This is a genomic window from Fictibacillus solisalsi, from assembly GCF_900103485.1.
Classification (GTDB): Bacteria; Bacillota; Bacilli; order Bacillales; family Fictibacillaceae; genus Fictibacillus_C; species Fictibacillus_C solisalsi.
On record NZ_FNHW01000001.1, the window covers coordinates 159,418 to 215,186 of the forward strand.

At 43.8% G+C, this 55,769-nt stretch carries 62 protein-coding genes, 1 pseudogene and 1 riboswitch (1 of these 64 running past the window's edge); of the genes and pseudogenes, 40 read left to right on the plus strand and 23 right to left on the minus strand.

Translation table 11 applies throughout. The features are described 5' to 3' along the window. A pseudogene (locus BLT53_RS24880) lies at positions 1-215 on the minus strand (hypothetical protein); the annotation flags it as partial. A 140-nt stretch (positions 216-355) separates the two neighbouring features. Between BLT53_RS24880 and BLT53_RS00845 the strand changes: the two are divergent. Next, positions 356-901, plus strand: coding sequence for a peptidoglycan-binding domain-containing protein (locus BLT53_RS00845; protein WP_090232055.1), 546 nt, complete (start codon positions 356-358; stop codon positions 899-901). Positions 902-1,195: 294 nt separating this feature from the next. Here BLT53_RS00845 and BLT53_RS00850 read toward each other — a convergent pair whose 3' ends face one another. Together BLT53_RS00850 and BLT53_RS00855 are read right to left on the minus strand one after the other, a co-directional pair. After that, a complete protein-coding gene (locus BLT53_RS00850; protein WP_244520322.1) occupies positions 1,196-1,849 on the minus strand; it encodes an ArsR/SmtB family transcription factor in 654 nt (217 codons plus the stop codon). Between the two features lie 61 nt (positions 1,850-1,910). Then, positions 1,911-3,170, minus strand: a complete 1,260-nt coding sequence (locus BLT53_RS00855) for an MFS transporter (protein ID WP_170834183.1) — start codon at positions 3,168-3,170, stop codon at positions 1,911-1,913. A gap of 166 nt (positions 3,171-3,336) precedes the next feature. On the opposite strand from BLT53_RS00855, the gene BLT53_RS00860 reads away from it, so the two are divergent. Continuing rightward, on the plus strand, positions 3,337-4,197 hold the full coding sequence (locus BLT53_RS00860) for an alpha/beta fold hydrolase (protein ID WP_090236604.1): 861 nt from the start codon (positions 3,337-3,339) through the stop codon (positions 4,195-4,197). Then, positions 4,194-4,907, plus strand: coding sequence for a GNAT family N-acetyltransferase (locus tag BLT53_RS00865; protein ID WP_090232058.1), 714 nt, complete (start codon positions 4,194-4,196; stop codon positions 4,905-4,907). Before BLT53_RS00860 ends, BLT53_RS00865 begins: the two co-directional genes overlap by 4 nt. A gap of 35 nt (positions 4,908-4,942) precedes the next feature. On the opposite strand, the gene BLT53_RS00870 is transcribed toward BLT53_RS00865, so the two are convergent. The 3 genes from BLT53_RS00870 to BLT53_RS00880 form a co-directional block, all read right to left on the minus strand. After that, complete coding sequence (locus BLT53_RS00870) at positions 4,943-5,491, minus strand: site-2 protease family protein (RefSeq protein WP_342027833.1); 549 nt, start codon at positions 5,489-5,491, stop codon at positions 4,943-4,945. Between the two features lie 64 nt (positions 5,492-5,555). Further along, on the minus strand, positions 5,556-5,834 hold the full coding sequence (locus BLT53_RS00875; RefSeq protein WP_090232061.1) for a hypothetical protein: 279 nt from the start codon (positions 5,832-5,834) through the stop codon (positions 5,556-5,558). 119 nt (positions 5,835-5,953) lie between these two features. Next, entirely contained in the window at positions 5,954-6,826 is an 873-nt protein-coding gene (locus BLT53_RS00880) for a VanW family protein (RefSeq protein WP_090232063.1), read from the minus strand. 207 nt (positions 6,827-7,033) lie between these two features. Then, positions 7,034-7,142, plus strand: a riboswitch (SAM riboswitch). A gap of 192 nt (positions 7,143-7,334) precedes the next feature. Between BLT53_RS00880 and BLT53_RS00885 the strand changes: the two genes are divergently transcribed. From BLT53_RS00885 to BLT53_RS00920, 8 genes are all read left to right on the plus strand, one after another. Beyond that, a complete protein-coding gene (locus BLT53_RS00885; protein WP_090232064.1) occupies positions 7,335-8,105 on the plus strand; it encodes an ABC transporter ATP-binding protein in 771 nt (256 codons plus the stop codon). A gap of 22 nt (positions 8,106-8,127) precedes the next feature. After that, positions 8,128-8,979: an ABC transporter permease gene (locus BLT53_RS00890; RefSeq protein WP_090232066.1), complete on the plus strand. Its 852-nt coding sequence runs from the start codon at positions 8,128-8,130 to the stop codon at positions 8,977-8,979. A 30-nt stretch (positions 8,980-9,009) separates the two neighbouring features. Further along, positions 9,010-10,344 (plus strand): LLM class flavin-dependent oxidoreductase, encoded by a 1,335-nt coding sequence (locus tag BLT53_RS00895; protein ID WP_090232068.1) that lies wholly within the window; start codon positions 9,010-9,012, stop codon positions 10,342-10,344. Between the two features lie 34 nt (positions 10,345-10,378). Continuing rightward, positions 10,379-11,383, plus strand: a complete 1,005-nt coding sequence (locus tag BLT53_RS00900; RefSeq protein ID WP_090232070.1) for an aliphatic sulfonate ABC transporter substrate-binding protein — start codon at positions 10,379-10,381, stop codon at positions 11,381-11,383. Between the two features lie 28 nt (positions 11,384-11,411). Next, entirely contained in the window at positions 11,412-11,756 is a 345-nt protein-coding gene (locus BLT53_RS00905; protein WP_244520323.1) for a hypothetical protein, read from the plus strand. 26 nt (positions 11,757-11,782) lie between these two features. Further along, entirely contained in the window at positions 11,783-12,370 is a 588-nt protein-coding gene (gene ssuE, locus BLT53_RS00910) for an NADPH-dependent FMN reductase (RefSeq protein WP_090232072.1), read from the plus strand. Continuing rightward, positions 12,367-13,506, plus strand: coding sequence for an FMNH2-dependent alkanesulfonate monooxygenase (ssuD, locus tag BLT53_RS00915; RefSeq protein ID WP_090232074.1), 1,140 nt, complete (start codon positions 12,367-12,369; stop codon positions 13,504-13,506). Before ssuE ends, ssuD begins: the two co-directional genes overlap by 4 nt. A 302-nt stretch (positions 13,507-13,808) precedes the next feature. Then, positions 13,809-14,132, plus strand: coding sequence for a DUF2325 domain-containing protein (locus BLT53_RS00920; RefSeq protein WP_090232075.1), 324 nt, complete (start codon positions 13,809-13,811; stop codon positions 14,130-14,132). A 25-nt stretch (positions 14,133-14,157) separates the two neighbouring features. Here BLT53_RS00920 and BLT53_RS24885 read toward each other — a convergent pair whose 3' ends face one another. After that, positions 14,158-14,328 (minus strand): hypothetical protein, encoded by a 171-nt coding sequence (locus BLT53_RS24885; protein ID WP_170834184.1) that lies wholly within the window; start codon positions 14,326-14,328, stop codon positions 14,158-14,160. A gap of 193 nt (positions 14,329-14,521) precedes the next feature. On the opposite strand from BLT53_RS24885, the gene BLT53_RS00925 reads away from it, so the two are divergent. Continuing rightward, entirely contained in the window at positions 14,522-15,448 is a 927-nt protein-coding gene (locus BLT53_RS00925) for a S66 peptidase family protein (protein WP_090232077.1), read from the plus strand. 74 nt (positions 15,449-15,522) lie between these two features. On the opposite strand, the gene BLT53_RS00930 is transcribed toward BLT53_RS00925, so the two are convergent. Continuing rightward, complete coding sequence (locus BLT53_RS00930) at positions 15,523-16,893, minus strand: DUF2254 domain-containing protein (RefSeq protein WP_090232078.1); 1,371 nt, start codon at positions 16,891-16,893, stop codon at positions 15,523-15,525. A gap of 400 nt (positions 16,894-17,293) precedes the next feature. On the opposite strand from BLT53_RS00930, the gene BLT53_RS00935 reads away from it, so the two are divergent. After that, positions 17,294-18,415: a hypothetical protein gene (locus BLT53_RS00935; protein ID WP_090232080.1), complete on the plus strand. Its 1,122-nt coding sequence runs from the start codon at positions 17,294-17,296 to the stop codon at positions 18,413-18,415. A 51-nt stretch (positions 18,416-18,466) separates the two neighbouring features. Here the strand turns inward: BLT53_RS00935 and BLT53_RS00940 are convergent, their stop codons facing one another. After that, positions 18,467-19,321, minus strand: a complete 855-nt coding sequence (locus tag BLT53_RS00940; RefSeq protein WP_090232081.1) for an STAS domain-containing protein — start codon at positions 19,319-19,321, stop codon at positions 18,467-18,469. Positions 19,322-19,745: 424 nt separating this feature from the next. Here BLT53_RS00940 and BLT53_RS00945 point away from each other — a divergent pair, with 424 nt between their 5' ends. From BLT53_RS00945 to BLT53_RS00955, 3 genes are all read left to right on the plus strand, one after another. Beyond that, entirely contained in the window at positions 19,746-20,321 is a 576-nt protein-coding gene (locus tag BLT53_RS00945; RefSeq protein ID WP_090232083.1) for a beta-class carbonic anhydrase, read from the plus strand. Between the two features lie 29 nt (positions 20,322-20,350). Beyond that, positions 20,351-21,988: a SulP family inorganic anion transporter gene (locus tag BLT53_RS00950; protein WP_090232084.1), complete on the plus strand. Its 1,638-nt coding sequence runs from the start codon at positions 20,351-20,353 to the stop codon at positions 21,986-21,988. Positions 21,989-22,156: 168 nt separating this feature from the next. Beyond that, positions 22,157-23,002 carry a YitT family protein gene (locus BLT53_RS00955; RefSeq protein ID WP_090232086.1) on the plus strand — a complete coding sequence of 282 codons (846 nt, stop codon included), beginning with the start codon at positions 22,157-22,159 and terminating at the stop codon, positions 23,000-23,002. A 56-nt stretch (positions 23,003-23,058) separates the two neighbouring features. Here BLT53_RS00955 and BLT53_RS00960 read toward each other — a convergent pair whose 3' ends face one another. Together BLT53_RS00960 and BLT53_RS00965 are read right to left on the minus strand one after the other, a co-directional pair. Continuing rightward, positions 23,059-23,385 carry an ArsR/SmtB family transcription factor gene (locus tag BLT53_RS00960; RefSeq protein ID WP_090232088.1) on the minus strand — a complete coding sequence of 109 codons (327 nt, stop codon included), beginning with the start codon at positions 23,383-23,385 and terminating at the stop codon, positions 23,059-23,061. Next, complete coding sequence (locus BLT53_RS00965) at positions 23,382-23,813, minus strand: SRPBCC family protein (RefSeq protein WP_090232089.1); 432 nt, start codon at positions 23,811-23,813, stop codon at positions 23,382-23,384. Before BLT53_RS00965 ends, BLT53_RS00960 begins: the two co-directional genes overlap by 4 nt. A 168-nt stretch (positions 23,814-23,981) precedes the next feature. On the opposite strand from BLT53_RS00965, the gene BLT53_RS00970 reads away from it, so the two are divergent. Next, complete coding sequence (locus BLT53_RS00970) at positions 23,982-24,194, plus strand: alpha/beta-type small acid-soluble spore protein (protein WP_061967841.1); 213 nt, start codon at positions 23,982-23,984, stop codon at positions 24,192-24,194. Between the two features lie 146 nt (positions 24,195-24,340). Further along, on the plus strand, positions 24,341-25,060 hold the full coding sequence (locus BLT53_RS00975) for a TraR/DksA C4-type zinc finger protein (protein WP_090232091.1): 720 nt from the start codon (positions 24,341-24,343) through the stop codon (positions 25,058-25,060). A 44-nt stretch (positions 25,061-25,104) separates the two neighbouring features. Here the strand turns inward: BLT53_RS00975 and BLT53_RS00980 are convergent, their stop codons facing one another. Continuing rightward, the gene (locus BLT53_RS00980; RefSeq protein WP_090232092.1) at positions 25,105-25,938 is read right to left on the minus strand and encodes a deoxyribonuclease IV; all 834 of its coding nucleotides are present in this window, start codon (positions 25,936-25,938) and stop codon (positions 25,105-25,107) included. 215 nt (positions 25,939-26,153) lie between these two features. Here BLT53_RS00980 and BLT53_RS00985 point away from each other — a divergent pair, with 215 nt between their 5' ends. From BLT53_RS00985 to BLT53_RS00990, 3 genes are all read left to right on the plus strand, one after another. After that, entirely contained in the window at positions 26,154-26,600 is a 447-nt protein-coding gene (locus BLT53_RS00985) for a YndM family protein (protein WP_090232094.1), read from the plus strand. Positions 26,601-26,740: 140 nt separating this feature from the next. Continuing rightward, positions 26,741-26,902: a hypothetical protein gene (locus BLT53_RS24890; protein ID WP_170834185.1), complete on the plus strand. Its 162-nt coding sequence runs from the start codon at positions 26,741-26,743 to the stop codon at positions 26,900-26,902. Beyond that, positions 26,874-27,698, plus strand: coding sequence for a prohibitin family protein (locus BLT53_RS00990; RefSeq protein WP_090232095.1), 825 nt, complete (start codon positions 26,874-26,876; stop codon positions 27,696-27,698). Before BLT53_RS24890 ends, BLT53_RS00990 begins: the two co-directional genes overlap by 29 nt. 55 nt (positions 27,699-27,753) lie before the next feature. Here BLT53_RS00990 and ppc read toward each other — a convergent pair whose 3' ends face one another. Beyond that, positions 27,754-30,513, minus strand: a complete 2,760-nt coding sequence (ppc, locus tag BLT53_RS00995) for a phosphoenolpyruvate carboxylase (RefSeq protein ID WP_090232097.1) — start codon at positions 30,511-30,513, stop codon at positions 27,754-27,756. Between the two features lie 578 nt (positions 30,514-31,091). On the opposite strand from ppc, the gene BLT53_RS01000 reads away from it, so the two are divergent. From BLT53_RS01000 to opuFB, 4 genes are all read left to right on the plus strand, one after another. Further along, positions 31,092-31,361, plus strand: coding sequence for a CD3324 family protein (locus tag BLT53_RS01000; RefSeq protein ID WP_090236607.1), 270 nt, complete (start codon positions 31,092-31,094; stop codon positions 31,359-31,361). Positions 31,362-31,499: 138 nt separating this feature from the next. Beyond that, positions 31,500-32,150, plus strand: a complete 651-nt coding sequence (locus BLT53_RS01005; protein WP_090232099.1) for a FusB/FusC family EF-G-binding protein — start codon at positions 31,500-31,502, stop codon at positions 32,148-32,150. A 202-nt stretch (positions 32,151-32,352) separates the two neighbouring features. Further along, positions 32,353-33,321, plus strand: coding sequence for an ABC transporter ATP-binding protein (locus tag BLT53_RS01010; protein WP_090232100.1), 969 nt, complete (start codon positions 32,353-32,355; stop codon positions 33,319-33,321). Further along, positions 33,314-34,828, plus strand: a complete 1,515-nt coding sequence (gene opuFB, locus BLT53_RS01015) for an osmoprotectant update ABC transporter permease/substrate-binding subunit OpuFB (RefSeq protein ID WP_090232102.1) — start codon at positions 33,314-33,316, stop codon at positions 34,826-34,828. The genes BLT53_RS01010 and opuFB overlap by 8 nt, the downstream gene beginning before the upstream one ends. 35 nt (positions 34,829-34,863) lie before the next feature. On the opposite strand, the gene BLT53_RS01020 is transcribed toward opuFB, so the two are convergent. Continuing rightward, positions 34,864-35,406, minus strand: a complete 543-nt coding sequence (locus BLT53_RS01020; protein WP_090232103.1) for a GNAT family N-acetyltransferase — start codon at positions 35,404-35,406, stop codon at positions 34,864-34,866. A 173-nt stretch (positions 35,407-35,579) separates the two neighbouring features. Here BLT53_RS01020 and BLT53_RS01025 point away from each other — a divergent pair, with 173 nt between their 5' ends. After that, on the plus strand, positions 35,580-36,395 hold the full coding sequence (locus tag BLT53_RS01025) for an STAS domain-containing protein (RefSeq protein WP_090232105.1): 816 nt from the start codon (positions 35,580-35,582) through the stop codon (positions 36,393-36,395). A gap of 50 nt (positions 36,396-36,445) precedes the next feature. Here BLT53_RS01025 and BLT53_RS01030 read toward each other — a convergent pair whose 3' ends face one another. The 3 genes from BLT53_RS01030 to BLT53_RS01040 form a co-directional block, all read right to left on the minus strand. Next, positions 36,446-36,796 carry a YolD-like family protein gene (locus BLT53_RS01030; RefSeq protein WP_090232107.1) on the minus strand — a complete coding sequence of 117 codons (351 nt, stop codon included), beginning with the start codon at positions 36,794-36,796 and terminating at the stop codon, positions 36,446-36,448. Positions 36,797-36,914: 118 nt separating this feature from the next. Next, positions 36,915-37,343: a cell wall hydrolase gene (locus BLT53_RS01035; RefSeq protein WP_090236609.1), complete on the minus strand. Its 429-nt coding sequence runs from the start codon at positions 37,341-37,343 to the stop codon at positions 36,915-36,917. Between the two features lie 122 nt (positions 37,344-37,465). Continuing rightward, entirely contained in the window at positions 37,466-38,545 is a 1,080-nt protein-coding gene (locus BLT53_RS01040; RefSeq protein ID WP_090232108.1) for an NADH:flavin oxidoreductase/NADH oxidase, read from the minus strand. Between the two features lie 242 nt (positions 38,546-38,787). Between BLT53_RS01040 and BLT53_RS01045 the strand changes: the two genes are divergently transcribed. Further along, positions 38,788-39,195: a hypothetical protein gene (locus BLT53_RS01045; RefSeq protein WP_090232110.1), complete on the plus strand. Its 408-nt coding sequence runs from the start codon at positions 38,788-38,790 to the stop codon at positions 39,193-39,195. 55 nt (positions 39,196-39,250) lie between these two features. Here the strand turns inward: BLT53_RS01045 and BLT53_RS01050 are convergent, their stop codons facing one another. Further along, positions 39,251-39,886: an FMN-dependent NADH-azoreductase gene (locus BLT53_RS01050; protein WP_090232112.1), complete on the minus strand. Its 636-nt coding sequence runs from the start codon at positions 39,884-39,886 to the stop codon at positions 39,251-39,253. A 142-nt stretch (positions 39,887-40,028) separates the two neighbouring features. Between BLT53_RS01050 and BLT53_RS01055 the strand changes: the two genes are divergently transcribed. After that, a complete protein-coding gene (locus tag BLT53_RS01055) occupies positions 40,029-40,391 on the plus strand; it encodes a winged helix-turn-helix transcriptional regulator (protein ID WP_090232114.1) in 363 nt (120 codons plus the stop codon). A gap of 156 nt (positions 40,392-40,547) precedes the next feature. Continuing rightward, a complete protein-coding gene (locus tag BLT53_RS01060; protein WP_170834187.1) occupies positions 40,548-42,662 on the plus strand; it encodes a PAS domain S-box protein in 2,115 nt (704 codons plus the stop codon). Between the two features lie 13 nt (positions 42,663-42,675). Here the strand turns inward: BLT53_RS01060 and BLT53_RS25565 are convergent, their stop codons facing one another. From BLT53_RS25565 to BLT53_RS01070, 3 genes are read right to left on the minus strand one after another with little or no spacing between them, the layout of a single operon-like run. After that, positions 42,676-43,017, minus strand: a complete 342-nt coding sequence (locus BLT53_RS25565) for a phosphotransferase (protein WP_342027866.1) — start codon at positions 43,015-43,017, stop codon at positions 42,676-42,678. 10 nt (positions 43,018-43,027) lie between these two features. After that, positions 43,028-43,477 (minus strand): phosphotransferase, encoded by a 450-nt coding sequence (locus BLT53_RS25570; protein WP_280138788.1) that lies wholly within the window; start codon positions 43,475-43,477, stop codon positions 43,028-43,030. A 24-nt stretch (positions 43,478-43,501) separates the two neighbouring features. After that, on the minus strand, positions 43,502-44,218 hold the full coding sequence (locus BLT53_RS01070) for a LysE family translocator (protein ID WP_170834188.1): 717 nt from the start codon (positions 44,216-44,218) through the stop codon (positions 43,502-43,504). A gap of 78 nt (positions 44,219-44,296) precedes the next feature. On the opposite strand from BLT53_RS01070, the gene aldA reads away from it, so the two are divergent. The 11 genes from aldA (at position 44,297) to wrbA (ending at position 54,955) form a co-directional block, all read left to right on the plus strand. Continuing rightward, complete coding sequence (gene aldA / locus BLT53_RS01075) at positions 44,297-45,748, plus strand: aldehyde dehydrogenase (RefSeq protein ID WP_090236610.1); 1,452 nt, start codon at positions 44,297-44,299, stop codon at positions 45,746-45,748. Between the two features lie 319 nt (positions 45,749-46,067). After that, entirely contained in the window at positions 46,068-47,294 is a 1,227-nt protein-coding gene (locus BLT53_RS01080; RefSeq protein WP_090232118.1) for an MFS transporter, read from the plus strand. A gap of 33 nt (positions 47,295-47,327) precedes the next feature. Next, the gene (gene ybaK, locus BLT53_RS01085) at positions 47,328-47,804 is read left to right on the plus strand and encodes a Cys-tRNA(Pro) deacylase (protein WP_090232120.1); all 477 of its coding nucleotides are present in this window, start codon (positions 47,328-47,330) and stop codon (positions 47,802-47,804) included. Between the two features lie 127 nt (positions 47,805-47,931). Beyond that, a complete protein-coding gene (locus BLT53_RS01090) occupies positions 47,932-48,495 on the plus strand; it encodes an undecaprenyl-diphosphatase (protein ID WP_090232121.1) in 564 nt (187 codons plus the stop codon). Positions 48,496-48,586: 91 nt separating this feature from the next. Next, the gene (locus tag BLT53_RS01095; protein WP_090232123.1) at positions 48,587-49,030 is read left to right on the plus strand and encodes a GNAT family N-acetyltransferase; all 444 of its coding nucleotides are present in this window, start codon (positions 48,587-48,589) and stop codon (positions 49,028-49,030) included. Between the two features lie 15 nt (positions 49,031-49,045). Beyond that, positions 49,046-50,062: a S66 family peptidase gene (locus BLT53_RS01100; protein WP_090232124.1), complete on the plus strand. Its 1,017-nt coding sequence runs from the start codon at positions 49,046-49,048 to the stop codon at positions 50,060-50,062. Positions 50,063-50,134: 72 nt separating this feature from the next. Next, positions 50,135-50,647, plus strand: coding sequence for a YbaK/EbsC family protein (locus BLT53_RS01105; RefSeq protein ID WP_090232126.1), 513 nt, complete (start codon positions 50,135-50,137; stop codon positions 50,645-50,647). Between the two features lie 580 nt (positions 50,648-51,227). Then, a complete protein-coding gene (mle, locus tag BLT53_RS01110; RefSeq protein ID WP_090232127.1) occupies positions 51,228-52,085 on the plus strand; it encodes an alpha/beta fold macrolide esterase in 858 nt (285 codons plus the stop codon). A gap of 112 nt (positions 52,086-52,197) precedes the next feature. Continuing rightward, positions 52,198-53,049, plus strand: coding sequence for a dimethylarginine dimethylaminohydrolase family protein (locus tag BLT53_RS01115; protein WP_090232129.1), 852 nt, complete (start codon positions 52,198-52,200; stop codon positions 53,047-53,049). Between the two features lie 380 nt (positions 53,050-53,429). Then, the gene (mreC, locus tag BLT53_RS01120) at positions 53,430-54,206 is read left to right on the plus strand and encodes a rod shape-determining protein MreC (RefSeq protein WP_090232131.1); all 777 of its coding nucleotides are present in this window, start codon (positions 53,430-53,432) and stop codon (positions 54,204-54,206) included. A 137-nt stretch (positions 54,207-54,343) separates the two neighbouring features. Then, on the plus strand, positions 54,344-54,955 hold the full coding sequence (gene wrbA, locus BLT53_RS01125) for an NAD(P)H:quinone oxidoreductase (RefSeq protein WP_090232132.1): 612 nt from the start codon (positions 54,344-54,346) through the stop codon (positions 54,953-54,955). A 56-nt stretch (positions 54,956-55,011) separates the two neighbouring features. On the opposite strand, the gene BLT53_RS25685 is transcribed toward wrbA, so the two are convergent. Together BLT53_RS25685 and modA are read right to left on the minus strand one after the other, a co-directional pair. After that, positions 55,012-55,335, minus strand: coding sequence for a hypothetical protein (locus BLT53_RS25685; RefSeq protein ID WP_342027835.1), 324 nt, complete (start codon positions 55,333-55,335; stop codon positions 55,012-55,014). A 115-nt stretch (positions 55,336-55,450) separates the two neighbouring features. Then, positions 55,451-55,769, minus strand: partial view of a molybdate ABC transporter substrate-binding protein gene (modA, locus tag BLT53_RS01135; protein WP_090232134.1) — the 3' end only. Its footprint extends 494 nt past the window's final position; only the last 319 of its 813 coding nucleotides appear in the window; its start codon lies off the right edge, out of view — the gene reads right to left on this strand; it ends in the stop codon at positions 55,451-55,453.

A 55,769-nucleotide genomic window follows, 5' to 3' on the forward strand; every position in this document is an offset into this window, starting at 1 on the left:
CCCTGTCCCTGCTGGGATTGTCCGCCTTGCTGCCCTTGCTGCTGTTGACTGCCAGGCATACCGGGAAAAAGCCCGGGAAATTGTGGCATCTGCTGCTGTCCGCCCTGTCCTTGCGGGAAAAAACCATGAAACCCGGGCGTCTGCTGGCCAGAGCCCTGGCCAGGGAGTTGAGGGAACATTCGTGAGTTCGAATGCTTCCCATAATATTCATTCATCTAAAAACCTCCTTATTTACATACAAAATATCCTATTCCTCCTTGCCACACTTGGACACTGATTCCAAAGGTACAGAAGAAAACAGGGCATTGGTCTCAAGAAAGAAAGGGTTCAGTTTGCGAAAAGGGGGAATTTTTAGATGGAGGGAAAATTTGTAAGGGGTTTTGTTTGTACCAATCAACAAAAGGGAGATGGCATTGTGAAGAAAATAGTAGCAAGTATGGTAATTGTTCTTTTGGCTTGGGGAATTTCCTTTTCTCCCGCATCTGCCTCGGCACCTGGATTTCATCATCCGGCAGACTGGGATAAAAACTCGATTTTACGCAAAGATGCCCGCGGGGTTGAAGTTAAGAACATGCAGTATCTCATTAATGTTCTTCGATTTTACACCGATTCTTCTGTCATTGATTCGGATGGAATTTTCGGTCCGAAAACCGAAGCTGCAGTAAAAAAATATCAAAAAACGCATAACTTAGTGGTTGACGGCGTTGTGGGTCCTAGAACATGGGACAGTTTTTCTCAATATATTGAAAAAAGAGGAACCAACACATACGGAGCAGGCGGATATATGGCGCTAAGGATTCATTGGAAGTACGACAGCAGCAATTTCTATGCCCCATCAAAGGCGTATATTTATGGTAACGGCGATACATTAACCGATTCGTATCGCTTATATGCCAATTAAGGCAAACGCACATCCCCGGCATATTTTCCTTCACTTTGAAGATCTATGACTCTTCTAGCTGTTATCTATGAAAAGAGCTCTTCTTTCCCATTCGAAGGAATGGCTCTTATTCTTTTTTTACTAGCGTGAGGGCTTCACAATTTTTCAAATGTTGATGTAAGGTTTGCACGTTACATACCTCCAGTAAAACAATCTGCACGGTAATTGAAAGCTATGATGTCTCTATATGCAGTAGCGCCCATTAGGTGCTTTTACAAAAAATAGCCACCTCCAGCATGCTAAAGGCGGCTCTGTTCATTTCTCTTCCTCGTTTTCCGTTACAATTCCAAGTTCTTCTGCATCCTCAATCCGGTAACTGAGCAAAACGTACTGATAGGTACCAACTTTGTTCGCTTCTTCTTCAGAAGGATAAGAGCGTTCCGGCCAGTCATAGTCTTTTTTATCCTTTTTGCCAAGTGCTTTCATGATGACAGGAAAGGATTCACGCCACTCTTTGGCGGTCATGCGGTCACTGGAGGAATTGATAGTAACATGATACGGCATTTCATTGCGTACTACGCCATGTTTCTTTTCTTCCCTCAGCTTGGCAAGCGATTTTTCATATAACTTCAATGCCGGTTCGATGAGCCGGTACGTAAGGGAAAGAGCGACTTCAGGCTGTTCAGCCTGGGCCTGCAGATCTCCACGGTATAATACATCATTCATATTGATAGTTTGATAATATTTTTCCACCAAATTCCCCAGTTGCTTTGTTTCAGCCACTTCCAAAAGCTCGGCATCCTCAAGCTTTTTTACATGGTAATAAAGCCTTGAAGGATGTTCGTTCAACTCAGCAGCCAGCTGTTTAACGGTAATCGGCTGTTCGGAAGCGAGATGAAGGATTCTCAGGCGTCTTGGATCAGAAAAAATTTTCATTAAATCGATTGACTGTGTTTTCCATTGTGCCACGTTGTATCCCACCTAAACATTGTGTTACTAAAAAGAATACCACAATTTAGAGAGTACGTGATTAATCGATGGTACGTATGGTTTTGCTTCTCCAAAGAACAGTGAGGACAAACACGGTAAGGGCAATGCTTGAGTACAAAATAATTATGTCGATTGGAAGTCCGCTAGAGAGCAGAGCAGAAACAAGGGCGAAGGAAAGCGGTATAAATCCCATGGAGGCAGTAGACATCAAACTCTGAACTCTTCCCATCATCCGTTTCTCCGTCATTTCCTGAACCAGAGAAGGAGCAATAATATTGGAAATGGACAAGCAGACGCCGGCAAGTGACAAAAGAATAATTCCATGCCAAAGGGCGGTCATCTGGCTCAGAAAGATATTTAAGAAAGAAAGGACGGCAATCAGTGAAAGGCTGATGATCGGCCGCTTTCTTTTGATATTCAAGATCCCGGTAAGAAAGGCACCCGCGACCATTCCAAGAGCGAGCGAGCTTTCCAAATAGCTAAGAGACAGAACATCCCCTTTCAAATGCTGATCCACCATCAAAGGAAGACCGATATTCAGAGGCCCGACAAGAAGCAAATTAACGAAAATAGAGGTGGCCATGGTGAGCAGCAGGTAGGGTACTGTCTTGACGTAAACAATTCCTTCCTTAAGCTGCCGGAACACCGGTTCTTTCTGCTTATTGTCTGTTGATGGATGATCAGGATAACGGATTTGTTCGATTAGAATGCTGCTGCAGAAAAGTAAAACAGAAGTACAAACAAAGACACCGAAAAACGAGCCGAACTTAATCATAAAACCTGCAATGACCGGTCCAGTCAATAATGAAAGCTGATTGGTCGTTTGCACGAGAGAGTTGGCACGGACGATCTGTTCTTTTTTTACAAGGGTGGGAAGCATAGACTGGTTAGCCGGCCAGAAAAAAGCGTCGAGAACTCCAAAAAGAAGAGCAAAAACACCAAGGAGATAGAGATTCATACTGCTGTTCAGGATGAGCAGGGCCAATCCAAGGACCAATAGTCCCCTGGTTGAATTTGTGATCATAATCACGTGAGACCGTTTTATTCTGTCAGCCATTACTCCTCCAACCGACATGAGCAAAACGCGGGGTATGGTGGTTAGCATCATAATAATCCCAAGCTTGGAAGGAGCTTTTAGTGCCTGAAGAACAAACCATGTTTCTGAGATTAAGTAGATCGAGAAGGACAACCCTGTAAATATACTGGCTATCCATAAAAATAAAAATTGCCGGTTGGAGAGAAGCCCTCCAAATTTTTGTTTTCTTACCGTCTTTGGTTCATGTGCCAAACTGGTCCCCATCATAATTCTCCTTCCAATCAAAATAACATTTATCGTTAAAATTTATTTTAATGGTAAAAAATATTTTAGTGAAGAAAAATCGTTCGACAAAATTTAGAAAGGAATTCAGTAAGGGAACAGAGAAGTTGCTTTTGTAATGAAATACCAGAGAACAGAGGGAAAGCAAATGAAGAACTGGAAAACAATCATGGTCCCCACAGACCGGGGCGTATTTGAAGTGTTCACTAAGGGGAAGGGCGCGCCGCTTTGTGTGTCCCATCTTTATTCGGAATTCAATGAAACGGGAGACCATTTTGCGGACATGTTCACAGAGTCGCATCAAGTATTTTTGATTAACTTAAGAGAAGCGGGAAGGTCTGAAAAGGCGCACGAACCGCATCAGCTAAGCATGATCGAAACGGTGCTTGATCTTGAAGCTGTAAGAGACGAACTCGGGTATCCGACATGGCATTTTGCCGGACATTCTACAGGAGGGATGCTAGGACTCGTGTATGGGATACGACATTCCAAATCCCTTGAAACGTTGATCATAACCAGTGCTGCAGCAAGAGAGTATGCGTCCTCCTCCCCTTTTTGCATCTATCATCCAGACCATCCGAAATTTGAAAACATGCAGTCGCTAATCGAGCAGTTAAAAACAAATCTATCTGCGGAAGAAAGAAACGATATATCCAGAGAACGGGCAAAATTATCACTACGTGAGCCTGGAAGACATGATGAGTATTTTGCAGGGGATGTCCATAAATCCATGGCCGCGCGCCGGATGGAGTTTTTCTCAAGGGAGATTCTCCTTTTTGATGTGACAAGGCAGCTGCATAAAATCAGTACCCGAACGCTTGTCGCATGCGGACAGCACGATGTTCAGTGTCCGATCGGTTTTTCTGAAGAAATGGCGGAACTTATTCCCGATGTGCAGCTGGCTGCTTTTGATAACAGCAATCATTATCCTTTTTTGGAGGAGAAAAAAGCCTTCCAAAAGGTGATCAACAAGTTCTATCAACAAATGACAGTGGGGCAAGACAGATGAAAGTGATTGACGGAACCCCTGAATATATTCTTATTGAACCGACAGAAGGGATGTTGGACATTAACGAGTGGAAAAAGGGCATCTCAGCCATCATCCGAAAAGCTGAAATAGGGAAAGTCAAAAGAGTAGGCGTAACGCTTCACCGTAACCGGGATCATTATGAATCATGCTCCGATTACTTAATTTCTTCGGGTTTTGAGCATTTTGCATCCAAAGTGAATGTATATCGGGACTTGAAAGAAATGGAAAGCTTTCATCCCTACACCTGGAGAACGCTTGAGGACAGGGGGACGACAGAGAAGGCGTTTATGGAGGTTTGGAGAATGTGCAGGCAGGGATCGGATAATGCAGCATCAACCTTGTCGATGGAGCAGCATCTTCAGTCAGTTAAGCAGGAGCTTGGCAGCGGATGGAAATATTCCTGCAGGATTTTTTATAAAGACCATCAGCCAATCGGAATCGCCATTCCCCATATTGAACCGGGTACAACAAATGAAGGGCGGTTGTTTTACTTTGGGGTCTTTCCCAGTGCCCGGTCAAAAGGAACAGGAAGCACACTGCACAGGCAGGCGCTGGGATGCCTAAAAGAAATGGGTGCAGACTATTATATCGGAAGCACGCACCTCAATAATAAAAAGATGCAGCGTGTGTTTGAAAAAAACGGCTGTCACATACATGCCTATACGGAAAGCTATTATAAATATTTTTAAAAAACAGCCCTCCATAAAAGGTGGACTGCTGTATGTTAGTCGGCAGGGTGGCTTTTTAACTGGATACCTTTGATTGTGTTCAGGGCAGCAAGGCCATCGCTTGGACAACCGCTTGACTGTTCCATCGGCATCAGAGAAAAGAATACATAATAAAACGAGAAGTACGTGAATTGGTAAAAGAAAAGATTCGCCTCGAAGATGCCTTTAAAGACAAAAAAGTTTAACAAGAGAATGGCTGCCAGATTAAAGAGAGAGCCGCCAAGATATACAAGAACTTTGGAATATTTGGCATCTTCTTTTAATGACACATACTCACACCAGCCATCATAAAAATAAAGTTTACGGATGCGCAGCGGGCCTATTTTCATAAGCACATTTCCTGTACCTACGTGCACCCTGACTTTTCCTCCAAAAATACGGGCAAAAAAATAGTGACCGAATTCGTGAAGAAATGTGACGCCTGGTAATACCAAAAAAAACGAAAAGAAAAATTTCCAAATTTCTGTAAAGCCAAACAAAGCTGCCATCTCCCTTATCGTGTTACATGTTTTAACTTTTTTCCTAAAATGACTCATAGCAAACATGTAATTTCATCCATATGTGCAAAAGCCCGGCAAAACAGCTGCCGGGCTTTTGCACATATATTTATTAACCTTGAAATAGGGCCGAATGAAGAACTTCATTGGCAGCCGAAATAATATTAAACATAAATGCGCCCCACCAAAGCATGCGGCCGCGGGAGGATATTTTGCTCCACCTTGCACCATTGCCATGCTCTTTAAAATAAATAAGGGCGGCTACTGCCGTAATATTAAAGAAAATCATGCTCCACCGGGCAACAGCCATGTATGCCGGGCTGACTAATCCGCCAGCAAGAAGCAATCCGTTGATTAGAAACAGCATATAGAAAAATGGAAGACTTTTCATGTCATCACTCTCTCCAATTGATGATCAAATCCTCATTTATTCTATCACCCTTACCATCGATTTGGAACGGGTTTGTGCAATGGTTAACAATGTTGACACAATTAATGGAGAGAGTGTGTTTACCCTTTTTTCTGAGGAAGATTAATCACGTCTGAGGAAGAAATCATGACCATAATGCTTCCACCATAAGATTTTGCTCGGATCAGGATGGGCTGGTTAAAACGGTTCTGAAAACGGAAATCAGGGCCGTACCAGCTTACAGTTGCATCCCTTCCTTTAGGAACATACGGAACTCTGCGGGTATGGGAATACCGCTGAACAACATGGAGTCCGGCACGGTCCACCGCATTAAAAAGGGTTGAAGAAACCTGACAAATACCGCCGCCTACCCCTTCGGACAGTTCGCCACGGATAATCACCGGTGCCCGCATATATCCTTTTTCTTTTGTTCGGTTTCCAACAACCCTGTTAAAAGAAAAGGTTTCCCCGGGAAAAACCACATGGTTGTCAATAGCTTTGGCGGCCAATGATATATTATGAATCCGTGCGGTATTGGAGCGGTTGAAGTACGTCACATACTGGCCAAGGTGGTTCGTTCTTATGTTTCCGAGCAGCTCACTGTCTACCCGGGGATGGACCGTCAGACTTGGAATTTCTATCTTTGATGGTCCCTTACTAAAGAAGTTTGCATAAAATTTTTCCCTGAACGCCTCCCGATAAAGCTTTGAACCATTTTGACCAGGAGATATTCCGCCAGTATCATTGATTCGTGCGTTGACAGGCTGCCGGTATACCTGTCCTTCCAGCTTGTCCGTAAACTGCTTGAACTTTTCAGTATCAAGAACAGGGGTTCCTGGAATTGGCACCATAAATTCCTCTCGCTGTATAATGGCGATCGTCTGGCCTTGCTGCATCAGTGAGATGCTGTCCGGGGTGTTGACAGGGACCGGCTGCACAAGCAGAAGCATACTCGTTAACCAAGAAAGTAACATCGTAGAAAACCTCCCAATAATTAGTATGATTAGGGCAACTTTTATTTATGTAAGGGATAAAAAGAAGGAAGAAATTGAAAGTTGGAAAATTATCATTTAAAAAGTTTTAATCTGTTTTTTCAGAAAGTTATTGACATTCAAATGTATACCTGTTTTAATTACAAGTAATCCGATAAGGATTCCCTTTTATCGAAAACTACATATTCTGTCTTATTAAGAGAGGTGGAGGGAATTGGCCCTATGAAACCTCGGCAGCGGACTCTTTCAATTGAGAACTGTGCCAAATCCAACAAGCCGCAAGCTTGGATGATGAGAGAAGCATGAACAGTACTTCTTCTTTACGTCCTTCTGGCACGTTGGAAGGAGTTTTTTTACGTTTATTCGATTGGAGGGGATTGAGCCGCTGTACAGGTACATTCATAAAGTCGACCGGACAACCGGAGACCATTTTTATTTATTAAAATGGCTCCGGTTGTTTTTGTTTTGAAAGCTTTATTAAAAAAGGAGGATGGGGCGAGTGTCATTATTACAGGTCAATAAGGTTGAAAAAAGCTTTGAAACCGCCAATGGCAAGGTTAAAGCGCTGAAACAAATCCAGCTTGATGTGGAAAAAGGGGAATTTATTACGGTAATCGGGCCGAGCGGTTGCGGGAAAAGCACCCTTCTAAAAATCGTGGCTGGGCTGGATACGGCCCATGAAGGCTCAGTTTTGCTGGATAACCGGAAAGTTACTGGACCGAGTATTGAGAAAGGTTTTATTTTTCAGGAACCGAGGCTGTTTCCATGGCTGACCGTTGAGAAAAATATAGCCGCCAATCTGCCAGTTAAGAATAAGGAGACAAAGGAGAGCGTGAAGCAGCTCATCGAACTGGTCCGTTTGAAAGGATTTGAAAACGCCTTTCCAAAAGAGCTTTCCGGCGGGATGGCACAGCGGGTGGCCATTGCCAGAGCCCTTCTTCGAAATCCGAAGGTGCTCCTGCTAGATGAACCCTTCGGCGCACTTGATGCCTTTACCCGCTCTCATATGCAGGAGGTACTGCTCGATATTTGGCAGAAAAACCGTACGACCATGCTTTTTGTTACCCATGATATTGACGAAGCGATCTACCTGGCGACCAGGGTTGTCATCATGAATCCAAGACCGGGAACCATCCGGGAAGTGATTCCGGTTGACCTTCCGTATCCGAGAAAGAAAACTGATGCGTCTTTTCAGGAAATCCGCCAGCGTGTGCTGAGTGAATTTGAAAAAGTAGAAGAACATCAGGCAGCAGCGATTTGATGAATTAAAAGGAGATGAAAAAATGAGCAATCAAACTGGAGTATTAACACGATCAGGTGTTGAACGCACCCCATCAGTAAAGGAAACGCCTGTTAAAAGAAATCGTAAAAAGTTACCTTTGATCAATTGGATGCGGGGGCTCGCACTTCCTGTTCTTGTCGTTCTGATTTGGGAAGCAGCTGGTGCCTATGGACTGATTTCGGCCACATTGCTTCCAAGGCCAAGTGAGATCCTGGTGGCATTTAAGGATTTAATTGTTTCGGGGGAATTATACGCTCACTTTAAAATCAGCCTTTTCCGGGCGATTCTGGGATTCTTGCTTGGCGGCGGGCTAGGACTTCTTGCAGGGCTGGCTGTAGGTTTTTCAAGCAAAACCGAACAAACATTTGATCCCACGCTGCAGATGATGAGAACCATCCCCTCCTTGGCTGTGATTCCATTGTTTATCCTTTGGTTTGGTTTTGGCGAATTATCCAAAATCCTTCTCATTTCAAAAGCTGCCTTTTTCCCTTTGTATGTCAACGCGTTTCTTGGAATTCGGGGAGTGGATTCAAAATTGTTTGATGTTGCAAAAGTGCTTGAGTTTAGTAAATGGAAGCAGATTACAACGCTTATCCTGCCAGCTGCCTTGCCAAACATTCTTCTTGGACTGAGGCTGTCATTAGGAGCTGCGTGGCTGGCGTTGGTAGCAGCTGAGCTAATGGGTTCCAGTGAAGGGATCGGCTACTTGATCATGGATGCACGCCAGTTTTCCCAGACGTCCATTGTTTTTGTAGGAATTATTATTTTCGCTGTATTTGGCAAAGCATCGGATTCACTGGTGCGATTCTTTGAGAAGAGACTCTTGAAATGGCGTGACAGCTTTATCGGCTGATTTAAAAAATAGTGATGGAGGTGCTGTATCATGGCTCAATCGGAGGGACAGCTGCATCTTAATTTATTCCTGACAGGCATGGGACATCATAAAGCTTCATGGAGGCATCCACGATCAGAAATCGGTAGTAATCTGAAGCTTTCCCACTATGTGAAACTTGCACGAAAAGCAGAGGAAGCCAAATTCGATTCTTTATTTCTGGCAGATAGATATGCAGTATCAAGACAAGGTGCCAAATATGGTGTACAGGGAGGCATCGAACCGCTGACACTGCTTTCCGCCCTCGCGGCTGTAACTGAAAACATTGGTTTGATCGCTACAGTTTCAACCAGCTTTAATGAACCTTATAATGTGGCCAGGCGATTTGCTTCGCTGGATCATATCAGCAATGGCAGAGCGGGATGGAATATCATAACCTCTGGAACAGATGGGGAAGCCCAGAATTTCAATTTCAAAAAGATTCCTTCCCATGGTCTCCGATATGAAAAGGCCCGTGAGTTTCTGGAAGTCACAAGCAAGTTATGGGACAGCTGGAGAGATGATGCCATCATTGCAGATCAGGAAGCGGGAATTTTTGCGGATGATCAAAAAGTTCACGAAATCCACCATAAGGGGAACTTTTTCGCCGTTCGCGGTCCGCTGAATATCCCTCGTTCACCGCAAGGAAGACCGGTCCTTGTCCAGGCAGGATCTTCAGCCGATGGGATTGATTTTGCAGGACAGTATGCCGAGGCAGTGTTCACCGCTCAGCAAACATTGGAAGATGCACAGCGCTTTTATCAGGAAATTAAAGCACGTGCCACTGCATTTGGGCGGTCGCCTGAATCGGTCAAGGTCCTGCCGGGGATATGCCCGATCATAGGAAAAACAGAAGAAGAAGCCAGAGAAAAAGAAGCACAGCTTCATCACTATACCAATACAGAGTTCAGTCTGCATCAGCTGTCAAACCGAGTCGGTGTGGATCTGTCAGCCTATCCGCTGGATGGACCGCTGCCTCCGCTCCCTGCAACAGATGGGCATCAAAGCAGAACAAAGCTGATTCAGGAACTCGCACGCCGTGAAAAGCTTACAATCAGACAGCTTCTGCTTCGTCTGGCTGGTGGAAGGGGCCATTACACCATTGCAGGGACACCAACTCAAATCGCCGATCAATTGGAGAAATGGTACGAAAACAAAGCAGCAGACGGATTTAATATTATGCCGCAATTAATGAGCGAAGGGCTTGATGACTTTATTACGTATGTTATTCCGATCCTTCAGGAAAGAGGTTTGTTTCGAAAGGAATACGCCGGAACATGCTTACGGGAACACCTCGGGCTGAAACGTCCGGATACAGATACGATCAATCTTTCGGCACATGCATGACAAAAAGGATGGGATAGGGAGAGGAGAAAAAATGATGAAACTCAAAAGGAAAACGATAGCAGCAGGACTTATGGCGCTTTTAACGATGATGATTGTGCTTTCGGGATGCAGCAGTGAGGAAAAAACAAACGCCCAACAAAAAAAGGGTGTAACGGTCAATATTGGCGTGCAGGGAAGTACAGGGGTACTCCCTTATGCAAGGGAAACCAAAGCCTTTGAGAGAGCCTTTAAAAAAGAGGGAGTGAAAGTCAAATGGAACGAGTTTTCGAGCGGACCCCCGCACTTTGAAGCACTGGCTTCCGGACGGCTGGACTTTGGCGCCACAGGTGGAACCCCATTGATCGCCGGACAGTCGGGCAATGTGGATTTTAAAGCGATCGCCGTAACCACGGATGGAAAAAAGGGAAATTCGATCATCATTCCTAAAGGAAGCAAAATCAAAGAGCTAAGGGATTTAAAAGGCAAGAAGATAGCGGTCGCAAAAGGAAGCAGTGCCTATAATTTCCTTTATATGGCACTCGATCAGGCGGGACTGTCCGACAAAGATATTAAAGTTGTTCAGCTGCAGCCTGATGAAGCACGGCCCGCGCTTGATAATGGATCAGTCGATGCCTGGTCCACTTGGGAACCTTATGCCACAACAGCCATTTTTCAAACTGGCGCAAAATCCCTGGCTGACGGAGAGGACCTGAACATTAATGCACCGAGCTTTCTTGTTGCCAGAACCCAATTTACGAAAAATCACCCGGACTTAACAGTGTTGTTTTTGAAAACCTATGAGAGAGTTATGAAGCAATTTATTGATAACCCTGACAAAGTATCTTCAGAAATTGCTAAAAGGGAAAAACTTGATCCCAAGATCGTCAGTACAGTTTTGAAGCGGTCGAACTTAATTCTTTCTCCAGCAACTCCGGAGTTTGCGAAAGCCCATCAGGAACAGGCAGATTTCCTTTATAAAGCAGGAGGCATCAAGAAAAAGCTTGATACTTCAAAAGTCATTGAAAACAAGTTTGTTGAAAAAGCGTTAGAAAAGGAATAATCCACAACAGTTCTCGGAGGGATAAAAAATGGGTGAAGCATCATTAAAAGAATGGCATAAACCACAAAATTTTATAGCGTCAGCTACCCAAGAACAGCTGTATCTTGTCAATTTGACCGACCTGGAGTTCAGCGGGGTCTGCAGAGAACGGTACGGTGTGAATAAAGGGCTGTATAACACGATAGAGGACTACTTTTCAAAGCAGGGAATCCGCAATATCCTCTACAGGAGGCTGTATATACTGGAGTTTTTAAATGATATCCAAAGCAGGTATACAGAAGGCAACCAGACGCATCTGACATTTGGCACAGGAGGGCTTGCCAGAGCGCTGCAAACCTTTTTTATCAACAGGCAAAGAAATACTTCACTATAACCACTGAAGAAAAAGGAGGAGTTGTAATGGCTGACATTGTTACAATTTCAGGAAGCCCATCGGTAACGTCGAGGACGGGAATTGTCCTTCACCATTTAAGTGAGCTGGCGGAAAAAGCGGGCCTGGAAACTGAATCATATTCAGTGCTGGATATTCCACCAGAGGATTTGGTTCTGGGGAACTATAACAGCCCGGCCCTTAAGGCAATTGAAAAGAGTGTAAAACAGGCAAAAGCAGTGATCATCGGAACACCAGTATATAAGGCCGCCTATTCGGGAGTTCTCAAATCCCTTTTGGATTTGCTGCCGCGTGATATTCTTTCCGGCAAAAGCGTGCTGCCCATCGCCACTGGCGGATCGTCTGCCCATTTGCTCAGCATTGATTATGCGCTTAAACCGGTTCTGTATGCAATCGGCTCAAGAAACATATTAAACGGTGTCTATTTGATCGATCAGCAGCTGCAGCAAAATAACGGGTCAGACATCAGATTTGATCCTGAAATCGAAAACCGGCTCTTTGTGTCGCTGAATGAGCTGATTGATGAGGTCAAGAAAGACATCTATATCAGAGAATTGGAACTCGATTCCACCAAAGGCAGGGGGACAGGTGCATGAACGTTTACTGGTTTTTGCCCACACATGGAGACAGCAGGTATTTAGGAACATCAAAGGGAGGGAGGCCGATTACGCTTTCTTATCTCCGCCAGATTGCACAGGCAGTGGATGGCCTGGGATTTAAAGGAGCACTTCTTCCTACCGGACATTCATGCGAAGATGCATGGATCACCGCTTCTTCATTAATACAGGCAACAGAAAAAATGAAGTTTCTGGTGGCTGTAAGACCAGGATTGATTTCTCCTTCATTGGCTGCCCGGATGACTTCTACATTTGACCGATTATCCAATGGCAGACTATTAATCAATGTGGTGACAGGCGGTGATCCGGTGGAGCTTGCGGGTGACGGGCTCCATTTGTCCCATAGCGACCGCTACCGTTTGACCGATGAGTTTCTGGAGGTCTGGAGAAAAGAGCTGGCTGGTGAAAAAGTAGACTTTGAGGGGGAACATCTGAAAATTAAAGGAGCCAAGGTGTTACTGCCTTCGCAGCAAAAACCATATCCTCCGCTTTATTTTGGCGGTTCATCGGATGCAGCGCTGGAAGTAGCGGCTAAGCATATCGATGTCTACCTGACATGGGGCGAGCCTCCTGAGCAGGTGAAAGAGAAGGTTGAGAGAGTCAGAAAACTTGCAGCAGCCCAGGGCAGGACTGTCAGCTTCGGAATCCGTCTACATGTCATTGTAAGAGAAACGGCAGAAGAAGCCTGGGCAGCCGCAGACTCATTGATTCAATATGTAGATGAGGAAACGATTGCCGCTTCGCAAAAAATATTTTCAAGGTATGATTCTGTAGGGCAAAAACGAATGGCATCGCTTCATAACGGAAAACGTGAGTCTTTGGAGATTAGCCCCAATCTCTGGGCTGGAATCGGTCTGGTTCGGGGAGGAGCGGGCACAGCCCTTGTCGGTGATCCGGATACTGTTGCCGAACGAATGAAAGAATACCAGTCCCTTGGCATCGATCATTTCATCTTTTCCGGATATCCTCATTTAGAAGAAGCCTATCGGGTAGCGGAACTGCTGTTTCCCAGATTGCCTCTCACACATGGAGAACAACAGGGTAACACCGCTGCTCACCCTGTTGGGGAATTTGTCGCCAACACCTATTTTCCGTTAAAAAGCAAAGCGGAGTAAAAAATTATTAATAAAACAAAGGCAAACATTCATATTTTAGTATGAGTGTTTGCCTTTGTACATAGAAAAACAGGGATATTTTTTATAATAGATATTGACTTAATAAGTTCATTCTATTATATTGTTTTTAATCATTTGAATTTTCTGCTTTTATAGGTATCGCAACCTCTTTTTATTCGCAAAATGCTGTAGGAAGAGGTTTTTATTCAAAAATAAATCCGAGTAAACCTATAAGAAATAAAAGAAACGGCGCCCTGTCAAAACCAATAAATAAACGGGAATGAGGAAGGGAGTACTTTTTTATGTCAGCATTATTGATCGTAGGTGGAGATCATCTTGGTAAAATTAAAAAGAAGCTCGAACATGAAGGAGTAAAGGAAATTATTCATGTAAGCGGGAGAAAGGCAAGAATGTCACAGAAGGAAATACCAAGCCATGTAGATCTGGTGTTGGTTCTGACAGACTACATCAATCATGAATTTTCGACGGCCATCAAGAAAAAAGCGAATAAGCAAGCGATTCCGGTATGCTATTCGAAACGATCATGGTGTTCGATCCATCAGTCTCTTGAAAAAGTCTACCTTCTTAAAAATAATACAAAGGCAAAGATAAAAATAGCGAAATAAAACAGCCTGCCAGTAAGGCGGGCTGTTAGTCAGATGAATCTATTTTCACAATCTCAAGCTGGAAGGGGACACATTCTTCCAGCTTTTCTTTTATGCGCTCTGCTTCTTCTAAGGATAAAGGCACATTGCTGTCCGGCAGTGTATCAAGACTGAACGTCCAGCGTCCGCTGGTTTCAATAATTTTGTACTCTTTCATTGAATTTTCCCCTTTCTATTTTATAGTTCAGTTCGTAAACTACTAACTGGTCTATATATTACTTCTACATACCCTCTTTATTCCCTTTTTAGTATCTTTTGAAGATTTGTCATATGGGGATAATCTTGTTTTATATTTCATATACATCAATGATGGATCTCGATGGGGAATTCTTAGGATGGAGAGGATGTATATGGCTGTCAGACCACCAATTCTGCAAAGAGGGGACACCATCGGGATTGTGACGCTTGGAAGCCCGTTGGAGCCCGCAAGAATAAATGAAGGCATAAAAACCCTTCGGAGCCTTGGGTTCAATACGGTGCTGGGCAAAAACGTGTATACGAGTACGGGTTTTTTGGCAGGAACCGACCAGCAGCGGGCCGCTGATTTGATGGCGATGTTTTCCAATAAAAACGTGAAAATGATTCTCCCCACACGTGGAGGAGTGGGGGTAGCGGGAATCCTTCCGTTTCTGAATTTTAATGTCATCCGGCAAAATCCTAAGATTGTTTCCGGATACAGCGATATCACCATCCTGCTCAATGTTCTTTACCAGTACGCGGATTTGATTTCTTTCCAAAGCCTGCTGCTCCTCGACTTTAATCTGGAAACAGCGGCGTATAATTACGATCAGTTTTTTTTGGCAACGTCCACTTTTCAATCTCCCCGGCAGATTGTTAATCCCCCTGGTATCCCTCAAGTCAGCCGAGTGCGCGGAAATGTGACCGGAGAGGTGATTGGAGGCAATCTGACTTCGTTTGTTGATAATTTGGGAACCCCCTTTGAGATTGATACAACAGGGAAGATTCTAATCATTGAAGAAACTCATGAGCCGATAAATACCGTCTACCGGTATTTGAACCACCTTAAAATCGCCGGTAAATTCGCAGATTGTGCCGGAATCGTGATGGGAGAATGCACCTCATGTGAACCTGCTTACGGAGTCAACTATGAGCAGTTAATCCGGGAATTCGTGATTCCGCTTGGGAAGCCGTTAATGACCAATGTAACAACGGCCCATGGTTTCTATAAAGCAGCGATTCCGATTGGTGCCAGGGCCAATTTGGATACGGTGAACAACCGGTTTACCATTCTTGAACCTTCAGTTGGCAATGCGTAAATACAAAATCAACTGTACATTACGTTGAAATCAACGGTATCAACGGTTGGTTTTTTATTTTTGGGAGCAATTCCTTAAGACCCCATATGTTCAAAATCTTTTTCATGCCCGGTGGATTTGGCGATTTCAAAAAGCAGGTTGTTAAATTTTGCTCGATCGAGTCCAAATAGAAAATCCTTTTCAAACCCCTTAGTCGTATAAACTGCAAATTCCCATATCGCATCATAATCTCTTGGGTTCGCTGATTTGGCAATCAAATCAAGCACATTCAAGATTTCTATACCGACAATGACGTTGTCCTCAGAATAATGCCGGATGTATCCAAGGCCGTTATACAGGTAATAGCTGAAATCCTTTTCTTGAAGAATGACGCGCAAGTGTCCTTCACCATCTACCAGATAAGGATTAAGATTGCCTACACAGGATAGGTAGGATAAGAGTTCACCGAGTTGATTGATGGCATTTGAGGCGGTTTTTGGATCATAATTTCCGACAGAGCGGATGGCAACCTCAACCAGTTTATTAATGCTGAACTCCACGTCCTGCACTTCCGTCTGCCGGTTTCCGAAGCTGAAAAGTGCCAAATATTTGGGTATGTCAATCTCCGTATCTTCTTTCGACCAATACGAAAGAATAGGGGTGGAGTTAAAAACATAATCTCCAATGGTATATTCCAGTTTGATGATGATGTCATCTTTTTTTGCTTCTTCCATAATTTCAACAAAGTCAATCAACTGTATATAACCGGATTTGTTAGCTGTGATCTGCTTTCCTTCACGTTTTGTAAGCCGTTCTACATATTCCTTAAGTGGTGCTGTATCTTTTACCTTATAAGGATCAATCTCATTCTGAAGCGATCCTTTCACAATGGACATGGATTCTTTTTTCATTTCATTTGTCATTTTGTTCACCTGAAGCCAGGCTACTGCATGATTGATGAAAAAGATAAACGTTCCCATGGACAAGGATGCCAGAAGAACGGCCACCAAAGGGACGATGAAAAAATGATCGGCAAAGCGTTTGTTTAAAACCAAAAAGGAAAACAGCATGTAGAAAAAGCTGCCTGTGAAAATTCCCAGGATCCGCTGTGTTGCTTTACTTGCTATAAAGTTTTTTAATATCCTTGGTGAGAATTGGCCAGAAAAGGTTGTAAATACGACAAGAATTAAGTTGAAGGTAAATGTAGTTAATGTCAGGATCGCTGCTGTCAGTGTACTGACCAGTGCTTGGGTAAGATCATAATCTACTGCGAAGACATCCCACATTCTTTCACCCATTTGAAATTTATAATCTGCTGTGTAGGAAAGGGCGATCAATACAAACGAGAAGACGATATATAAAACGGGTGTAAACCATAAGTTCGTTTGGAGCTGGTGGGACAATTCTCTCTCTGAAAGCTGGGTGTATCTCCTTAGATATTTATCAAGTAACCTGAATCTTGCCATTCAACACACTCCTATGGGATAAATGTCCCGTTTTTCTTTTGTAATCGATACGGAAACGAAAAAAGTATGTCTTTCGTTATGTATAGCAGGTATTGAACCCTAGTACACTTTTACCTTTATCGATAGTTTTTACACTCCCAATTTATGTAATGCACACTTGGTATTTTGGCACGATGGCTATTAAAGGGTAAAATAGAGGGTATAAGAACACAGTATTTTATTTTTAATGAGTTAGCTTAAAGGCAGGAGAGAAGGGAAAGGAGGTTTAATTGGCCCCTCTCTGCAAAAGGGTAAACCCCTAGAAAGAAAGGGAAGCAATCGATATTTATGTAGGAGCACACCTCAAGATGTGCATTTTACTGTTTCTTACAAATGACACACTTTTAGAAAGGACTACACTATGAATAAAAAGTTATCATCTTTTCTTGGGGGAAGCGGTGAAGCTTCCAAAAAGAGTGATCAGATTCAGAACCGGGAAAGCTGGTTGAAGGTTATTGTAATCGGAGCCTTTGCACTTTTACTTTTTTATAAGATTGCAACTTCGCCGTTTGTTTTCCGCTTCTCGGACTTTATCTCTCTGTTTGCTTCACTTTTTGCGTTAACCATTTCCGTCATGTACTATAAAAAATTCAACGATCTTGTCCGGAAGCTTGAAGAACGTACGACTACGGAACAAATGGGAGAACCAACAGTGGAAACACTTCCTGAAGGGATCGTAAACAAAAACAAGGAAGAACCGGCGGTAGAAACTGTTTTTCTGGAAGAAGAACAACTATCACAAAAAGACGATGAAACTGATGATCTACCAACGGAAGATAAACAATCGGTGGAGGTTCAGGCCGAGCAGGCAGAAGAACGTCAGGAAGCCCTTCATAATCCGGTAGAAGATACTTCGGAGCAGGAAATTTATGAATCCATTGAAAGGTCAGAAGCTCACCCGGTAGCGGAACCTGAACCATTACTCGAAGCAGATGAACCGGAAAGTGATGAGGTAAAAGAAGATTCAACGGTCAATCGCATTGAAGACGAAGACAGGGATCATGACTGGACGTATTATGAGCCAAGTGAAGAGGATATGAAGACACAGATGCTGAAAGAGGAAGAATTGAAACAAATCGAGATGGACAAGACCCAGATTTATCAGCAGCTGTACACAAGGGCCAATCTAAATGAAGAGGAAAGAAAGTTCTTCCAGGAACAGCTTCAGGAGAAAGAAAAACAGGCGACCAACCTGAAGCAGGAACTGATTCAGTTCACAAGCCGGATTTCACAGGCCATTAACCGTACACCGCAGCTCTTCCAAAAACGAGATTCACGAATTGAAGGAATTGTTCGTCTGCTGACTCCCGAATTTGTCAGCGATTCTTCGTTGGGGGAAATCAATGAAAAGCTTGATGAACTGGCAGCAACTATACCAGAGGAAACACTGAGTTCCCTTCAGCGTGAGGGTTATCTAGATGATCGCTTTCACTTCACGCGGTCAGGATACAGGGAAGCCATTAACGCCAGCAAGTTAATTTAAGAATCAAAAAAGAAGTATCCATTTTGCGGATACTTCTTTTTTCTTTAAGGTCTAGTTGGTGGTTCGCTTGAAACCGAGGTGCTGCAGAGCGAGATGAAGGCTTGAAAAGGTCTTGATGCCACTAAACTCGACACCGAGAGACGTCATCGTAAGGGCAAGCTCAGGGCGCAAACCACTGATTTTGGTTTCAACACCAATAAGCTCCAACGCTTGAATCACCTGATAAATCTTTTGCGCCACCATCGTATCAATGATGGGTACTCCGGATAAATCCAGAATAAGGTTGTTTAATCCGAGATCCACCGAACTTTTTAAGGCATTGTCCATAAGAAACTGTGCTCGTTTGGTATCAATATCCCCAATCATGGGCAAGATGCCTATTCCGTCGCCAAGAAGAACCACTGGAACGGACAACTCGTCAATCTCCTCCTCAGCCGTTCTCAAGTTGGAAATGTATTTTTCCATATAAGATGTACTTACCATTTGTAACGCAGTATCCACAACCAGATCAAATCCGGAAATTAGCTCATAAAACGTATCGAGATCCAACTCTTCATTCTTTGCGGCTTTTTTTAGAATCAAACCGATTTTATTTCGATAAAAATGAACTTCTTCAATCGCATGATCAAGAGGGATGTTCAATGAAACAAAAATATCCGCATAATCCCTGCCCCAGTCTTTCAGTTTTTTAGCTGTTATGCTCAAAGGAAGTGGGATGGTTTCCCCATATAATTGGATTAGCTGAAACCGCAAATGCTGAAGTCGGTCTTTGTTGTTACCTGCATGCTTATAATTAAAACGCTCATCCTCCAGAATGGAATTGGATAATGTTTCTTTTTGTTCTAAAATAAGCTGACTGATTTCTTGAAGATAAGTAGTTGGTGCATTGTCAATCATTTTTGACATACAAGACTCCTCCTATAACCTACGCATAGTCTACCTTATACTGTTCGATCATTTTCCGTTTTTTGTAACGTATTGATGAATAACCCCGTTCGTATGTCTAAGCGAGGAGAAAACCGTAATGACAAAAGTCCTGCAATCCATCTCACAATTCACATACAACACGTGATTTTAACTCTATTTTCCTACCGTTTATCCCTCAAAAGCCCCCATTTTTATCATGTCTCCAAAAAGGCTCCAAAGACGAAGTATATTGCTTATACCAATGGTCATGACTGATTAGAAAAGCCTCTCACTATTGTCATAAATTATGTATTTTCTCTCAAAGATAGCGCTTTCAGCTAAAATTTCCTTAATTAAACTGTAACCGTACAGTGATACGTTACACTGTATAATTAGCCCATCAAATAAAAAGGGAGAGATAAACATGTCAATTATTTCTGAGATTATGCAGCACAATCAAACCTTTGTAAAAGATGAAGTGTACAGAGATTTTGAAACAACAAAATTTCCCAATAAAAAGATGGTCATTTTAACATGTATGGATACAAGGCTTACAGAACTACTGCCTAAGGCGATCGGTTTTTGCAATGGTGATGCCAAAATCATAAAGAATGCCGGAGCTCTTATTTCTCACCCTTTTGGAAGCGTAATGAGGAGTATCCTGGTTGCTATCTATGAATTGGGGGCCGAGGAAGTATGCGTAATCGGCCACAAGGATTGCGGCATGTCCGGGCTTCGCCATGATTCCTTCCTTGATAAGGTAAAGGAAAAAGGCATTGATCAAAACCAGCTGGATTTCTTGAAAAGTGCAGGAATAGACCTTGAAAAGTGGCTGACCGGTTTTGACCGTGTAGATGATAGTGTGGCGCACAGTGTGACGTTAATTAGAAATCATCCGCTGCTTCCTGAAGGAATAAAAGTACACGGGCTTGTGATTGACCCTCACACAGGTGGATTGACCACTGTTGAAATACAGGAATCAGTAACTGTGCAGTTATAGAAAATAGAGATAAGAGAGGGAGAGATTGAATGGGTCTTGTTGATCGTTTTAAAGGCTATACACTGGCTGATTTGAGAAAGGATCTGGTGGCCGGTTTTATTGTAGGGATTGTGGCCATCCCCCTGGGAATGGCATTCGCCATTGCATCAGGCGTTCGTCCGGAAAATGGATTGTATACCGTCATCATCGCTGGTATATTAATCTCGCTTCTCGGCGGCTCCCGCTATCAAATCGGGGGTCCTACCGGCGCGTTTGTTCCAATACTGCTCGGGATCGTGATGCAGTATGGTTTTCAAAACCTCCTGATTGCCGGTTTTATGGCTGGAATTATGCTCGTAATCATGGGGCTTTTGAAATGGGGTTCACTCATCAAATATATACCCAGGCCGGTCATTATTGGCTTTACGGCCGGGATTGCTGTCATCATTTTCTCAGGACAAATTTCTAATTTCCTCGGTCTGGAAGGTGTGGAAAAGCATGAAGAATTTCATCTGAACATGATGGCGATCTGGGATAAGATTTCAACATTTAATGGAAAAAGTGTCCTTGTAGCACTCGTTTGCCTTGCTTTGTTGATTGCTGTTCCAAAAATCACGAGCAAGATCCCGCCGGCACTTATCGGACTTCTTGGATCCACCTTAATCGGATTTTTGTTTTTTTCGGGTCAGATTCCGACAATTGGTACTGCTTTTGGTGATATTCCGAACAAGCTGCCAGAATTCCAGTTCTTTGATTTATCCCTTGAAAAGATTATTTACCTTCTTCCTCCTGCGATTGCCATCGCCCTTCTTGGCGGGATTGAATCGTTGTTGTCAGCCATGGTGGCAGACGGCATGAAACAAGGCTACAAACATGACAGCAACAAAGAATTGGTGGGACAAGGTATTGCAAACATGGTTGCTCCGCTGTTTGGGGGAATCCCGGCAACAGGTGCCATTGCAAGAACCGCAACTAACATTAGAAACGGAGCAGTTTCCAAAGTCTCGGGCGTTTTTCACGGGGTTGTGGTACTTCTCGTGCTGCTGCTATTTGCGCCTTATGCTTCACTAATTCCGCTAGCGAGCATGGCTCCCATCTTAATGGTGGTCGCCTGGAATATGAGTGAAAAAAAGCAGTTCATGCATGTGCTGAAAACAAAAACAATGGATTCCGTCATTTTGCTGATCACCTTTTTGCTGACGGTATTTACCGACCTGGCGACTGCGGTTATTGCAGGATTACTTCTTGCTTTTGTCATTTTTATTACGCGGATGAGCCGAGCTCTTCACATTAAGAAAGGAAAAACAGCACTTACCCACTTGGCAGAGCATGAGAAGGAAGGTATTGAAGTTATTACGCTGAATGGGCCGCTCTTTTTTGGTTCAACTGATGTGCTTGAAGAATCAGTCAGTGCGAAACAAAAAGAAAAGGTTGTCATCCTTAAGCTTCAGGATGTTCCCTATATCGATACCAGTGCAGAGGCTACCTTGTTGAACATTGTGAAGAAGGTGAACAGACAGGATGGAGAGCTGCTGATTGTGGGACTTCAGCCTGAGCCCATGCAGTTGTTGGAGAGGACAGGGCTGACACACGAAATCGGGCACCACCGGTTCTTTGAACGGATGGAAGAGGCCCTGGGCACCGCAAAACAACTGATGAAAACAAAAGTATCCAGCCAAATCTCCTGATAGGTTTACCGTCTTTTCCACTGATATGGAAGAGGCGGTTTTCTTTTGGGTTTAGTCTTAAGCCATAAAGATAATATTAAAACAATAGTTATTTTTTTTTATACATGGTAAAGTTCCATATAGTATTATTAATTTTTATACATAATCGTTGAAAAAGAAGGGTTGCGCATGGTATTAGGTAACAAAATGGTCAGGATTGGTTTTGAAGTTTTATGTATTATTTTTGGCAGCATGCTGGTCGCGGTTGGGGCGAATACCCTGCTTTTGCCGGCCCATTTGCTTTCAGGTGGTCTCATGGGGATATGTATGATTGTTTACAATGTGACGGGCTGGTCGGTAGGAACCCAATATTTCCTCTACAATATTCCATTGCTTATATTGGCTTATATCCACCTTGGCAGGAAGTTTATCGTGTATACCCTGCTTGCGGTGGGCTTTGACTCTTTGTTCTTGCATTTGGTCCCGATTAAAATGATGTGGACGCAGAACATCATCCTTGCAGCAATTTTCGGAGGGGTGGTTTCCTTCGCCGGAGGTGCGATTATGCTTCGTGCTGGCGGTTCAAATGGCGGCCTTGACGTCTTGGGAAGGGTGATTGCCAAATACAAAAACTTGTCGATTGCACGGTTCGGTCTGATCATGAATTTTATCATCATTACGATTTCGGCTGTGATCTTCAACGTACAAGCGGCCATGTTCACCATTCTTTCCATGTATGTAGGCGCCAAAACGTATGATACAATTCTCACGGTTGCGGAGAGAAGTTCTGTCATGATTGTTACGGACAAAGGAAGTGAAGTGTCAGCTGCTCTGAACGAGGCATTTAACCGGGGAGTCACATTTTGGGATGGGGAAGGTGCCTATTCACATACGAGTAAACAAGTCGTGTTTTGCGTTATTGTGAATATCCAATGGTCCGACCTTGTGGATATTGTGAAAGAAGTGGATGATACAGCGTTCATTACTGCTGTTCCGGCTCATAAAATAATAGGTAACTTTAAAAATGTATGGTAAAAAACCCGCTGGGCTGATTTATTGCGTAATGATCGCAAAAAAACGGCTGGCGGGTTTTAATTTTCTTTTTTTTCGGCAAGATGCTTTAGTCTCAACATTTTATTTTGCCAGAACTGCTCAAAGTAGGAGAGCCATTGCTCCAGCTCTGAGAGTGGTTCGGCCTGAAGGGTATACCGCTTTTCTCTGCCTGTTTTCCTGCTTTGGACCAAACCTGCTTCATCCAAAATAAGCAGATGCTTCGAAACAGCTGTCCGGCTAATGGGGAACCTTTCAGCAAGTTCGGTAACCGCAAGTTCCCGTCCGGCCAGCAGTTTTAAAATTTCCCTTCTTGTGGGATCAGCAATGGCTTGGAAGACATCATGCTTTTTCGGTGAGGTGCTCATTTCTTTTCGGCAGTATCTTTAAAGGTTTGCATGATCTTTGCCCAGCCCCCGCTCATATTGTCACGGACAGCAGAAACTTTTTGCTGTGCCTTTGGCAGTATGGCATCCGGATGACCCCAGCCGGAATGGGTAAGGGTAAAATGGGTTTTTCCTTCCTCTTCTTTCAGCTCAAATGTAACGACCCAGCCAAATTGGTCCCATGCGAAAGAAAGTTTATTTGGCGGCTCCACCAGGAGAACCTTGCAAGGTGATGGACCGAATGGTGACTGGATATGAAATTCATGGCCGACATGGGGCTCAAAATCATTTGGCATAAACCAGCTGGAAATGCCCTCTGCTGTGGCTGCCAAGTTCCATACTTTTTCAATGGGAGCATCAATTACTTCTTCATACCGTATATCTTTTGCGCGTTCGGTTGATTCTGACATTATGGTTGTCTCCTTTTATTTAAATATGTAACCATTTGGTTTCGTATAAAGTATATACAACCAATTGGTTTCATGTCAACACATTTTAATTTTTTACAAAAATTTCATGGTATTGTTTTTCCCGTAAGAGAGAGAATTTAAATATACCAATTGAGGAGGTGAAAACACATGGCTCAACAAGGTGGAAACAACAACGAACTATTGGTTCAAGGTGCTCAACAAGCAATCGACCAAATGAAGTACGAAATCGCTTCTGAATTTGGTGTACAACTTGGTGCTGACCAAACTGCTCGTGCTAACGGATCTGTTGGTGGAGAAATCACTAAGCGTCTAGTTGCTCAAGCTCAATCTCAACTTTCTGGATTTGGTGGACAACGCTAATTTTAGCGAAAACGACAAAACAGAATACTCAATGGACAAGAGCTGCCTATTATTATAGGCAGCTCTTATTTATTTCCAGTATGCTCTCATGGCTTATGTTGCATAATACAGTTGTGGATAAGTTTACAATCGGAGGTTCAAACAACATGTGGTCACAGCAGAGAATAAATCATTTTAAAAATGTCTTGCTTCAAATGAAGGAGAGCCTGGACAACAGGCTGAATGACAATCGTCATTATGGTTCAGAATTAGAGCTGATTAAGGAATCGGTCAGTGAACTTTCCAACTATGACAACCATCCCGGTGATACGGGAACCGAATTATTTGAGCGTCAAAAGGACATTGCGTTAAATGATCTGAATGAAACGGAGCTAAAGTCCATAAACGAAGCGCTCAAACGGATCGACAACGGGGAGTATGGCTATTGTAAAACGTGTGGCCAGCCTATAGCTGCGGAGCGCCTGGAAGCTCTGCCTGCAACAGCGTATTGCAAAGAACACAGCCTGGAGCAGACTGGCTCTGACCGCCGGCCGATTGAAGAAGAAGTACTGATGCCTCCTTATGGGAAATTTGATAATGATGATAAGGATGCGACATTCTATGATGCCGAAGATTCTTGGCAGGATGTAGCGGTATATGGAACAAGTGAAACACCTTCCGATTTCTCCGAGAACGGAATGCTCAATTACAATGAAATGTTTGTAGAATCGGAAGAGAATGTCGGGTATGTGGAAGACATTGAAGGGTTTATCGCGACCGACATGGATGGAAGTAATACCCGAATCATACCCAATAAGATGCATAAGGATTATGAACGGTTTTTAATGGATCAAGAACAAACCGATGAAGACTCTGATTATGTATAAAACATGAAACTCCTTATCCTCCATTTAGAGGAAAGGAGTTTTTATCAATGTGCCAGTTTTTTTATTTGATCGATCTCCTCAGCATGAAGGATGCCCGCATCTGACGGTGTTTCAAGAAGGAGAGGGATCTCTTGTAATATGGGGGAACAGATGAAGGATTGAAACTGTTCGCTGGAGATATACCCATTTTTAAAAATATTCGCATGACGGTCTTTGCCTTCCGCGTAAGGATATTTGGAGTTATTAAGATGAATGGCTGTCAGGTGCTGAATATAACCGAGCTGTTCACCATGTTGCACAATTTCTTCCCAGTTGTCGCCGTTCCAAAGACCGCTGGCAAAAGCATGGCATGTGTCTAAGCAAAAGCCAATTTTTTCAGGATAATGAGTCAAATTGCGAACTTGAACGAGTTCCTCCAGTGTAGTGCCCATTGAACCAGGCCGTCCTGCGTTGTTTTCAAGCAAAACCTTACAGCTTCCTTCCCAATCGTTAAGGACCTCGTTCAGCATAGAAATCATGGTTTGGTACGCAGCAAGAGGATCACTGCTAATCGCGCGATTTCCAAAATGAACGACAACCCCTACTGCACCGCAGGCCTCTGAAATTTCAAGGTCATTGGCAAGGGAGCGGATGATGAGTTCTTTTTTGTCAGTATGAGGAGTTAGGCTTGTTGGGTACGGAGTATGGGCGATGGAGAGGACATCATGCTGAGAGCAAAATTGTTTACATTGCTCGGCGTCATCCCGGTTAAATTCTTTTATTGAAAGACTTCTGGGATTCTTCGGAAAAAATTGAAAGGCATTAGCCCCGATCGAAGCAGCGTGTTTGGCCGCCCCGTAATATCCGTTTCGTATACTTACATGACAGCCTAATCTCATGAGGACAACCAGCCTTTCAATCGTTTTTATTAGCGTGAACTACAGGTGATATTTCATTCTGTTTCGAGTTAAATTCATAATATTTCCTCTATGAAGAGATGCCCTGAAGCCTATCGGGTTCGGCCTGGCCCCGGACCAGAGGAAGACCAACCAGAAAGTAAGAATGAACCTCCTTTTTTTGTTGCAAACTAGGAACAGAAAAGGAGGTTTTTAAAGTGGAACAAGCAAAAGTGATTTTACTTAAATTTATTGTTTGCCTTATTGCATTTTCAATTGGATTGGACTTGTTCTTTGATGCAACACTGACCGATATTATTTCCTTTAGCGTTACGACTACAGTCGCTACGTATATCCTCGCTGACCGTATTCTTTTGCCGCGTATCGGCAAAGGCAATACCCTGCTGGCGGAATTTTTGCTGACATACACCATAGTATGGGTGTTTGGGTCCATCCTTTTGCATGGTTATCTTCAAATTGCCTGGGGCAGTGCCATTTCAGCAGTCATCATCACGGCAGGAGAGGTTTACATTCATAAATTTTTACTAAAGCACATGCCAAGCCCAAGCAAGAGGGAAGAATTACAGTCGCATCCAGGCACAACGCCAAAACTTCGGTTTGTTACAGAGTTTGCGGAGGATGATGATCCCACAAAACGAAAGTAGAAAGAAGTGAGTAATTTGGAAGAGGAGCTCTGCTTAAGCTCTTCTTTTTCTATGTGAATTGACACATATCCCTGGTAATTAACTGGTAGATATGTCATAATTGGAAACTGTTGTAATAGTAGTATAGGGGAGGGAGAAATATGAAGGTACTGATTGGTTCGATCATTGTGGTTCTGGTGATCTGTTTTGGCGTATGGCTCATTTTGTCTCCTTCATTTAAAAAAGTGGGCAATACCGCTCACAAGCTAAGAGAGAATGTACAGGGGGAAGAAAATGGAGAAGAAAAGCAAGAAAGGCAATAACCGCAAAGTACTTGGGGGAATTATCATCGGGGTTGCTTTAATCCTGGCAGTTGGTATTACTTCGTTGTTCATAGAAAAGGTGCCCAACGGCTATGTAGGGGTCGTGTACAGCCCGAATGGCGGGGTTCAAGATGATACATTAGGACAGGGATGGCACTTGGTCGGCTTGTTTGACAAGGTGACGATTTATCCGGTTCGCATGCAGACCGTTAATTACAGCAATATTCAAGTGGCAACGTCCGACGGTAAAAGTGTAACGATTGATTTTGCTTACAATTACAGCATCCAGCCTGATAAAGTGGTACAGGTGTTCAATAAGTTCGGTCCGGTGGAAATCGAAGAAATTGAAGGATCGTATTTGCGGACACGGCTGTGGGATGCAGGGCGAAAAGCCATTGCAAAATATTCGGTTATTGATACATACGGTGAGAAATCATCAGAAGCAGCAAGTAACGTGCAGAAAATTTTTGCCGAGGATGTTCGTCAGCTGGGCTTTAACGTGAATAATTTGACACTTGGGGTGCCCAAGCCGGATAAATCCACTCAGGCCGCGATTGATAAAAGAGTGGAAGCCGCACAAGAGCTGGAACGAAAACAAATTGAACTGAAAATCGCAAAAGCTGAGGCTGAAAAGAAGCAAATTGAAGCCAAAGGGATTGCTGATTATAACGCAATCATAAAAAAATCGATCTCCAAAGAAGTCATTCAAAACAAGTGGATCGAAAAATGGGATGGAAAGATGCCAAAAGCGACGGGAACAAACTCTTTAATTCAGATACCGGTTGACGAAAAATAAGACAGCACAAAATAAACAAGCCATTCGCCTCAATTGCGAATGGCTTGTTGTTTGATCAGCCCGTATTTCGGAGCCCTGCGGCAATGCCATTAATAGTAAGCAATGCTTCTCTCAGGAGCTCTTCATCGATTTGTTCATTCTCCCGCAGCTTTGAAATCAGCTCAACCTGAAGGAAGCTGAGAGGATCGACATACGGATTTCGAAGACGGATCGACTCTTTAATATTCGGTACATGGTCCATAAGCTGTTCCTGGCGGGTGATGAGCAGGATCGCATCCTTTGTGCGGTTATACTCATTTTCAATTTCCGAGAAAATACGCTGGGCCATATGCTGGTCATCCACCATTGCTGTATACTCTCTGGCAGCAGTCAGATCTGCTTTCATTAAGGCCATTTGGAGATTATCGATGGTGGAACGGAAGAACGGCCATTCCTGATACATTTGCTGCAGCAGACGAAGCTGTTCATCTGCTTCTGTATACCGCTGAAGCCCTGTGCCGGCCGCATACCAGGCAGGCAATAGCTGGCGGCTCTGCGTCCATGCGAATACCCAAGGGATTGCCCGCAAGTCCTCAAACCGTTCGCTCCCTTTACGGCTCATCGGACGTGAACCGATGTTCAGGGAACCAAGTTCCGGAAGTGGAGTCGCTTGTTTGAAGTAGGTCAGGAAGTCGGGATCATTAAAGACAAGCTCCTGATACTTTTGAAGAGCAGCAGCAGACATCTCGTCCATCATCTTTTCCCATTCCTTGGAACGTATGTTGTTTTGTTCCGCTTCCGATGATACATTAGCAGCTGCCGAAAGAAGGGTGGATGTGGCCTGTTCGAGGCTTCGGTAAGAAATGTCATACAGGGAATAGCGTGAGGATAAAACCTCACCCTGCTCTGTAATCTTAAAGCCGTCACCCAGGGTCTCGGCTGGCTGAGAAAGGATGCTTCGATACAGCGGTCCGCCGCCGCGTCCAAGTGAGCCGCCTCGACCGTGGAAGAACTTAAGTCTCACACCATATTTTTCCGCGACTCCATGAATTTCCTGCTGAGCTTTATATAATTTCCAGTTGGCAGTCAATGTCCCGCCATCTTTGCTTCCATCGGAATATCCCAGCATGATTTCCTGAACATTGCCATGCTTCTCCAGCTGTTTGCGATAGAAATCCATGGAAAACAGCTTTTCCATAATAGCGGGGCCGGCAATCAGATCATCAATCGTTTCAAGCAGCGGGGCAACGTTCAACTTGCTTTCGATGCGGCCGTCCGCATGAAGCCGGTATACCCCTGCTTCTTTGGCGAGAACAAGCACTTCAAGGAGATCGCTGACGGATTCCGTCATACTGACAAGATAGACTTCAATCGCCCGGTCCCCAAACTCCCGGTGGGCTTCCTTGATCATTGTAAATACCTCAATCATTTGCCGGGTTTCCCCAGAATAATCTTCAGCGAATGGAAGCAGAAGAGGACGGGGATCTTCGAGTACCCCGGTCAATAATGCTACTTTTTCTTCTTCCTCCAAAGCAGAATAATTATCCGACAGACTTACCGAACGGAAGATTTCTGTAATGGCTGCTTCATGCTCGCCGCTATGATTGCGAATATCCAGTGTAGCCAAATGGAACCCGAACAGCTCTACCTGACGGATCAGCTGGTCAAGATTTTTTAATCGGCTGCCAGCCGGGGAATGCTGCTCAAAACTTCGCTTGATCTGCAGCAAATCTTCCAGAAACTCATTGGCATGCTGATAGCCTTGCGTATCTTTGCCAACAAGCTTCAATTTTTTCAGCATAATGGCGATTTTTACACGATATGCCTCATGTTCAACTTTCCATTTTTCATCCTCTTGAAGAAATGCAGCGTCTTTTTTGTTGGCTGCTACAAGTTCTTCAGAAATCTGTACATGCTTTGTGGACTGGCTCATCTGTTTCATCAGGCTGGTCAGCGCATGGTGATATTTTCGCAAAGCCAGTTTCCGGTGCTTCGTCAATGTCTCCCAAGTGAGGGAAGGGGTAACATTTGGATTCCCGTCACGGTCTCCGCCAATCCATGAACCAAAACGAAGAATGTTGGGCACATGCCACTCTTCTGAAGAATAATGCTTCTGAAGGGTTTCCTGGAGCTCCTCGTGAATTTGTGGAAGCACCTCAAAGAGTGTCTCATCAAAATAATAAAGGCCATTGGCCACCTCATCCATAACGGTTGGCTTGCGGTCACGAAGCTCATCGGTCTGCCACAGGATGGTAATCTCGTTAAACAGTTTTTCCTGCACCTCTTCACGTTCCCTGGAGGTAAGAACGGTTTGATCCAGCTGATGCAGTAAAAGCGCGATCCGTTTATGGATTTCAAGTACACTTCTTCGTGTGGATTCTGTAGGATGTGCGGTAATAATCAATTCCATGGACAGCTTATCGATCACGTTTTTTATAAGATCTGCTTCAACGCCATTTTCTTTAAACGAGCTAACGGTTGATTCAAGGGAACCCGGCTGGTTTCCGTCAAGAAGCTGATATTCTCTTCGGCGACGGATACGGTGATTTTGTTCTGCGATGTTAACCAGATGAAAATAAATGGCAAAAGCCCGAATGACCTGCTGTCTTTGCGGTAATTGCAGAGCAGCAATTTCATTTTTCAGCTCTTGATAGGATAATTGGTCATTGTTTCGAAGAGACTTGGTCATTTCTCTGATTTTTTCCACTTTATCCAATAAGTCCTGTCCGCCTTGCTGTACCAGGACATTTCCCAGCAGCTGTCCGAGGAATTTGACATCCCGGCGCAGCGGAGAGCTATTATTTTCAGCTTTTGCGGATTCTAAAGTTGTAGTCATGACTTCACCTTCCTTAACTGTAATCCCTTACTGTTGAATTCTGTTCCATTGTTTGAATATTTTGATTGTATGCATTGTACCATAAAAGCACTCTTCTTTCCCAGCGTAAAATAATTGGAAAAGATATCTGTGTGAGTAAAAAAAGCAAAAAAACTAATACAGTTGATGATGTAAGCGTATACACTTGAAATAAAAAAATACCCGGCGGGACAGCCGGGCATCACGTCTAAATATGAAAAGGGGTTGTTGGGATGTCTTTACTATATCAGCTCGTACATCACAATCATGGAATGTGTGACATTTTAGACATTCAACAAAAAGATTCAACAGGTTGTAATAAGTTAGTGGGGATTCGAATGAACAGAAAATTTTGGTATGATAAAGAGTAAAGGGGGTGCATCCGGTTGGAGAATCACATACGATTGTCCGGGACTTCTTTCACTCATGCAAAGCCTGATAGTAGAAAGGCGATCCTTTGCATGGGGTGAAACATCTAATTGATCGCAAAAAACAGCTTTTCTGGTATTTTGGCTTTGCACCTTATTTTGCTGGAATTCAAAAATAAGGGGCTGGCAAAAATGAAATATAGTAATGCAGGTAAAGTGTTACCTGAGAATCTGATTCTGGAAATCCAAAAGTATGTTCAAGGGGAGACCCTTTATATTCCCAAACGGGAAGCGGAGCACCGGAAATGGGGAGTTTCGAGTGGCGGGAGGCGGCTGCTTGACCGGCGTAATGCCGGAATAAAAGCATCTTTTCGTAACGGAAGCAGCATCGAGCAGCTGGCCGAGGAACATTATCTTTCCACTGAAACCATTAAGAAGATTGTCTATTCTCGAAAAACGTAGTGCAAAGCACTGGTGCATACTTTCACCAGTGCTTTTTTATGTAAAAAACGGTTCTAAATCATTTTTTCCATTTTGGATGTGTGTTGCTTTTTTTATACTGGATATAAAAGGCACCAGTAATGATTGGAGAGATAACGGATGACAGAAGGATTTATTAAAAATGAACAGTTAAATTTCATAAAGAAACAGATTGCTTTGATTAAGGACACGACTCAAAAACACGTGCCACCATCTGTTTTGAAGGCGACAATCGATATGGCCAATGCCAAAGTCCTTGACCTTTTTCCAAACGCATCATCAGATCAACGAGAAATGCTGGACCTTTCAAGACTGAAAACAGATGAGGAATTTGACCAGTATATTCAGCACCTTTCCGCTGTTTTGCTGCCTTTTTCAAGTGTGACAGAGCAGGAATTGAAAAAAATGTTTCCGAAAAATAAAAAGTTAAAGCTGCCGGATTTATCAATGATTGACTACAGAAAGCTGACGTACCTGAGCTGGAACGATCTCAGGTCCAATAAAAAGTTTATAGTATATGAATTGGATGGGAAGTTGGTCGGCATTGAATGCAAGTTTGAGCCGGCGGGTAAGAAGAGCTTTTGCTCATTTTGTAAATGTGCGGGAGAGGTCGCTTATATTTCAACTGTAACCAAGGCAAAGAAATCCAAAAATCCGGATTACTACAAGGCCATTGGCAATCTGATCTGCGCTGACAACAGCGAGTGCAATAAAAAAATAACCAACACCGGTTATTTAACATCCTTTTTAAAAGAATCATTGGGAATCTGAACTCATTTTGTAAAAAGAGGAATCTGTGCCGTTTTGTAGAAGGGCTTTACTTGCGCAAGGCAGGGGAAACTTGTGCAGGTAGAGCCCTGTTTTTTTTCCACGCCATGCGATCCATGTTTTAAATTCCTTTGCAGCGTGAAAATATAAAGGATATGGTTATTTGCCAGAAGAGCCGCAGTAAACAAAAGTAAGGAGCAGGTGAATGATTAGATTTGATAATGTTTCAAAAAAGTACAATGACGGGACCATGGCGGTAAAATCGCTGAACCTGGAGATCCGGGCAGGGGAATTCTTCGTTGTTATCGGGCCAAGCGGGTGCGGTAAAACGACTATGCTCAAAATGATCAACAGGCTGATTAAACTATCAGAAGGGACCCTCTTCATTGATGGGAAGAGAATCAGTGATTACGATATTCATGAACTGCGTTGGAATATTGGATATGTTCTTCAGCAGATCGCTTTGTTTCCCCATATGACCATCCAGGAAAATATCTCGGTCGTTCCTGAGCTCAGGGGATGGAGCAGAGAAAAAATAACAAAGCGAGTAGATGAGTTATTGGATATGGTCGGTTTGCCTCCTGATACGTACCGCGGCAGGAAGCCAAAAGAACTTTCGGGCGGCCAGCAGCAACGCGTTGGCGTCATCCGGGCACTGGCTGCTGATCCGGAAATCATTCTCATGGACGAGCCATTTAGTGCACTTGATCCTATCAGCCGCGAAAAGCTGCAGGATGATCTTTACGATTTGCAGAGGCGTATCAAGAAGACGATTGTATTTGTAACGCATGATATGAAAGAAGCGCTAAAGCTGGGAGACCGCATTTGTATCATGAATGGTGGCGAAATTGTTCAAATTGGAACTCCGGAGGATCTCCTGCAGCATCCTGCTGATGATTTTGTTCGGGATTTTGTTGGCAGCAATGAAAAATCATATGAAGCAAAAGGGGACCTTTCACGTCTGGCTGCTCCTCTTCCAGCAGATGTAAGTTTTTCTGAATCATTGAAAATGATATCTGCGTCTGCTTCATTAAAAGATGCTCTGTTCCTTTTAAAGGATGAAGAAGAGTTGGGGGTTGAGGATGATGGAAAAGTGATCGGTACCCTCAGCAGACATGCCGTGATTCAGTACCTTTCGGATCATTTGGAGGAAAGGAGCAGCGGCTATGAATAATTTTTTAAATGTGTTTCAAGAAAGGAAGGGGGAACTGGCAAGTGCCCTTCTTCAGCATATCCAAATCTCTTTTATTGCACTATTGTTTGCCGTCCTGATCTCCATACCGCTTGGAATCTATCTGACCAAAAAACCAAAAGCAGCTGAACCTATTATTGGAGTCACTGCGGTTTTGCAGACCATTCCGTCCTTGGCACTCCTTGGGTTGTTAATCCCTTTGTTTGGAATCGGGAAAATTCCGGCCATCATCGCGCTGGTCGTGTATGCTTTACTTCCCATTATAAGAAATACATATACCGGTATTAAAGAAGTCGATCCATCCCTGATTGAAGCCGCAAAAGCAATGGGCATGAACAGCGGAAAGCGACTCATAAAAGTGGAGCTGCCCCTGGCGATGCCTGTAATTATGGCAGGAATCCGCACGGCCATGGTTTTGATTATTGGTACAGCAACCCTTGCCGCGCTGATCGGTGCAGGCGGGCTTGGGGATATCATTCTGCTGGGTATTGACAGGAATAACTCCACACTTATCGTGCTGGGAGCTATTCCAGCCGCTTTACTGGCTATTTTGTTTGATGTTCTTCTTAGAAGAGTTGAGCTTCTTTCATTTAAACGGTCCATGATGACGTTTGGCATCTTGGGGCTGGTGATCCTCTTGGTTGCGATCGCTCCGTCCGCTTTACGGGGGGAACAGAAACAGATTGTCATTGCCGGTAAGCTGGGCTCCGAACCGGAAATACTCATTAATATGTACAAGCTGTTGATTGAGGAAGAAACAGATTTGAAGGTTGAACTGAAACCGGGTCTTGGAAAAACATCCTTCGTCTTTAACGCATTGAAATCCGGCAGCATTGATGTTTACCCTGAATTTACAGGGACGGCCATTACCGAATTTTTGAAAGAAACCGCATCCAGTACAGACAGAGGCAAGGTATATGAGCAGGCACGACAAGGGATGGATGAAAAGTTTGATATGCAGCTCCTTCGGCCGATGAAATATAACAACACCTATGCTCTCGCGGTTCCGGAGACAACGGCAAAACAATATGGGCTCACTACGATTTCCGATCTGAAAAAGGTCAGCCAAAATATGAACGCCGGGTTTACACTGGAATTTGCAGACAGGGAAGACGGATACCGCGGCATCCAGAAAATATATGATCTTACACTCGGAAATGTGAAGACGATGGAGCCAAAGCTGAGGTACAATGCCGTGAAAAAGGGCGACATCAACATCGTGGATGCCTATTCCACAGACAGTGAGCTGGAGCAATACCACCTGAAAGTTCTTCAGGACGACAAGCACCTCTTTCCACCGTACCAGGGAGCACCGCTCCTGCGGAAAGAAACGGTTGAAAAGTACCCCGAAATTAAAAAGGCACTGAATAAGCTGGCTGGGAAAATTACAGACGATGACATGAGGGAGATGAACTATAAGGTAAATGTAAAAGGCATGTCACCGGGTAAGGTGGCAAAGGAATTTTTAGAGGAAAAAAATATACGTTGATGAACAAAAAGACCGCTTTGTCAGGAGCGGTCTTTTTAGATATCTTTATTGATGATGGCCATCATCTGGTGATCTTCCCACTTCCCGTTGATCCTTACAGATTTTACTGCAATTCCTTCTTTATGGAACCCGGCTTTTTCCAGGACGCGAATGGAACCTTTATTGTGGGGCATGGCACCGGCCTCGATACGATGCAGTTTAAGTTCATCAAAGGCATAGGAGACCATTTTTTGAACGATCGAGCTCATGTATCCTCTCCCGTTATAGGTCTGGTCCAGGCAGTAGCCAAGCATACAGCTTTGTACAGGTTCCCTTTCAATTTTAAACAGGGAAGCATCCCCGATTAAATCGCCGGTTTCCTTTGAAAAAATACCAAACGTATATTGCTGCCCAAGTTCACGCATTCGCTCAATCATGTTCAGCCGTTCCTGCTGGCCTCCCAGCGTATAGAACTCAGGGTTTCTTAAGGGAGTGAATGTTTGAAAAAACTCCCGGTTCTTTATCTCGAGCTGAAGCATCTGTTCGGCATGGCCGGACTCCATCGGCTGTAAAAGGAAGGGTTCTGCTTTTTTACTCATATACTCACCTGCCTTTCTTATATCCTAGCACAGGTAAAAGATTTCATGATAGGTTACTAACAACTTTCTTCCTAATATGTCGAAATAAGCTATAATAAGCTTATATTGTTTCGGTGCTTAACCATTAAAACACCTAACGGTTTAAACATGACTATCTTAATAGGAGAGTAACCATGGAGTCTATCAATACCTTGGCAAATTATCTTACCAACCATTCAGCGTCCATTGCTTCAGAAGTCGTGGACGAGATCATCGGGCGGTTTGAATTTCATATTCCGGAAGAGGAAATTATACAGGCGAAACAAATGTATAATGAATTTATTGTGTTTCTGGCAGATTCTTTCGATGATGAAGAAGGCTCTGTTCCCGAGGTTTTAATAGAGTGGAGCAAAAAGAATGGTGAGGCAGCTGCCAAAAGCGGGCTTGAGATTTCGAAAATTTTAAGGCGGTATCCAGATACAAGGATTGTTTTTGCTGATTACATGACCAAGCTGGGGATGGAATATCAGCTTGGCACTCAGGATGTCGTGATGATCATCAAGCGAGTGAATCGCATTTTGGACCTGAGTATTAATGAAACCGTTTTTGCTTTTGAAAGATATAAAGACCATCTCATTAATGCCGCGCAAGATGAAATCAAAGAATTATCCAATCCGGTTGTTCCGATTCAGGACAAGATTGCTATCCTTCCTCTGATTGGAAAGGTGGATGCCGACCGAACGGATCATTTGCTCAACCATGTGGTTCCAAGGATTCAGCAGCTGCAAATTCAGCATTTAATCATTGATTTTTCAGGAATCATGAACATTAATACAGAAGTAGCGATGTACATTTTTAATATTCACAGTGTTTTTCAGCTTCTTGGCACTGAAATCCTGGTAACGGGAATACGTCCGGAATTAGCCAGCCGAATTGTTCAGGCAGGCATTGATTTTACAACCATTAAGGTATTTGGCAATGTAAAGCAGGCCATTGAAAACATCCAATAAAAAAGGGGGACAATACTAAAGGTGTTGTCCCCTTTTTCTATGACATTCATCTACTCCTCAGCTCTAGAAATGTCTTTAATCGCTATAGTACGCAAAATATGTAGATGACCGTTTTCATCGATAACTCTCAGGTTGCGGTTCTTCTCATCCATATAATGCACCATTCCTTTGACTGTGCGCAGATGTCCCCTTTGATAAACGGTAAACTGCAAGGCAAATGAAAATTCCAAGGCTTCAAGGACCAGCTGATCCATTTCCTCCAAATGCTGTTCATCCGGCTCCAGCTCTTCTTCTTCGTAATACTCCTTCAGAAAATAGTTCTTAAGATGTGTTACTGTCTCGGGGAGCATCAAGCTGGTTTTCCATTTTATGTTACCACGGTCCCGAATCACATCACTCATCCTCCTTTCTACCTATAATAACCGAACGTACGTTCTTTTTAAACTGGAAAAAATGGACAGTCATGATATAAGGCTGATTTTTTGGAGAAAACTGCAGCCTTGTATCATGCCCATCCGATTAAAAGGTACTGTATACATTGTCACATTCTTCAGCTGTCGGCTGATAAAAACAATGGAGCTTATATCGTGCAACAAATGGCTGGTCATACCAGGTCGGCGGGCAATCGCCCTGTGGCCTGAAATACCAAAGACTATATTTGGCCGGCCAAAAGCGTTCCCCATTAATCGCACGCCTTGCGAGCCGCTTTTCACTCGATCGGGCAGCCTGATAAAAATAACCATGGGTTACGGCTTCAAAAGCGTGCGGCTGGTAAATCATCTGAGGGATGGTCCTGAGGCCTTTAAAGTCGGAACAATTGGCCCGGATCCGGTTAATTCCCACGTTGCCAATCAACTGCATCCCGCGAACTCCTTCACCTTCACCTTCCGCTCTGAGCAAACGGGCTAGAAGATTAATATCTGAACTGCTGGCTTGCACAACTGCCACCGTATCACCTCCATCTCGTTCTTTTCTAATATATATAAAAGAAGGTTGGGCCATAACCACCAAGAGATGATTTTCCCAGGAAATCAAAAAAAGGCAAGGATGCAGCATCCTTGCCTTTTTTTTTACCATCCCCGCTCATATTGAGGAGGAATATGAAGTTCGTTTTTCTTATGCACGGTTTCCGCAGCACGAAGCGGCCAGTATGGATCGCGTAGAAGCTCGCGGGCCAGCAGAACGAGATCTGCTCTTTCATTGCGGATGATTTCGTCTGCCTGCATGCCTTGTGTGATCATGCCGACAGCTGCCGTTGCAATATCCGCTTGATGGCGGATTTTTTCTGCAAAAAGGTTTTGGTAGCCGGCACCGACCGGGATCGGCGCTTTTGGAAGATTACCGCCGGAGCTGCAGTCGATAAGATCCACGCCTTCTTGTTTCAGGCGTTTGGATAGTTCAATGGATTCTTCCAGTGTCCAGCCGTCGTCTACCCAGTCTGTAGATGAAATACGGACAGTAAACGGAAGATTTTCCGGCCATTCTTGGCGCATCACACGAACGGTTTCCAATACAAAGCGGATGCGGTTGTCAAAGCTTCCGCCATATTCATCTGTGCGCTTATTGGAAAGCGGGGAGTAAAAGCTGTGAGCCAGATATCCGTGTGCACCATGGAATTCCATCCACTCAAAACCGGCTTCCCGTGCCCTGATGGTAGCCTGCCGGAAGTTTTCCTGAATCTCCTTGATTTCTTCCACGCTCAGTTCTTTCGGTTCTTTGTATCCTTCATTAAATGGGATGGCACTCGGTCCGACCACATCCCAGCCGCCCTGGTCATTCGGAACTCCGGCAGCGGGTGCTTCTTTTTCCTTCCATGGGCTGTAGGTGGATGCTTTTCGTCCAGCATGGGCGAGCTGGATTCCTGGTACGGCACCATGCTCTTTCAAAAAGGCAGTGATGCGTTTGAAGGGTTCAATATGCTGATCCGTATAGATCCCCAGGTCTTCGGGTGAAATGCGCCCTCTTGGTTCTACAGCGGTAGCTTCCACGATCACCAGGCCGGCTCCACCGACTGCACGTGATCCCAAGTGTACGAAGTGCCAATCATTCGGCATTCCGTCTTCGGCACTATATTGGCACATGGGTGAGACACCAATGCGGTTTCGAAGTGTAATATCCTTAATGGTTAGTGGAGAAAAAAGATGTGGCATGGACAAGACTCCTCCTGTGGTATAAGAATTTAAATCAAAATCATGGTAACACAATCCGAATTGTGCGATAAAACAATGTGCTTAAGATTCGTTCAAAACTCATTGTAGTCTACCCTTTTTACGGGGGATGTATAACATAGACATGAAATGACGCAAAAACAGAAAAATAGACAGAAACAGGAAGGGAAAGTTTGCATGATTATCGAATGTATTGCTTGAAAAGAAAAAGGCAGGTGCGATGTATGTCATACTCAGAAAAACTCATTCAAAAGGTAAAGGAAATGTACATATTGGATCATAAAGCGCGTGTTCATATTGATAAAGCCCAGCATTCCATTAACGTTTTTTTTGGTGATATGAAATTTAAATTACGACCTGTAGAAGAAAAAACGGATGAAATTAACATTGTGATTAACGAAGCTGTCCCCGGGGTTTTTGCCCAAATCATGATTAAACAACGAGCGCTCTGCTTTGAAAGGTCACCAAATGGCATCATTTATATCCTGTTAAAAAACGAAGACAGTGAAACCAAGCTGGATACACTTCAATGGGATGGAAGGTGTGTGGCGTCTGAACGGTATAACAAAGAATTTACAATCCCCCTTATCAACAGCTATCTGAAAGAAGCATTTGATCCCGTTCTTTTTTAGTCAACAAAAAAGGCAGATCTTAGTAAAAGATCTGCCTCGCTTGATTTTAAATTTATTAGAAAGTTCGTGCTGCATCCTTAGCGCGTGCAACACCATTTTCTTTGATTTCTTGTGCTTTTTCTGGCATTGCTGCATGTCCTTCGATAAATACGCCATCGAATGAAGGAACACCGAAGAAGTTCATCATGATGCCAAGGTAACGGTGACCCATTTCAAGTTCTGCTGCAGGGCCTTCAGAGTAAATGCCGCCGCGAGCCTGAATGTGAATGGCTTTTTTGTCTGTTAAAAGACCAACAGGGCCAAGCTCTGTATACTTGAATGTTTTTCCTGCAACAGCAACGGAATCAAGATATGCTTTCATTACTGGCGGGAATGAGAAGTTCCAAAGCGGTGTTACGAATACATATTTGTCTGCATCAACGAATTGCTCGCTAAGCTGGCCTAAACGTTCAACTTTTTCCTTTTCGACAGCAGATAGTTCTTCAAAACCTTTGCCGCTTTGCAATTTTCCCCAGCCGCTGAATACATCGGCGTCAATTTGCGGGATTTTTTCTTTATAAAGATCGATATGAACGATCTCATCTTCAGCATTCAAATTTTTATATTCTTCGATAAATGCCTTTCCGGCAGCCATGCTAAAAGATTGGGCCTCATCATGAGGATGGGCAGTGATGTATAATACTTTTGCCATTATTATTTCCACCTTTTCTTGTAAATTTACAACACACGACGTGTGCATGTGTTATTATCACTCTTAGGATTGAATTTGTGAAGTAGGCACATTTATGTGGTATAGTATAAAAAAAGGTACTGTAAAAGTGGGGGCAGCAAAAATGAAGAAGAATCCCGAGCAATGCCAGGTCGTTGTGGCACTCGATATGATTGTTGGAAAGTGGAAACCGATTATTATACAACATCTGCTGAATGGAGATGTGTTGCGTTTTAATGAACTTAGAAGATTAATGCCTGATATTACTCAGCGCATGCTTACTCTTCACCTTCGTGAACTGGAAGAGCAGGATATTGTCCAGCGAAAAGTTTATCCGCAGATCCCCCCAAAAGTGGAATATTCAATTACGGAATACGGAAAAAGTCTGGAGACCGTCATGGATGCCATGCACCAGTGGGGAGCTGCCCATGTGGAACATATGGAAATGAAAAAGAAAGAAGAAGCGTTGAGCGAGAAGGAAATCTGAAAAGATTTCCTTTTTTTATTAGAATCTATGATTTTCCTTAAATTGAAACCTCAAGGGTTTGACCGATACAGAAAATGGGGAGGTTTAATTGTAAAAAAATAGTGGATGAATTTTTTTAATTTGTGGTTCATGATTAGAAGAAAAGGAGGAATAAGGTTGGACGCAGATTGGTTTTTTCAAGTATCCGAAGAAATATATATTGTTTGCAATGAACAAGGCATGATCCAACAGACGAACTCAGCTTGGAATAACCTCACTGGCTATGAACAACAGGAAATCCTTCACCGGCCATTCATCAGTTTTCTTCCACCTGAACAGCATGAGCAGTTTACACGCTGGAGCAGAGGGCTACGTTCTTCAGGGTATGCCCATTTTGATTGTAAGATTATGATCAAAACAGGAGATATTAGACATGTGAAATGGACCCATGGAGCCATCGTTAATAATCAATTGTTATATTTAAAAGGGATTCTCTCGCCGATAAGTTATGGAAAAGCCGCGATTGAACTCCACAAATCCGTCATTGAAAAGCAAGCAGATCCGGCGGTTTTGATCGATCTTGAAACCAATGTACTGGCTTTAAATCCAGCTTATGAAGAATTGTTTGGCTGGACACAAGATGAAATGATCGGACGGACTTTACCTAACATTCCCCCGTTGCTGTATCCCAGTTTCCTTCATTATTTGGAAGTGGCGAAAACCGGCCAGAGAATTACAAATCCTGAAACACAGAGACTTAAAAAGAATGGAGAATTGATTAATGTATGCGTTACCTTTTCCTCGGTTAAAGATGAAAATGGCAATGTGATTGCACTAAGTTCCGTAACAAGAGATATCTCCAAACGTAAACAGATCGAGTGGGAATTGGGAAAAAAGACAGCGGAATTGAAAGAAGCCAATAAACGGTGTGAAACGATTCTTGAAAGCATCACGGATGGATTCTATATATTGGATGAAGAATTACGATTCACCTATATGAACAAACCGCTGCAGAAGATGTGGAAGATTCCTGCGGAAGAGCTGCTCGGCAAGGTGATAACGGATGCTTTCCCGGTTGTTCTGCAGCATCCATTTAAAGAGAATTTCAGAAAAACCATCGAACAACAAGTTCCATGCAATTTTCAAGTGTATTCAGACACGCTCGGTAAATATTTTGATATTCGAACCTATCCAACGGACAATGGCATAGCAGTGTTTTTAAAAGATTACACCGAGCTTCAGAACGTTCTCCAGAGACTGCAGGAAAGCCAGGAAATTCTCCGCGAAATAACGGAGAATGCAAAGGAAAGCTTTTGTATCCATTCCCCCGACTTCTCCAAAATCTATTTTTTAAGCGCTGGCGGGGAAGATATTTTAGGCAAGCCCTCAGCTGAAATACTGAACAACCCGGTGCTCGCCTTGCATTGTATTCATCCGGAGGATCAGGAAGCAATGCGCTTAACCGGCAGAAAACGTCCTGAAACGATTATTAATATGGACTACCGTCTGAATCATCCAAAACGGGGACAGCGCTGGATCCGCTGGAGGCGATATCCTGTATTTCCGGTCAAAGATAAGGTTTTCAAAAACGTCAGCATCTGGGAGGATATCACCGATCTGAAAGAAAATGAACAACAGATCCAAAAAGCAGAGAAATTTGAGATTGTCAGTCAGCTGGCTGCCGGGGTTGCGCATGAAATTAGAAATCCTCTAACGACAATTAAAGGGTTTATGCAAATAAACCAGCATACTGGAAATATTCGGTACGCAGGGATTATCATGTCTGAGCTTGAAACGATCGAGCAAGTTCTTCATGAATTCCTAATTCTTGCAAAGCCGCACCATGAAATAAATCTTGTAAAGAAAAATATATCCCTTATATTGAAGGACCTCCTGAGACAGATGAAGAAAGAGCCCTTTCTGCAAAACATTACGATGATTCCAGACCTGAATTTTGATCTTCCTTTCATCAAATGCGATGAAAGACACATTCGCCAGCTTATGTTAAATTTGTTCAAAAATGCTGCAGACGCCATGCCGAATGGCGGTAAACTTTGGATATCTTCCTTTGTGGATGAGCATCAAGTGAATATCACCATCAGAGATGATGGCCAGGGAATGCCGGCTGAACGTCTCGACCGGGTGGGAGAACCCTTTTATTCCAATAAAGAAAAAGGAATTGGTCTCGGATTGATGGTATCCAGGAAAATTATGCAGATTCATGAGGGAACCATTGATCTGAAGAGTGAAGAAGGAAAAGGGACGACCGTTACCCTGCGGTTTCCACTATAAAAAAAGCTGCCGCTCAGGTCCGAAGAAGATCCAGGCTTTGAGCAGCAGCTTTTTGCAGGTGCCAGTCTTTCGTGTTATGAGCATAAAGAAGGAGTACCGCTGTGGTGTAAAGAGCTTTAAACCGGGCCAGTTCTTGCGTCTCGGGAGTGACTTCACCGTAAATTTGATAAAAACGGTCACGGCCTTCGGGAGGAAGAAAACTGTATACGAAAGATAAATCCACAGCAGGATGGCCGACATGAACGTCACCCCAGTCGATAATACCGGCTATTACTCCCTCATTATTAACAAGCGTGTTGCGAATATGCAGATCCCCGTGGACAAGGACGGTTTGTCCGCTAATGTCATGAGGAATGGTATGGTCTCTAAAAACTCGAGCAGCCCTGGCTTAACGCTTCTTCAACAGGAAACGAGTGGAGCACGCGCAGAAAATTTGCGAGACATGCCGCTGATTGCATCCGCTCTTCATAAGGTAAATTCCCTGGCGGGTCTCCGGGAAGAAGAGGATACCCCGTAAACAGCCAGGGGAACATACCCGGTTCTGGCCGGCCAAAAAAGCAAGGAGTAGCAATAGGAATATGCAATTTCTTTGCCAGTTGTGGCAGCAGGGCATTTTCTGTTTTCAAAAGCGGCACGGCAATGGAGCGGCGGGGAAACCGAAATACATATTGTCCATTTACGGCATATACCGTATTGTCAAATCCTCTGCCAAGCTCAGCCACAAGGGCAGGCGATAATTGTGGGAACTGAGCTTCAATGAGCTGTTTGGCGAGCAAGGGGGTAACGATGACTTCAGCATCCCATAGATTTCCCAAAATGATCCTCCTACTGCGATAATTTCATAGAATTAAATTATATAATCGATAGGAAAAATGACAAGCGAAACCTAAAAGGCACAGCCCGGCTAATATCATGATGGTTCTCATCACTTTCACGCTCATCAGTCTTTTGGAAAAATGAATGGTGCACACCAGGTTAAGATTCCATAAAAATAAGCCCAGCAGAATCGCGAAACTGCAGAGTACCGAAAAAACAACGGAATGGGAAGCAGTGAGAACATGCAGTGAGGTACCAAACACACCAAACCAAAAAATCAGGCTGATTGGATTGGCAATGGAAATCATGAACCCTGTCATATAGGCGCTCTTTGGGCTGATTTCTTTAAATACTATATCTTGTCTGTCTTTTGTTTGAAAAGCATGGTGGAAGCTTTGCCAGCCCAATATCGTTAAAAGAACGATCCCGATTACATACATACCGATCTGTACACCTGAGATCCGCATGACATCCCCCAGGCCAAAATAAATGCCTAATAGCAACAGTACATCTCCTGTCAATCCGCCGAGTCCCACACACCAAGAGGCTAAAAATCCTCCTGTTAATCCACGTCTCATAACTTCAATATTCATCGGACCGATCGGTGCGGCCAAACTTAACCCCAACACGATAAAATGAATAAATGTCACCCAATCCTTCATTCTCGCCACTCCTTCTTGTCCATTCACTAATTCTATGGTGTTGATGGACAAGACATGCCTGTCAGTCGCTGTATTCAAAACACCCATCATGTTTTATGATATCTAAAATGTGGAAGATAACGGATGTACTTAAAAGAAGTAAGGGAGGATTTTTTAGTGCAACCACATAAGCTTTACATTAATGGTGAATATGTACCTTCCACATCCGATGAGACGATTGATATCCTCAACCCGTCAACGGAAGAGGTGATCTCTTCTATTTATAACGGGACTGAAGAAGATGTTGATAAAGCAATTAACGCGGCGTTTGAAGCCCAAAAGCAATGGGAGAAGGTTCCGAGCTTCAAACGGGGAAAAGCAGTCCGAAAGCTCGGGGACTTGATACAGGAGAAAAGAGAAACCTTCATTCAGCTGCTGTCTGAAGAACAGGGTAAGCCGTACGATGCGGCCAGCATGGAGGTTGATACAGCGATTGAGTATTTCCACTACATGTCTGAATGGGCGCGCCGCATTGAAGGGGAGATCATTCCCAGCGACCGGCCAAATGAAAATATATTCCTCTACCGCAAACCAATCGGTGTCGTGGCCGGTATTGTTCCATGGAATTTTCCAGTATTTATTTTAGCAAGAAAGGTTGCGACCGCGCTTATTACAGGGTGCTCCATAGTCCTGAAACCGAGCCAGCAGACTCCGAACACGGCAGTCGAGTTCACTAAGCTCATCGATAGCATGAAAGAGGAAATTCCGGCAGGCGTTTATAATTTGGTTACCGGTAAAGGATCGGTAATCGGCAATGCGATGGCCTCCCATCCGAAAGTAGGCATCGTGACGATGACAGGCAGCATCGGTGCCGGCTCGAAAGTTATGGAAGCAGCCGCCAAAAATATCACAAAAGTGAACCTTGAACTTGGAGGCAAAGCACCGGCCATCGTCACTCAGCATGCGGATCTTGATTTGGCCGTGGAAAAAATTAAAACGTCAAGAATTACAAATGCCGGGCAGGCTTGTACGAACGCTGAACGTGTCTATGTTCATGAAAGTGTGGCTGATGCATTTGTCGATAAAATGGTCAACGCAATGAGAGATACCACCATTGGCAAGGCATCGAAAGAACATACAGAAATGGGGCCGCTGGTCAGCCAGGACAGGCTGGAAACCGTTCATGAAATGGTGGAGAATGCCGTCAGCAGTGGAGCCAAGGTTGCAACAGGCGGCAAGCGTGCGGATATGGATAAGGGGTTCTTTTATGAACCGACGGTTATTACGAATGTCACTCAGGATATGGAAATTATCCAGCAGGAGATCTTTGGACCTGTTTTGCCGGTTGTGACCTACAGCACTCTAGACCAGGCCATTGAATGGGCAAATGATTCAGAGTATGGATTGTCTTCTTCCATCTATACAGAGAACGTACATGAAGCAATGAGAGCGGCCAACGAATTGAAATTTGGAGAAACGTTCGTGAACCGCGAAAACTTTGAAGCGATTCAGGGCTATCACGCCGGCCAGAGAAAGTCCGGACTGGGCGGTGCGGACGGCAAGCACGGCATCGAAGACTTCCTCGTCACCCAAGCAGTCTATATGGAATACAAGAATGATATTCAATAAGGAAACCTGGAAGAGCCCGGCATGGGATGCCGGGCTCTTCCAGGTATTGTTAAGAGGTTCATGTTGTATAATAAAATAGAAAAAAGACGTCCATCAGGACGTCTTTTGGCGTTTTGCGGCGAGAGACAGCACTCCACATTGTGCATTGCCTTAATCGGCGGGTCAATCTCGTCTTATGCAAAATAAGCTCATCGCAAAAGTAAGTATATCATGATTAAATTGAAAAGAGAAGCACAACTTAGAAACAGTAAGTCATTGCCTCCTAGTATCGTGTATGATAGTATAAAACGATAAATTTACATAAAAAGGAATGTGGTGCATGAGTAGGATTCCTTTTCTTAGTTTCTGGACAGCGCAAACGAGTATTTCCCTCGCTGATGCGGTCTATATCATGGTGATTACTACCTTTATCTTTCAAATGACAGGCTCGCCGCTTCTTTCCTCGCTTTTTCCTTTGTTTCAAGCAGTTTCCCGTCTTTCAGGAGGATTTACATCCCCCCTGCTTCTTCAAAGGTTTCCCTTCAACAAACTGCTTTTGATTCTAGAGGGATGCAAAGCCGTGCTCGTGGTCGTTCTTCTTGCCGGATTCGATTTCATTACCGGACATTTGCCAGTATTGTTTGCGTTCATTTTACTTATTTCCTGTACAGAAGGATGGGCGGATCCTCTTCTTAGTTCTGTCATCCCGAAAATTATGGAGACAGAGAAATTGGTTAAGGCTAACAGTGCTCTCGCCATTACGAATCAAGCCGTTCAGATCGCAGGATATACTTTCACTGGATATGCGGTGATACGCTTGGGACACCAGCCTGTTTTGATTGTTACTGTCATTTTGATGGTCCTTGCTGTGTGCTGCCTGCTCATTTGCAGCCGCTATCTGCCGGAAGTAGAAGGAAGAGCGCCGGCCACAAAAGCGAAATGGAACACGATCAAAGAGGGCTGGGTATTATTATGGAGAGTTCCCACGCTTCGTACGGTCACCTTGATGGATGCCATCGAAGGAATGGCAGGTTCCATTTGGATTGGAGCCCTGACACTGGTCTATGTAAAAGAAGTGCTTCATGAGGGAGAGCAGTGGTGGGGATTCATCAATGCCAGCTATTATGCAGGTACCATTATCGGCGGACTTTGCACACTGTGGCTGGCTAACAAAATCCAAAAACATCTTATAGTAAGCATGGCCGCTGGCTCGTTTTTCTTTAGCCTCTTTACCCTTTTATACGGCCTGACAAGTGCTCCCTATTTTGCTCTGATTCTATGTGTTGCGATGGGGCCTGTCTATCAAATCAGGGATGTCGCTCAGCAGACGGCTTTTCAGAGCAATATCGGAAGTGAGCATCTGCCCAAGGTATATGCCAGCCGCGGGACACTGCTGTCCATCATTTCCAGTCTCTCGATCTTTTTAATGGGATTGGTAGCCGAGCATCTAGGTATCCGTGCCGTTTATATTTTAGGAGCGGTACTCATTATGGGATCAGCCCTTTTATCCTTTTCTTTACTGCAGGTGAACAAACGGGAACGTACTGAAGTAAGCCGTACCTTATAAGGGCATAAAAAAAGCAAGTGAAGGAGTTTTTTTATGAAAAAAGTAAAAACGAATGCGATGAGAATTCTGGACAAAGAAAAAATAGTCTATGAACCAATGAATTACAGTACGGATGACGGAAAAATAGATGGCGTGTCTGTTGCCCATAAAATCGGAAGAGAGCCGGGATCCGTATACAAGACACTGGTGGCGCAGGGGGCCGGAAAGGAATATTACGTTTTTGTAATCCCGGTGGAAGAGGAGCTGGATTTGAAAAAAGCAGCAAAGGCAGCTGGGGAGAAAAAAGTAGAGATGCTGGCGGTCAAAGAACTGCTTCCTGTCACAGGGTATGTCCGTGGCGGTTGTTCGCCGATCGGGATGAAAAAGCTTTATTTTACAATTGTCGAAGAGCAAGCAGCACAGCTGCAAACGGTCATTGTAAGCGCGGGGAAAATCGGTTATCAAGTAGAATTGTCTCCTCAAGATTTAATCAATGTAACAAAAGGCCGTTATGGGGATGTATCGAAATAACTGGAAGGAAGACCTTACAACATTGTAAGAAAGTTGTAAGATGTCTCGATGTCGAATTATACATTTTTCTTATAGATTAGAAAGAGAAAAAAGAAAAAGGATATTTTAAAATTACAGGGGGTATTAAATGGATTTTACTCAATTTAATAATGAGACGTTTCGAAGCATTAATCAGTGGGCGGATCCCTCATCTGCTGTAAATCCCATTATGGTGTTTATGGCAGAGTATATGTTGTATATTTTGGTAATCGTGTTGATCGGTTATGCTTTGACCCGTTCCAAGCGCAATAGGCTGATGGTGGTTTTCGCGATTGTAAGCTGTCTGGTGGCAGAGATCCTCGGGCGGCTGGCAGGGTTGTTCTATTCTCATCATCAACCGTTTTCCGTACTGCAGGATGCGAACCAGTTAATTGAACACGCCATAGATAACTCCTTTCCAAGCGACCATTCAATTATTTTTTTCTCCGTCTGTACGGTTTTGTTGCTTTTCAAAAGGAAAACAGGAACCGTATGGATGTTCATAGCATGCTGTGTGGCCATCTCCCGTGTCTGGGTTGGAGTGCATTACCCGGTGGATGTGGTTACAGGCGGGATGCTCGGTATTTTTTCTGCGGTACTCGTAGTAAAAACTATGTCCGCTATGCCTTTTGCCAAAATGGATTCTTCAAAAAAGGGAGTCGAATATCTTTAAAATGTATCGGTTCAGTTAAACAACTGGACCGTTTTTTTTGCTATAATAGACGGAATATTTCGCACTGTAAATAGAGAAAGGAAGAATTAAAGTGCCGCTCACCACTGTTTTAATTACCAATGAGAATGTGGATGGCTGTGTTTCGCTTTATCAGCAGGTGTTCAACTGTGAACCCTGGAACGAGAGCTGGACGAACGAAACGGCAGGGGAAAGATTACGCGATCTTGTGTATACCCCGAAGTTTTTCGGAATTATGTTTTATGAAGGAGAAATGCTGGCGGGATTCATCGCAGGCAACTGCAAGAGAACCTACCAAGGACTTACCTACTATATCGCGGAATGCTGCGTGAACCCAGAGATTCAAGGTAAAGGCTATGGATCAAAAATGTTAAAGTTCCTGGAGAAAGAACTAAAAGGAAGAGGAGTACGGAGCATTTATTTGTTAACCGCAACAGAGGGGCTTGCTCAAACGTTTTATGAGAAAAACGGATACCTTGTGAACGAAAACCGAATGGTCATGAATAAAAGCCTTTAAAAGGGGGAAACCGCAATGATTATTTATCCATCTCTGGAAAAAGGGGCAACAATTGGTGTGACGGCGCCATCCTCGGGTTTGTCTTCAGAGCTTCATCCCTTGCTGAAACAGGCAATTGAAAGAATGGAAAAAGCGGGTTACAAAGTGGTTTGCGGAGAAACGCCATGGACACAAAGCAAGGCAAAATCCGCGGATGCAACACTGAGAGCAGCAGAATTTAATGATATGATGAAAAGACAGGATATCGATCTCGTTTTCCCTCCATGGGGAGGGGAGCTGTTGATTGAAATGCTGCCTTTCGTTGAATATTCCATACAAAAACCAAAATGGATCCTCGGTTATTCGGACATAAGTGTGTTGCTGCTCGCGGTTACATTAACAACAGGAATAGCAACGGCGCACGGTACAAACCTGATCGATTTGCGGGGAGAAGAAACGGAAGCCACAACAGCCATGTGGGAAACGATATTGTCCGCATCAGAAGGTGATTCGGTGCTGCAACACTCCTCTGAGAAGTATCAGGAAAAATGGGATCACGAAAATCCTTCGCCTCATGTCTATCATCTGACAGAAAGGACCGAATGGAAAACGGTGTCCCGCCAAGCTGAACAAATCAAGGGCCGTCTATTGGGCGGATGTATTGATGTAATTCGTCATTTGATTGGCACTCCTTTTGGAAATGTCGCAAGCTTTAAAGAAGAACACATTCCCGGTGAACCGGTGATTTGGTATCTCGAAAATTGTGAGCTGAATACGGCTGATCTTCGGCGCTCATTGGTGCAAATGAAAATGGCGGGTTGGTTTAACGGGTGCTCTGGGATCTTGTTTGGCCGTAGTGCCGCCAATGAACCAGTGGGCGGATATACGGTTGAAGATGTTTATCATGATCTCGCCAAAGAGCTGCAGATCCCGGTCATCTATGACATCGATTGCGGACATGTTCCGCCACAGGTAACATTGATTAATGGTGCCTGGGCAGAAGTGGGAGTCGTTGAAGGAAGAGGAACGATTCTGCAACACTTTAAACGGTGATTCGATTTTTTTCGATATTTTTTACGAAACATGATAAGATGCTAGAAATATCTGTTTGGAAGGATGAGAGAAATGGCCATTGAAAGTGTTAGACAACATTTCAAACAATTCAACCGTGAACAAGATGTCAAGGAGTTTGACACATCCAGTGCAACGGTACAGGAGGCTGCTGATACGATTGGTGTTATTCCTGCACGGATTGCGAAAACCTTGTCGTTCAGGGGAGAGGGAGAACGGGCAATCCTTGTCGTGGCAGCAGGAGATGCCAAGATCGATAACAAGAAGTTCCGCCAACGATTTGGATTTAAGGCCCGGATGCTTTCACCCGAAGAGGTGCTTGACCAAACCGGACATGCGATTGGAGGAGTTTGTCCTTTCGGTTTGAAAAATGATCTCGATGTGTATCTCGATGAATCCATGAAGCGATTTGATACACTCTTTCCGGCCTGCGGCAGCTCAAACTCTGCCATCGAGCTGACCTGTGAGGAATTGTCTGCATACGCCTCGGCCAAAGAATGGGTGGACATCTGCAAAGGCTGGGAAAGCGAAGAAATCGAAGCAGAAAAAGTAAAAAGCCATTCTTAAAAAGTAAGGATCCTGATCAGGGTCCTTTTTTTGTTGGATTTCTCAAATTTGTTAACTTTTTCCAAATGTTCTTCGTCTATTGTTATAGAGAGGGGGAGAGGGAGTAAATTTGTGCATATACTGTCATTTGATAGAAAGCCAGACTTTACAGCAACAATGAGAAAAGAAGAAATAATGGAACAAGTGATGTAATTCCTTTTATACAGAGTTGGCTATACGATCTGCTCTGTCATTGCAACGGCAATATTTTACAGGAGATATTACCTATAGAAGGGATGTAAAACGTACTGCAACCCGCAGGGCTTTTCGTGTTTTTAATTCCGAATAAATATCTTGTAAAAGGTCTACTTAGCGACTTATAGAAAAAAGCAAGAAATAATTGGATTATTTTCCCTCAAACCATGATATAGTGGAAGGGGGTTTTCCCCGTTAACATTCATTTAAAGGAGGCTGCCACGTCATGATTATCAAATGGATGAGAGTCAGATAATGATAGGTGCAGACCTGCTGCTCCGTTACGAGTAAAAGTTCTGCGCCTGATCGACCCGGCGTTGGATACCAAAAGTACGGAGGGATCGTTATGAAGGAAAAAATAATTTCATTTAATGGAATGGATATTTGTACAGAAAACGTTGGAAATCCGGAGGATCCGGCCATTTTACTCATCATGGGAGCCATGTCTTCGCTTGATTGGTGGGATGAAGACTTCTGCTCGGCCTTGGCTTCGAAAGGAAGGTATGTCATCCGGTACGATCACCGTGATTTAGGCAAATCTGTTGTGTATGAACCGGGAAGTGCCAATTACACCATTACCGACCTGGCTGATGATGCGATCCGTGTGCTGGATGCCTATTCGTTGGAAAAAGCTCATGTTGTCGGCATGTCCATGGGCGGAATGGTGGGTCAGATTCTTGCCATTCGGAATCCAGAGCGCATCCAAACACTGACGCTCATTGCTTCAAGTGTGTTTGGAATGGAACAGGAAAAGCTTCCGCCAATGGATCAAAAAATTCTCGATTACCATGGAAAGAGTGCGACCTTAGACTGGTCCGACCGGGAAGCGGTTGTTTCGTATCTGGCAGGAGGCTGGAAAACACTGGCCGGCTCAAAACCGTTTGAAGAAGAACGGATGAACCGGTTGGCAGAAAGAGAAATGAACCGGGCCAAACAGCTGCAGAGCAGGTTTAATCACGCGTTTCTTGGTGGCGGAGAAGAGTTTTACGACCGAATGGGTGAGATTTCTGTTCCGGTCGTCGTGATTCATGGTACGGAGGATCCTGCTCTTCCCTTTGAGCACGGGAAGGCGCTTGCCAGGACCATTCCTCGTTCGCAATTGATTTCTCTCGAGGGCTCTGGTCATGAACTGCATCGTACAGATTGGGATACAATTATAGCTTCCCTCGTAAAAACAAGTTCTCTGGTAGAAAATAATAGATAAAAAAAGCAATGGGCAGCTGTCATTTTGACGGCTGCTTTTCTTTTGCCTGATGTTTAGAGTGAAGCGGACAGCGGGAAATAAAAAAGTAACCTAACAGAATCGGAGGAACCACATGTCTATCGCATTGAATCCCACCGAAAGCATCAGTTGCCGCAGCGAATATGCCCCCCTTGCCCGCGTCATTGTATGTGGACCACAGTACATGTCCATCTCAGAGGTTATCAATGAAACCCAACGGCATTATGCCCGCGAAAATATAAACAGACGCTTAGCCTCCGCACAGCATAAAGAGTTTGTACGTGTGCTTCGTAATCAGGGTGTAGAAGTTGTTGAATTGCCGCCAGATCAGCAATATCCGGAACAAGTGTTTACCAGGGATATCGGATTTACCATCGATTCTACTGTTTTTCTCTCTACTATGGGAAGCGCCATCCGAAAAGGTGAAGAAGAAATATTGAAGAAATGGCTCATTTCCCAAAAGGCAATGATGCAGCAGCTGCCTGACACGAAAATTGAGGGCGGAGACGTGATCACTGACAGGGACAAGGTGTTTGTCGGGGTAAGCGGACGTACCTCGGATATTTCTATCCATACACTGCGCAACCATTTACCAGAAAAAAACGTGATGGGCATTCCTTTTGATAAAAAGTATTTGCATCTGGACTGTGTCTTCAATATTCTTTCCCCCCGGGAAGCACTGATTTACCCTCCTGCTTTTCAAAAAAAGGAACTCGACCTTCTATCCAAAATGTATGACACCATGGAAGTAAGCAAGGAAGAACAGTTCACCCTGGGTACCAATGTTCTTTCTATTGGGAATAAGAAGATATTCAGTCTGCCCTTCAACAAGAAGGTAAACAGCAAGCTTCGGGAAAGAGGCTATGAAGTAATTGAAGTAGATTTATCGGAGATTATTAAATCCGGGGGTTCCTTCCGCTGCTGTACATTGCCTCTGGTAAGGTAATCCGCTTAACGTGCCTGCAGTTTAACTAACTGAGTATAAGGGGACGGGAAGAGCAATGGGACAACCTGCCAAAACATCGGCGAAGATGTCAAACCCAAGTGTCCTTTTTTCATAAATGAAAAGAAAATTAAATGTCAGCAACGCAATGGTGCCGGTTCGTCGAATTTCCAAGATGGCTGGCACCATTTTTCTTATTTCATGGTACAATGGTAGAAGTTTTACCGCTGAATTTGAAGGTTGTGTGTAAATCATTCGATAATGGGGGGATTTCTTCGGCTTTTTCGCTATGATGTAACGTATGTGAAGCAGCGTTTTCCTCTTTGAAATGACTATTTTATGTGATTCATTGACAGATAAATGTGAAAGGTGAAGTTTCATTCATGAGATTTTTTAGTTTACGATTTTTACTGCTGTTGGTTTGTGTCGCTGTCTTGGCAGTAATGCTGCTGTATTATTTTACGAATATTACCATACCTGGGCAACGATCCGTTTTAGGAATTGTCCAAAATGTTAAAGACATGGCTTCCATTGAAAAAGAAAATAAAGTTTTAAAAGCCAAACTGGAGGAACAGGAAACTCTTTCTGTACAGCAATTGGAGTTAAAGCGGGAAAATAAAAACCTTCAGGCGGTTGTTGATAAAACGAAAGAAGTCGAGCAATATAATCCATTGCAGGCGAGTGTGATGCACCGGGAAGCAGATCCGGCAAACTGGTATGAAACGGTTATCGTTGACAAGGGAAGTAATGATGACGTTCAGGAGAACATGGCCGTCATGACCAAGGATGGACTGATCGGCAAGATCACACAGGTCAAGCCGACATTTTCTGAAGTAAAACTGCTATCCAGTAAAGACAAGAGATACCGTATTTCCGCGGCCATACAAGGCAAAAAAAATGTGAACGGCATACTGAACGGCTTTGATCCGAGCAACAAGTATTTGATGGTCCGTGACATTCTGAACAAGAATCTTAAAAAGGGTGAAAAGGTGGTCACTTCGGGTCTGGGGGAAATATTGCCTCCGAATCTGGATATCGGAACCGTTGTTAAAGTGAAGCCCGATCCCTACGGTTTGACAAGCATTGCCTATATTAAACCAACGGCCGACTTTTATGATATCAATCAGGTGATCATTCTTAGAACAGGTAAAAAAGCATAAAATCATTTCCTGATAAATTAAAGGTACATACTTACAAATCCTTATTAACTAAAAATAGAGGTTTAAACTATTTTTAAAAGGTTATGTTAAAGATAGTAAGAAAAGTAGTGTACTCTTTAAAAAAGGAGATGAATCGAATGGCTGCAATTAATCTGGCTGTCATTTATTACAGCTCGACAGGAACGAACTATCAACTTGCAAAATGGGCTGCTGAAAGTGGGAAAGAAGCAGGGGCTGAGGTCAAAGTATTAAAGGTTCCGGAACTGGCTCCGCCAGAAGCGATTGAATCCAATGCTGCCTGGAAAGCTCATGTCGAAGAAACTAAACATGTTCCGGAAGTATCGTTGAGCGATCTCGAGTGGGCGGATGCGATTATTTTCAGTGTTCCGACCCGTTTTGGAAACGTTCCGTCACAAGTAAAACAGTTTCTTGACACCACAGGAGGTCTTTGGTTCCAGGGCAAGCTGGTTAATAAGGTAGTCAGTGCCATGACTTCTGCTCAAAATCCCCACGGCGGACAGGAAGCCACTATACTGGCTTTATACACAACAATGTATCATTGGGGTGCGATTGTGGCTACACCGGGATATTCAGATCCTGTACTCTATGGAGCCGGAGGAAATCCTTATGGCACAAGTGTTACCGTCGATCAGAGCGGCAATATGGTAGAAGACGTTCAGGGTGCGGTGAAGCATCAAGCGAAACGTACTGTAAACGTAGCTCAGTGGGTCAAGCAGGGCAACCAATAATTGAAATGAAAAGATAAAAAGCCGGTTTCCATAGAAGGAGACCGGCTTTTATCTTTTTACGATCCGGCAGGAGCTCCGCCGCCGGCAGGTGGCGCAGGAGGGGCCGCTCCTCCCGATGGAGGAGTTGCTGCAGAAGGAGTGGCTGTCAATGGAACGGAAGCCCCTGTTTCAGGAGGTGCTGTGCTCTGACTGGCTGGCTCAAGTGTACCCTGAACGGGCACAAGAAGAGGGCCTACCACTAAAGAGGTGGGGGGCGTATCGAAGGCAGATCCGGCGGAGATGGATTGAGCATCTCCGATCAGTAAAACAGAAGATATGCTCACACCTATGATATTGAACTCATGAACAGCCAGCTTTCGGTTGACAATTTTTACATTCACGGACGTCACCTCTCTAAGGAAAGCGTTCCCTATTGCCTATATGAGTATGGAGAGGACAGAAACTTTATGTATACCGGAAAAGACAGTTCACCCAATCGTGAACTGCTTTTTGTTCTCAGCTGATTTTTTTGAAGCCGTAGTTTTCCAGGGTTTTTACGGTTGAAGGTTTTTGCAAGTAGTGGTAAAACGCTTTTGCTTCTTTTTTATGTTTGGTGTCATTAATGATGCCGAGGGGATAAACGATTGGACTGTGTGTCTTCGGATCAGCTGAAGCAACAATCTGTACTTTCTTTGAGATCAGGGCGTCTGTTTTGTACACAACCCCGGCATCAACATTTCCGGTTTCTACATAGGAAAGAACCTGGCGCACATCCTTGGCATAGACAAGCTTGGACTCCAGCGTATTCCAGAGCTTCATGTTTTTAAAGGATTCT

Coding starts and splice junctions, on each gene's coding strand:
- BLT53_RS00875 (WP_090232061.1), bottom strand. CDS start 5,834: ATGAAAAGTCTTCCATTTTTCTATATGCTGTTTCTAATCAACGGATTG.
- BLT53_RS00895 (WP_090232068.1), top strand. CDS start 9,010: ATGGCTCAATCGGAGGGACAGCTGCATCTTAATTTATTCCTGACAGGC.
- BLT53_RS00865 (WP_090232058.1), top strand. CDS start 4,194: ATGAAAGTGATTGACGGAACCCCTGAATATATTCTTATTGAACCGACA.
- BLT53_RS00990 (WP_090232095.1), top strand. CDS start 26,874: ATGGAGAAGAAAAGCAAGAAAGGCAATAACCGCAAAGTACTTGGGGGA.
- BLT53_RS00970 (WP_061967841.1), top strand. CDS start 23,982: ATGGCTCAACAAGGTGGAAACAACAACGAACTATTGGTTCAAGGTGCT.
- wrbA (WP_090232132.1), top strand. CDS start 54,344: ATGGCTGCAATTAATCTGGCTGTCATTTATTACAGCTCGACAGGAACG.
- BLT53_RS01040 (WP_090232108.1), bottom strand. CDS start 38,545: ATGCCACATCTTTTTTCTCCACTAACCATTAAGGATATTACACTTCGA.
- mreC (WP_090232131.1), top strand. CDS start 53,430: ATGAGATTTTTTAGTTTACGATTTTTACTGCTGTTGGTTTGTGTCGCT.
- BLT53_RS00945 (WP_090232083.1), top strand. CDS start 19,746: ATGTCAATTATTTCTGAGATTATGCAGCACAATCAAACCTTTGTAAAA.
- ppc (WP_090232097.1), bottom strand. CDS start 30,513: ATGACTACAACTTTAGAATCCGCAAAAGCTGAAAATAATAGCTCTCCG.
- BLT53_RS24885 (WP_170834184.1), bottom strand. CDS start 14,328: ATGAAAGAGTACAAAATTATTGAAACCAGCGGACGCTGGACGTTCAGT.
- BLT53_RS00890 (WP_090232066.1), top strand. CDS start 8,128: ATGAGCAATCAAACTGGAGTATTAACACGATCAGGTGTTGAACGCACC.
- ybaK (WP_090232120.1), top strand. CDS start 47,328: ATGAAAAAAGTAAAAACGAATGCGATGAGAATTCTGGACAAAGAAAAA.
- ssuE (WP_090232072.1), top strand. CDS start 11,783: ATGGCTGACATTGTTACAATTTCAGGAAGCCCATCGGTAACGTCGAGG.
- BLT53_RS00880 (WP_090232063.1), bottom strand. CDS start 6,826: ATGTTACTTTCTTGGTTAACGAGTATGCTTCTGCTTGTGCAGCCGGTC.
- BLT53_RS00935 (WP_090232080.1), top strand. CDS start 17,294: ATGAATAAAAAGTTATCATCTTTTCTTGGGGGAAGCGGTGAAGCTTCC.
- BLT53_RS01005 (WP_090232099.1), top strand. CDS start 31,500: ATGACAGAAGGATTTATTAAAAATGAACAGTTAAATTTCATAAAGAAA.
- BLT53_RS00980 (WP_090232092.1), bottom strand. CDS start 25,938: ATGAGATTAGGCTGTCATGTAAGTATACGAAACGGATATTACGGGGCG.
- BLT53_RS00975 (WP_090232091.1), top strand. CDS start 24,341: ATGTGGTCACAGCAGAGAATAAATCATTTTAAAAATGTCTTGCTTCAA.
- BLT53_RS01080 (WP_090232118.1), top strand. CDS start 46,068: ATGAGTAGGATTCCTTTTCTTAGTTTCTGGACAGCGCAAACGAGTATT.
- BLT53_RS00960 (WP_090232088.1), bottom strand. CDS start 23,385: ATGAGCACCTCACCGAAAAAGCATGATGTCTTCCAAGCCATTGCTGAT.
- opuFB (WP_090232102.1), top strand. CDS start 33,314: ATGAATAATTTTTTAAATGTGTTTCAAGAAAGGAAGGGGGAACTGGCA.
- BLT53_RS00845 (WP_090232055.1), top strand. CDS start 356: ATGGAGGGAAAATTTGTAAGGGGTTTTGTTTGTACCAATCAACAAAAG.
- BLT53_RS00870 (WP_342027833.1), bottom strand. CDS start 5,491: ATGTTTGCTATGAGTCATTTTAGGAAAAAAGTTAAAACATGTAACACG.
- BLT53_RS01010 (WP_090232100.1), top strand. CDS start 32,353: ATGATTAGATTTGATAATGTTTCAAAAAAGTACAATGACGGGACCATG.
- BLT53_RS00905 (WP_244520323.1), top strand. CDS start 11,412: ATGGGTGAAGCATCATTAAAAGAATGGCATAAACCACAAAATTTTATA.
- BLT53_RS01045 (WP_090232110.1), top strand. CDS start 38,788: ATGTCATACTCAGAAAAACTCATTCAAAAGGTAAAGGAAATGTACATA.
- BLT53_RS00920 (WP_090232075.1), top strand. CDS start 13,809: ATGTCAGCATTATTGATCGTAGGTGGAGATCATCTTGGTAAAATTAAA.
- BLT53_RS24890 (WP_170834185.1), top strand. CDS start 26,741: ATGAAGGTACTGATTGGTTCGATCATTGTGGTTCTGGTGATCTGTTTT.
- BLT53_RS01100 (WP_090232124.1), top strand. CDS start 49,046: ATGATTATTTATCCATCTCTGGAAAAAGGGGCAACAATTGGTGTGACG.
- BLT53_RS01020 (WP_090232103.1), bottom strand. CDS start 35,406: ATGAGTAAAAAAGCAGAACCCTTCCTTTTACAGCCGATGGAGTCCGGC.
- BLT53_RS01030 (WP_090232107.1), bottom strand. CDS start 36,796: ATGAGTGATGTGATTCGGGACCGTGGTAACATAAAATGGAAAACCAGC.
- BLT53_RS01115 (WP_090232129.1), top strand. CDS start 52,198: ATGTCTATCGCATTGAATCCCACCGAAAGCATCAGTTGCCGCAGCGAA.
- mle (WP_090232127.1), top strand. CDS start 51,228: ATGAAGGAAAAAATAATTTCATTTAATGGAATGGATATTTGTACAGAA.
- BLT53_RS00925 (WP_090232077.1), top strand. CDS start 14,522: ATGGCTGTCAGACCACCAATTCTGCAAAGAGGGGACACCATCGGGATT.
- BLT53_RS01090 (WP_090232121.1), top strand. CDS start 47,932: ATGGATTTTACTCAATTTAATAATGAGACGTTTCGAAGCATTAATCAG.
- BLT53_RS01000 (WP_090236607.1), top strand. CDS start 31,092: ATGAAATATAGTAATGCAGGTAAAGTGTTACCTGAGAATCTGATTCTG.
- BLT53_RS00950 (WP_090232084.1), top strand. CDS start 20,351: ATGGGTCTTGTTGATCGTTTTAAAGGCTATACACTGGCTGATTTGAGA.
- BLT53_RS00855 (WP_170834183.1), bottom strand. CDS start 3,170: ATGGGGACCAGTTTGGCACATGAACCAAAGACGGTAAGAAAACAAAAA.
- BLT53_RS00930 (WP_090232078.1), bottom strand. CDS start 16,893: ATGGCAAGATTCAGGTTACTTGATAAATATCTAAGGAGATACACCCAG.
- BLT53_RS01025 (WP_090232105.1), top strand. CDS start 35,580: ATGGAGTCTATCAATACCTTGGCAAATTATCTTACCAACCATTCAGCG.
- BLT53_RS00965 (WP_090232089.1), bottom strand. CDS start 23,813: ATGTCAGAATCAACCGAACGCGCAAAAGATATACGGTATGAAGAAGTA.
- BLT53_RS00860 (WP_090236604.1), top strand. CDS start 3,337: ATGAAGAACTGGAAAACAATCATGGTCCCCACAGACCGGGGCGTATTT.
- BLT53_RS00940 (WP_090232081.1), bottom strand. CDS start 19,321: ATGTCAAAAATGATTGACAATGCACCAACTACTTATCTTCAAGAAATC.
- BLT53_RS01050 (WP_090232112.1), bottom strand. CDS start 39,886: ATGGCAAAAGTATTATACATCACTGCCCATCCTCATGATGAGGCCCAA.
- BLT53_RS00885 (WP_090232064.1), top strand. CDS start 7,335: ATGGGGCGAGTGTCATTATTACAGGTCAATAAGGTTGAAAAAAGCTTT.
- BLT53_RS00955 (WP_090232086.1), top strand. CDS start 22,157: ATGGTATTAGGTAACAAAATGGTCAGGATTGGTTTTGAAGTTTTATGT.
- ssuD (WP_090232074.1), top strand. CDS start 12,367: ATGAACGTTTACTGGTTTTTGCCCACACATGGAGACAGCAGGTATTTA.
- BLT53_RS01105 (WP_090232126.1), top strand. CDS start 50,135: ATGGCCATTGAAAGTGTTAGACAACATTTCAAACAATTCAACCGTGAA.
- BLT53_RS01055 (WP_090232114.1), top strand. CDS start 40,029: ATGAAGAAGAATCCCGAGCAATGCCAGGTCGTTGTGGCACTCGATATG.
- BLT53_RS00900 (WP_090232070.1), top strand. CDS start 10,379: ATGAAACTCAAAAGGAAAACGATAGCAGCAGGACTTATGGCGCTTTTA.